General features: G+C 73.8%; 37 protein-coding genes and 1 pseudogene (1 of these 38 running past the window's edge). 21 read left to right on the top strand and 17 right to left on the bottom strand.

The window, feature by feature from the left end:
• Both AC6EXY_RS16445 and AC6EXY_RS16440 read right to left on the bottom strand, forming a co-directional pair.
• Positions 1 to 1,273: the 5' portion of an MFS transporter gene (locus tag AC6EXY_RS16445; RefSeq protein ID WP_101829675.1), read on the bottom strand. 632 nt of this gene lie to the left of the window's left edge; 1,273 of the gene's 1,905 nt are visible here — the first part of the coding sequence; it begins with the start codon at positions 1,271 to 1,273; its stop codon lies beyond the left edge, outside the window.
• A 58-nt stretch (positions 1,274 to 1,331) separates the two neighbouring features.
• Positions 1,332 to 1,826 carry a MarR family winged helix-turn-helix transcriptional regulator gene (locus AC6EXY_RS16440; RefSeq protein ID WP_243407057.1) on the bottom strand — a complete coding sequence of 165 codons (495 nt, stop codon included), beginning with the start codon at positions 1,824 to 1,826 and terminating at the stop codon, positions 1,332 to 1,334.
• 215 nt (positions 1,827 to 2,041) lie between these two features.
• Between AC6EXY_RS16440 and AC6EXY_RS16435 the strand changes: the two genes are divergently transcribed.
• The 4 genes from AC6EXY_RS16435 to AC6EXY_RS16420 all read left to right on the top strand — a co-directional run bounded on the left by AC6EXY_RS16435 (position 2,042) and on the right by AC6EXY_RS16420 (position 7,383).
• Positions 2,042 to 2,920, top strand: coding sequence for a class II glutamine amidotransferase (locus tag AC6EXY_RS16435; RefSeq protein WP_101829674.1), 879 nt, complete (start codon positions 2,042 to 2,044; stop codon positions 2,918 to 2,920).
• Positions 2,921 to 3,149: 229 nt separating this feature from the next.
• The gene (nirB, locus tag AC6EXY_RS16430; protein ID WP_499817991.1) at positions 3,150 to 5,837 is read left to right on the top strand and encodes a nitrite reductase large subunit NirB; all 2,688 of its coding nucleotides are present in this window, start codon (positions 3,150 to 3,152) and stop codon (positions 5,835 to 5,837) included.
• The gene (gene nirD, locus AC6EXY_RS16425) at positions 5,834 to 6,217 is read left to right on the top strand and encodes a nitrite reductase small subunit NirD (protein WP_499817990.1); all 384 of its coding nucleotides are present in this window, start codon (positions 5,834 to 5,836) and stop codon (positions 6,215 to 6,217) included. The genes nirB and nirD overlap by 4 nt, the downstream gene beginning before the upstream one ends.
• Positions 6,214 to 7,383 carry a uroporphyrinogen-III synthase gene (locus AC6EXY_RS16420; RefSeq protein ID WP_499817989.1) on the top strand — a complete coding sequence of 390 codons (1,170 nt, stop codon included), beginning with the start codon at positions 6,214 to 6,216 and terminating at the stop codon, positions 7,381 to 7,383. Before nirD ends, AC6EXY_RS16420 begins: the two co-directional genes overlap by 4 nt.
• A gap of 94 nt (positions 7,384 to 7,477) precedes the next feature.
• Here the strand turns inward: AC6EXY_RS16420 and AC6EXY_RS16415 are convergent, their stop codons facing one another.
• Positions 7,478 to 8,107 carry a TetR/AcrR family transcriptional regulator gene (locus AC6EXY_RS16415; RefSeq protein WP_499817988.1) on the bottom strand — a complete coding sequence of 210 codons (630 nt, stop codon included), beginning with the start codon at positions 8,105 to 8,107 and terminating at the stop codon, positions 7,478 to 7,480.
• A 70-nt stretch (positions 8,108 to 8,177) separates the two neighbouring features.
• Here AC6EXY_RS16415 and AC6EXY_RS16410 point away from each other — a divergent pair, with 70 nt between their 5' ends.
• Both AC6EXY_RS16410 and AC6EXY_RS16405 read left to right on the top strand, forming a co-directional pair.
• The gene (locus tag AC6EXY_RS16410) at positions 8,178 to 8,561 is read left to right on the top strand and encodes a VOC family protein (protein WP_101829669.1); all 384 of its coding nucleotides are present in this window, start codon (positions 8,178 to 8,180) and stop codon (positions 8,559 to 8,561) included.
• 66 nt (positions 8,562 to 8,627) lie between these two features.
• Entirely contained in the window at positions 8,628 to 9,431 is an 804-nt protein-coding gene (locus AC6EXY_RS16405; RefSeq protein ID WP_499817987.1) for an alpha/beta fold hydrolase, read from the top strand.
• Positions 9,432 to 9,583: 152 nt separating this feature from the next.
• Here the strand turns inward: AC6EXY_RS16405 and AC6EXY_RS16400 are convergent, their stop codons facing one another.
• Positions 9,584 to 11,098, bottom strand: coding sequence for an MFS transporter (locus AC6EXY_RS16400; protein WP_101831243.1), 1,515 nt, complete (start codon positions 11,096 to 11,098; stop codon positions 9,584 to 9,586).
• A gap of 355 nt (positions 11,099 to 11,453) precedes the next feature.
• On the opposite strand from AC6EXY_RS16400, the gene AC6EXY_RS16395 reads away from it, so the two are divergent.
• The gene (locus AC6EXY_RS16395; protein WP_499817986.1) at positions 11,454 to 16,115 is read left to right on the top strand and encodes a bifunctional nitrate reductase/sulfite reductase flavoprotein subunit alpha; all 4,662 of its coding nucleotides are present in this window, start codon (positions 11,454 to 11,456) and stop codon (positions 16,113 to 16,115) included.
• A gap of 214 nt (positions 16,116 to 16,329) precedes the next feature.
• On the opposite strand, the gene AC6EXY_RS16390 is transcribed toward AC6EXY_RS16395, so the two are convergent.
• Positions 16,330 to 16,914, bottom strand: a complete 585-nt coding sequence (locus AC6EXY_RS16390) for a Rieske (2Fe-2S) protein (protein WP_101831244.1) — start codon at positions 16,912 to 16,914, stop codon at positions 16,330 to 16,332.
• A 460-nt stretch (positions 16,915 to 17,374) separates the two neighbouring features.
• On the opposite strand from AC6EXY_RS16390, the gene AC6EXY_RS16385 reads away from it, so the two are divergent.
• The 7 genes from AC6EXY_RS16385 (at position 17,375) to AC6EXY_RS16355 (ending at position 22,934) form a co-directional block, all read left to right on the top strand.
• Complete coding sequence (locus AC6EXY_RS16385; RefSeq protein WP_101831245.1) at positions 17,375 to 18,019, top strand: RNA polymerase sigma factor; 645 nt, start codon at positions 17,375 to 17,377, stop codon at positions 18,017 to 18,019.
• On the top strand, positions 18,019 to 18,888 hold the full coding sequence (locus tag AC6EXY_RS16380) for a Rieske (2Fe-2S) protein (RefSeq protein ID WP_133150629.1): 870 nt from the start codon (positions 18,019 to 18,021) through the stop codon (positions 18,886 to 18,888). Before AC6EXY_RS16385 ends, AC6EXY_RS16380 begins: the two co-directional genes overlap by 1 nt.
• A gap of 191 nt (positions 18,889 to 19,079) precedes the next feature.
• The gene (locus AC6EXY_RS16375) at positions 19,080 to 19,628 is read left to right on the top strand and encodes a plastocyanin/azurin family copper-binding protein (RefSeq protein ID WP_207770244.1); all 549 of its coding nucleotides are present in this window, start codon (positions 19,080 to 19,082) and stop codon (positions 19,626 to 19,628) included.
• Positions 19,625 to 20,578 (top strand): metallophosphoesterase family protein, encoded by a 954-nt coding sequence (locus AC6EXY_RS16370; protein ID WP_243407379.1) that lies wholly within the window; start codon positions 19,625 to 19,627, stop codon positions 20,576 to 20,578. The genes AC6EXY_RS16375 and AC6EXY_RS16370 overlap by 4 nt, the downstream gene beginning before the upstream one ends.
• Complete coding sequence (locus AC6EXY_RS16365; protein WP_243407380.1) at positions 20,575 to 21,099, top strand: hypothetical protein; 525 nt, start codon at positions 20,575 to 20,577, stop codon at positions 21,097 to 21,099. Before AC6EXY_RS16370 ends, AC6EXY_RS16365 begins: the two co-directional genes overlap by 4 nt.
• Positions 21,100 to 21,206: 107 nt before the next feature.
• Positions 21,207 to 22,232, top strand: coding sequence for a fumarylacetoacetate hydrolase family protein (locus tag AC6EXY_RS16360; RefSeq protein ID WP_243407381.1), 1,026 nt, complete (start codon positions 21,207 to 21,209; stop codon positions 22,230 to 22,232).
• A gap of 348 nt (positions 22,233 to 22,580) precedes the next feature.
• Positions 22,581 to 22,934 (top strand): group I truncated hemoglobin, encoded by a 354-nt coding sequence (locus AC6EXY_RS16355; protein ID WP_499817985.1) that lies wholly within the window; start codon positions 22,581 to 22,583, stop codon positions 22,932 to 22,934.
• Between the two features lie 31 nt (positions 22,935 to 22,965).
• On the opposite strand, the gene AC6EXY_RS16350 is transcribed toward AC6EXY_RS16355, so the two are convergent.
• Together AC6EXY_RS16350 and AC6EXY_RS16345 are read right to left on the bottom strand one after the other, a co-directional pair.
• Positions 22,966 to 25,365 carry a protein kinase domain-containing protein gene (locus tag AC6EXY_RS16350; RefSeq protein ID WP_499817984.1) on the bottom strand — a complete coding sequence of 800 codons (2,400 nt, stop codon included), beginning with the start codon at positions 25,363 to 25,365 and terminating at the stop codon, positions 22,966 to 22,968.
• Between the two features lie 25 nt (positions 25,366 to 25,390).
• Positions 25,391 to 30,148, bottom strand: coding sequence for an nSTAND1 domain-containing NTPase (locus tag AC6EXY_RS16345; RefSeq protein WP_499817999.1), 4,758 nt, complete (start codon positions 30,146 to 30,148; stop codon positions 25,391 to 25,393).
• A gap of 2,033 nt (positions 30,149 to 32,181) precedes the next feature.
• On the opposite strand from AC6EXY_RS16345, the gene AC6EXY_RS16340 reads away from it, so the two are divergent.
• On the top strand, positions 32,182 to 32,394 hold the full coding sequence (locus tag AC6EXY_RS16340) for a hypothetical protein (protein ID WP_101833593.1): 213 nt from the start codon (positions 32,182 to 32,184) through the stop codon (positions 32,392 to 32,394).
• 184 nt (positions 32,395 to 32,578) lie between these two features.
• Positions 32,579 to 33,574: pseudogene (locus AC6EXY_RS16335) on the top strand (glycosyltransferase); the annotation flags it as partial.
• Between the two features lie 232 nt (positions 33,575 to 33,806).
• On the opposite strand, the gene AC6EXY_RS16330 reads toward AC6EXY_RS16335, so the two are convergent.
• The 3 genes from AC6EXY_RS16330 to mftD all read right to left on the bottom strand — a co-directional run bounded on the left by AC6EXY_RS16330 (position 33,807) and on the right by mftD (position 38,463).
• Positions 33,807 to 34,850: a phosphatase PAP2 family protein gene (locus AC6EXY_RS16330; protein ID WP_499817983.1), complete on the bottom strand. Its 1,044-nt coding sequence runs from the start codon at positions 34,848 to 34,850 to the stop codon at positions 33,807 to 33,809.
• Positions 34,851 to 34,963: 113 nt separating this feature from the next.
• A complete protein-coding gene (locus AC6EXY_RS16325) occupies positions 34,964 to 36,613 on the bottom strand; it encodes an ABC transporter substrate-binding protein (protein ID WP_499842359.1) in 1,650 nt (549 codons plus the stop codon).
• A 671-nt stretch (positions 36,614 to 37,284) separates the two neighbouring features.
• Positions 37,285 to 38,463 (bottom strand): pre-mycofactocin synthase MftD, encoded by a 1,179-nt coding sequence (gene mftD, locus AC6EXY_RS16320; protein WP_101832799.1) that lies wholly within the window; start codon positions 38,461 to 38,463, stop codon positions 37,285 to 37,287.
• Between the two features lie 241 nt (positions 38,464 to 38,704).
• Here mftD and AC6EXY_RS16315 point away from each other — a divergent pair, with 241 nt between their 5' ends.
• The gene (locus tag AC6EXY_RS16315) at positions 38,705 to 39,268 is read left to right on the top strand and encodes a YceI family protein (protein WP_101832800.1); all 564 of its coding nucleotides are present in this window, start codon (positions 38,705 to 38,707) and stop codon (positions 39,266 to 39,268) included.
• Positions 39,269 to 39,472: 204 nt separating this feature from the next.
• Here AC6EXY_RS16315 and AC6EXY_RS16310 read toward each other — a convergent pair whose 3' ends face one another.
• The 6 genes from AC6EXY_RS16310 to uppS all read right to left on the bottom strand — a co-directional run bounded on the left by AC6EXY_RS16310 (position 39,473) and on the right by uppS (position 44,394).
• The gene (locus tag AC6EXY_RS16310; protein WP_165818460.1) at positions 39,473 to 40,510 is read right to left on the bottom strand and encodes a phosphotransferase family protein; all 1,038 of its coding nucleotides are present in this window, start codon (positions 40,508 to 40,510) and stop codon (positions 39,473 to 39,475) included.
• A 1-nt stretch (position 40,511) separates the two neighbouring features.
• Positions 40,512 to 41,519, bottom strand: a complete 1,008-nt coding sequence (locus AC6EXY_RS16305) for a DUF7064 domain-containing protein (protein ID WP_101832797.1) — start codon at positions 41,517 to 41,519, stop codon at positions 40,512 to 40,514.
• A gap of 130 nt (positions 41,520 to 41,649) precedes the next feature.
• On the bottom strand, positions 41,650 to 42,900 hold the full coding sequence (gene mftC, locus AC6EXY_RS16300; RefSeq protein ID WP_499818772.1) for a mycofactocin radical SAM maturase: 1,251 nt from the start codon (positions 42,898 to 42,900) through the stop codon (positions 41,650 to 41,652).
• A gap of 46 nt (positions 42,901 to 42,946) precedes the next feature.
• Positions 42,947 to 43,390, bottom strand: coding sequence for a mycofactocin biosynthesis chaperone MftB (gene mftB / locus AC6EXY_RS16295; protein WP_243407470.1), 444 nt, complete (start codon positions 43,388 to 43,390; stop codon positions 42,947 to 42,949).
• Positions 43,375 to 43,509 carry a mycofactocin precursor MftA gene (mftA, locus tag AC6EXY_RS16290; RefSeq protein ID WP_101831728.1) on the bottom strand — a complete coding sequence of 45 codons (135 nt, stop codon included), beginning with the start codon at positions 43,507 to 43,509 and terminating at the stop codon, positions 43,375 to 43,377. The genes mftB and mftA overlap by 16 nt, the downstream gene beginning before the upstream one ends.
• A gap of 108 nt (positions 43,510 to 43,617) precedes the next feature.
• On the bottom strand, positions 43,618 to 44,394 hold the full coding sequence (gene uppS, locus AC6EXY_RS16285) for a polyprenyl diphosphate synthase (RefSeq protein WP_101831729.1): 777 nt from the start codon (positions 44,392 to 44,394) through the stop codon (positions 43,618 to 43,620).
• 743 nt (positions 44,395 to 45,137) lie between these two features.
• Between uppS and AC6EXY_RS16280 the strand changes: the two genes are divergently transcribed.
• The 4 genes from AC6EXY_RS16280 to AC6EXY_RS16265 all read left to right on the top strand — a co-directional run bounded on the left by AC6EXY_RS16280 (position 45,138) and on the right by AC6EXY_RS16265 (position 52,743).
• A complete protein-coding gene (locus AC6EXY_RS16280) occupies positions 45,138 to 46,781 on the top strand; it encodes a class I adenylate-forming enzyme family protein (RefSeq protein WP_243407471.1) in 1,644 nt (547 codons plus the stop codon).
• Between the two features lie 661 nt (positions 46,782 to 47,442).
• A complete protein-coding gene (locus AC6EXY_RS16275; protein WP_101831730.1) occupies positions 47,443 to 48,696 on the top strand; it encodes an ABC transporter substrate-binding protein in 1,254 nt (417 codons plus the stop codon).
• A 903-nt stretch (positions 48,697 to 49,599) separates the two neighbouring features.
• A complete protein-coding gene (locus tag AC6EXY_RS16270) occupies positions 49,600 to 50,835 on the top strand; it encodes an ABC transporter substrate-binding protein (RefSeq protein WP_499818773.1) in 1,236 nt (411 codons plus the stop codon).
• A 792-nt stretch (positions 50,836 to 51,627) separates the two neighbouring features.
• The gene (locus tag AC6EXY_RS16265) at positions 51,628 to 52,743 is read left to right on the top strand and encodes an ABC transporter substrate-binding protein (RefSeq protein WP_243407473.1); all 1,116 of its coding nucleotides are present in this window, start codon (positions 51,628 to 51,630) and stop codon (positions 52,741 to 52,743) included.
• A 315-nt stretch (positions 52,744 to 53,058) separates the two neighbouring features.
• On the opposite strand, the gene AC6EXY_RS16260 is transcribed toward AC6EXY_RS16265, so the two are convergent.
• Positions 53,059 to 57,671, bottom strand: a 4,613-nt coding sequence (locus AC6EXY_RS16260) for an SDR family NAD(P)-dependent oxidoreductase (RefSeq protein ID WP_499842358.1), incomplete at its 5' end; no start/stop codon positions are given.

Here is a 57,671-nt window from a genome sequence, read left to right as displayed (position 1 = left end):
TGGTCCCGGCCGGGACCACGTCCCCGGTGGGCTGCCGGACCACGTCGGCGGCGGGGCTGGCGGAGTCCGCGACCGGCCCGGTGGCCTGGGCCTGCTCCGTGTCGCGCAGCAGGCCGTGGGCGGTGGCCAGGATGGCGATGCCGAGCGCCACGACTCCCGCGCCCAGGTAGAAGGGAACGTGCACGTTGAAGGCGTCGACGAGCTTGCCGGCGACGTACGGAGCGAGGCCGCCGCCGACGAAGCGTACGAATCCGTAGGCGGAGGAGGCGATGGGCCGCTCGACGGGGGCGACGCTCATCACCGCCTGGGTGGTGAGCGTGTTGTTCACACCGATGAACACGCCGGTAACGATGACCGCGGCGATCAGCACGGGGCGGTGCGTGGTCCACAGGGCGATGACGAGCAGGACGGCGGCGAACAGAGCGAGGTTGAGGTAGAGGGTGCGGGCGAGCCCGAGCCGTGCCTGCAGTCGCGGCGCACCGAACACCGCGAAGATCGCGACGAGGACGCCCCAGCCGGTGAACACCAGGCCGAGCTGGATGGCGCTCAGCCGCATCGGGAACGGGGCGTAGCCGAGCATGGTGAAGAAGCCCCAGTTGTAGCAGAGCGCGGTCAGCGACAGGGTCAGCAGCCCACGGTGGCGCAGCGCCCGCAGCGGCTCGCTGATCCCGGTGCGCCGGGCCGGGAGCGGTGCCGGCTCGACGAGCACCACCGTCGCCAGCAGCGCGATCGCCATCAGCACGGCGACGCCGTAGAACGGGCCGCGCCAGCTCACCTCGCCGAGTACCCCGCCGAGCAGCGGCCCGCAGGCGATGCCGACCCCGAGCGCCGACTCGTACAGCACGATCGCGCCGGCGAACCCGCCGCTCGCCGACGCGACGATCACCGCCAGCGATGTCGCGATGAACAGTGCGTTCCCGACGCCCCAGCCGGCCCGGAAGCCGACGATCTGGCCGATGCTGCCCGCCGAGCCGGCCAGCGCGCTGAACACGACGATGACGGCGAGGCCCACGATCATCGTCCGCTTCGCCCCGATCCGGCTGGAGATCCAGCCGACGACGAGCATCGCCAGCGCCGTGATCACCAGGTAGCTGGTGAACAGCAGCGTCACCTGGCTCGGGGTGGCGTCCAGCTTCGCCGAGATGGCGGGGAGCACCGGGTCGACCAGCCCAATGCCCATGAACGACACGACGCAGGCGAAGGCCACCGCGAACACGGCCCTCGGCTGTCGGAACGGGCTCACGGTCGACCCGTGCGCGGCGGCGGCGTTCATCTGGCGGCTCCCTACCCACCCACCTTCGGTGGTGCTGATCCTGTCGTTCGGCGCTGATCTACGCGGGCGGCGTGACGGGGTGGCCCCGCTCGGCGCGCCCGGCCTGGGTCGCCGGGCGCTCGGCGCCGGAGGCGAGTTCGACCAGGGCGTCAAGGGCGGGCAAAGCGGCCATCAGCGAGGCACGCTCGGCCAGGTCCAGCGCCCGCAGCAGGTCGGCGACCCGCTCGGCCCGGCGCGCCCGCCGCTCGGCGAGCATGCGCCGCCCCTCGTCGGTGATGTGCACGAGCACCACGCGCCCGTCGCCCGGATCGGCGGCCCGCCCGACGAGACCCGCGTCGGCAAGCCGGCCGACGAGCTGGGTCATCGCCGGCTGGGTGACGCCCTCGCGCGCGGCGAGGGCGGTCAGCCGGTGCGGGCCTAGGCGGTCCAGCGTCGACAGCGTGGCCACGGCGACGAGGGACAGGTCGCTGGGCTGACCGAGGTGGCGCACCAGCCGGGCGAGCCGCTCGAACGTGGCCCCTACCTGCGCGGCGAGGTCCGGAGTCGGGTCCACAACAGGAGCCGCTGGCCCTCGAGACGTATCCATCACAGGCTTATATTACTCACTAATGTTCTTTGCGTGCCATCCCCCACCGCCGACGCCTTCGCGGGCATGCGCCGTGGCCGTCCGGGACGCCGTCCCGCGGCGACAGTACCGCCGGCCGACGCGACACGTTGGATACTTCACGTGAGGATGACGGGACATGCCGCAGAGGAAGGTCGCGACCGATGTGCCGACTGTTCGCGCTCACCGGGGCCCCGCGACGGACCCGCGCCACGTTCTGGCTGCTCGACGCGCCGGACAGCCTGGACGAGCAGAGCCACCGCAACCCGGACGGCACGGGCCTGGGCTTCTTCGGCGGCGACGGTCGACCAGAGCTGTTCCGCCAGCCGATCGCCGCGTGGGAGGACCGCCGCTTCGCCGCCGAGGCGCGCGAGGCTCGGGCCACCACGTTCGTCGCCCACGTCCGGCACGCCTCCACCGGCGCGGTCACGGCGCGCAACACCCATCCGTTTCTGCAGGCCGGACGGCTGTTCGCGCACAACGGTGTCGTCGAGGGCCTCGACGCGCTCGACGAGCACCTCGGCGACGCGCGGTCGCTCGTCGCCGGCGACACCGACTCGGAGCGACTGTTCGCCCTGGTCACCCGTGAGATCGAGGCGGCGGGCGGCGACGTGGCCGCCGGGATCACCGCCGCCGTCCGCTGGGTGGCCACGCATCTGCCCGTCTACAGCATCAACATGGTCCTCATCACGGCGGACGATTTGTGGGCGCTGCGCTACCCGGAGACGAACGAACTGCACCTGCTCGAACGCCCGGCCGGCGGTCAGCACGGCGCACGGCCGCTGCATCATGCCGACGCCGCCGGCGCCACCCGCGTCCACGCGGCGGACCTGGCGGGCTCCCCCGCCGTGGTCGTGGCCAGCGAGCCGATGGACGAGCATCCCGGCTGGCGCCCGCTGGCCAGCGGCGAACTCGTCCACGTCGCGGCGGGCTGCGCCGTCACGTCCACGCGTGTGCTGGCGGATCCGCCGGCGCACCTGCTGACCCTCGCGGATCTGCGCCCGACCGCCGCCGCCTCCCAGCGGCAGACCGACCGCACCTGACCCCACACACCCGGTGGCGCGACATCGGGACCAGGGCATCCGAAATCCCGATGAAACATCGCCGTGACAGGGCGCGCGGGACGACGGCGGCGCACAGCGATCGGGCGCGCGCGGTGAGATCGACTTTGCGGGGCGTTAACGTCCGCGAGCGTTCCGGATAACAGGTGCTGGCGACGATGGCTGCGGGGTCAGGCCAGTCGAGGCGATCCGGGCGAAACGAGGTGTCGACATGCGGACGGAAACCCGCGGACGGCTGGTGGTCATCGGCAACGGGATGGTCGGGCAGCGGTTCGTCGAGGCGCTGCGCGAGCGGGACGTCGACCGGCGCTGGCAGGTCACCGTGTTCGGCGAGGAGTCCCGCCGCGCCTACGACCGGGTGGCGCTGTCGTCCTACTTCGACGGCGCCACCGCGGCCGACCTCGACCTCGTGCCCGATGGCTGCTACGACGACCGCGACTACGCCCTGCGCCTGGGCGAGACGGTCGTCGCCCTCGATCGCGCGGCCCGCACCGTCACCACCGACGCGGGACGCACCGTCGGCTACGACGCCCTGGTGCTCGCGACGGGCTCCGCCCCGTTCGTCCCACCGGTGCCCGGCGCCGACCTGCCCGGCTGCTTCGTCTACCGGACCCTCGACGACCTGGACGCCATCCGCGCCGCCGCCGAGCGCGCCACCGCCCGTGCCGACACGGCCGAGCGGTCCCCGACGGGACTGGTGGTCGGCGGCGGGCTGCTCGGACTGGAGGCCGCGCGGGCACTGCGGCTGCTCGGGCTCGCCGTGCACGTCGTCGAGATGGCGCCGCGACTCATGCCCCTGCAGGTCGACGACGGCGGCGGGGCGCTGCTGCGCCGCCTCGTCGAGGGACTCGGCGTCACCGTGCACCTCGGCACCTACGCGGCCTCGGTCACCGCCCCGCCCGCCGACGAGGCCGCGTCACCGGGGCGGGAGATGTCGGTCGTGCTCGGCAGCGGGACCGAGCTGGCGGCGGACATGGTGGTGTTCGCCGCCGGGGTACGGGCCCGTGACCAGATCGCCCGGGACGCGGGGCTCGAGGTCGGCGCGCGCGGCGGGGTGGTCGTCGACGCCGGTTGCCGGACGGCCGATCCGGCGGTGTACGCGATCGGCGAGTGCGCCTGCGTCGACGGGCGGGTCTATGGGCTGGTCGCGCCGGGCTACACGATGGCCACGGTGCTCGCGGACCGGCTCGTCGGCGGTGAGGCCGCGTTCGGCGCGGCGGACACCGCGACGAAGCTGAAGCTGCTCGGTGTCGACGTGGCGAGTTTCGGGGACGCGCTGGCCAGCGCCGACGGGGCGCTGGAGGTCACCGTCAACGACCCGGTCGCCGGCGCCTACGCCAAACTCGTCGTCTCCGACGACGCCCGAACGCTGCTCGGCGGTGTGCTCGTCGGCGACGCGTCGAAGTACGCGGCGTTGCGGCCGCTGGTGGGGCGGCCGCTGCCCGGCGACCCGCTGGCGATGCTCGCGCCCACCGGCGCGGGCGGCGGGGCCGGCATCGGCGTGGGGTCGCTGCCGCCGGATGCGATGATCTGCTCCTGCCACGCGGTGACCCGCGGGGCGATCGACACGGCGATCGCGGACGAGGGCCTCACCACGGTCGGCGACGTCAAGGCCTGCACCCGGGCGGGCACGGGCTGCGGGTCATGCGTGCCGATGCTGCGCACGCTGCTGGCCGAGGGCGGGGTGGCCGTCAGCCGGGCGCTGTGCGAGCACTTCGACGTCCCCCGCGCCGAGCTGGCCGAGATCGTCCGCACCGAGGGCATCACGACGTTCAGCGAACTCATCGCCGCGCACGGCCGCGGCCGCGGCTGCGACATCTGCAAGCCCGCCGTGGCGTCGATCCTCGCGAGTTTCGCGGGCGGCCACATCCTCGACGGCGAGCAGGCCGCCCTGCAGGACACCAACGACACGTTCCTCGCGAACATCCAGCGCAACGGCACCTACTCGGTGGTGCCGCGGGTCCCCGGCGGGGAGATCACCCCGGCGAAGCTGATCGCGATCGGCGAGGTGGCCCGGGACTTCGACCTCTACACCAAGATCACCGGTGGGCAGCGCATCGATCTGCTGGGCGCCCGGGTCGAGCAGCTGCCGGCGATCTGGCGGCGCCTCGTCGACGCCGGCTTCGAATCCGGCCACGCCTACGGCAAGGCGCTGCGCACGGTGAAGTCGTGCGTCGGGTCGACCTGGTGCCGCTACGGCGTCGGCGACTCGGTGGCGCTGGCCATCGAGCTGGAGCTGCGCTACCGGGGCCTGCGTGCCCCCCACAAGATCAAGGCCGGGGTGTCGGGCTGCGCCCGGGAGTGCGCCGAGGCGCAGGGCAAGGACATCGGCGTGATCGCCACCGAGCACGGCTGGAACCTCTACGTCGGCGGCAACGGCGGCTTCCGGCCCCGCCACGCCGACCTGCTGCTCACCGACGTGGACACGCCGACGCTGATCCGCACCATCGACCGTTTCCTCATGTTCTACGTCCGCACCGCCGACCGCCTGCAGCGCACCGCCGGCTGGGTCGAGTCCCTCGCGACCCCCGCCGACCGTCCCACCGTGGGCACCGGCGGCACCGGCGGCACCGAGGCCGACTGGGACGCGCCGCTCGACGGCCTCGCCTACCTGCGCGCGGTGCTCGTGGACGACGTGCTCGGTATCGCCGGAGAACTCGACGCGGCGATGGAACGCCACGTCGCCGACTACGCTGACGAGTGGGCGGCCGTGCTCGACGACCCGGAGCGGCTGCGGCGCTTCGTCTCGTTCGTCAACGCGCCGGACACCCCCGATCCGAGCATCTCGTTCGTCACCGAACGCGACCAGCCGCGGCCGGTCCTGCTGCCCCTGCCGACCCGCCGCGCCGTTCCCGCCGCCCGCGTGCCCACCGACGTCGCCCTGGAGCCAATCCGATGACCACGTCCACGCCGCCCATCCCGACGACGCCGACGCAGGCCGGGCCGGACATCGAGCCGGCGTGGACCGCGGTCTGCCGCTACGAGGAGCTGCCGCCCGAGCGTGGGGTCGCCGCACTGGTCGGCGGGACGCAGGTCGCGCTGTTCCGCGCGTATGACGGACGTCTCTACGCGATCGGCAACCAGGACCCGTTCACGGGAGCCTGGGTACTGTCGCGGGGCATCGTCGGAACGCGGGGACCGCGACCCACCGTCGCCTCTCCGTTGCACAAGCAGGTCTTCGACCTGGGTACCGGGGAATGCCTGGATGAGGAGGGTGTGGCGGTGCCCGTGTACGAGATCCGCGAGAGGGCGGGAACGGTCGAGGTGAAGGTGGCGTGAGCGACGAGCGCGGGTCGGCGGGGTCCGTCGAGCCGCTGGCTGGCTACTCGGTCGGGATCACGGCGGCGCGCCGGCGGGAGGAGTTCGGCGCGGCGCTCGCCCGGCGCGGGGCGCGGGTCGCCTACGGCCCGGCGATCCGGATCGTGCCGCTGGCCGACGACTCGCAGCTGCGGCACGCGACCGAGCGCTGCCTCGCCGCGCCACTGGACATCGCGGTGGCCACCACCGGCATCGGCTTTCGCGGCTGGATGGACGCCGCCGACGTCTGGAACCTCGCCGAGCCGCTGCACAAGGCGCTCGAGTCCGCCGTGCTGCTCGCCCGCGGCCCCAAGGTGCGCGGGGCGATTCGCGCCAGCGGGCTGCGGGAGGCCTGGTCGCCGGCGTCGGAGTCGTCCAACGAGGTGCTGGAGCACCTCATCGACCAGCACGACCTGCGCGGGCGCCGCGTCGCCGTCCAGCTGCACGGCGAGCCGCTGCCCGACCTGGTCGAGGCGCTGCGCCTCGCCGGCGCGGACGTGATCGAGGTGCCGGTCTACCGGTGGATCGCGCCGGAGGATCCCGCACCGCTGCGCCGGCTGATCGACGCCGTCGCCACGACCGAGCTCGACGCGGTGGCGTTCACCAGCGCGCCGGCGGCGATCAGCTTCCTGCGGGCCGCCGACGAGCAGGGGCTGCGCGAGGCCGTGCACGAGGCACTGCTCGGGCCCGTGGTCGCTGCCTGCGTGGGCCCGGTGACCGCGGGGCCGTTGCAGGCCGAGGGCATCCCCGTGATCCAGCCGCCGCGGGCCCGCCTCGGCGCACTGGTCCGCGAGATCGTCGAACAGGTGCCGCGCCGCCGCGGCCAGCTGCTGCCAGTGGCGGGCCACCGGCTCGACATCCGCGGGCAGGCCGCCGTCGTCGGTACGAACGTCGTGCCGCTGAGCCGCGCGGCGATGGCGCTGCTGCGCCGCCTCGCCGAACGCCCCGGCCACGTCGTCACCCGCCGTGAACTCCTGCCGCCGGGAGGTGGCGACGAGCACGCGGTCGAGGTCGCGGTCGGCCGGCTGCGCGGCGCTCTCGGCGACCCGCGGATCATCCAGACCGTCGCCAAGCGCGGCTACCGCCTCGCGTTCGATCCCGAACGCGGCGCTGACGACCGCCCCGACGCCGCCGACTGGCGCTACTGATCCCACGGTCGGACCCGACCTCGCGCCTGGTTCGCTACCTGGCCATGACGCTGCCACGACCCACCACGCGACAACGTCCGCGAAGAGCGCAGCTCTAAGCCGCCGTGCCGAGCAGCGCCCGGCCGAGCAGGGTGGCCGTGGTGGTCCGCCAGCGTTGCGGTGACCAGCCGAGGGCGCCGGTGGCGACCATGTAGTTCTCGACGCTGGCGATCAGGAAGGCGAGGTCGGCGGCGGCCTCGACGGTGAGCCCCGGGCGCAGTGCCGCGCGGTCGGCCAGCAGGTCGGCGAGCGCGCGGAAGGCGACGCGGCGCTGGCCCTCGTTCACCGTCCACTGCGCCGCGAGGTCGGGATCGGTCCCGACGGTGCCGCGCACGACCGCGAGCAGCGGCCCCACCCGCCCCATGATCTCGAGGCTTGCGTTCATCCAGAGCTCGATCACCCGGACCGGGTCGGGCTCGACGGTCACCTCCTCGAGCCACGGCCGGTCGAGCAGCGCGACCGGCTCGTCATCGCCGACGGCGGCCACGTCGAGCGCCTCCCTGAGCAGGGTCGCCTTGTTCCCGAAGTGGAAGTAGACGGTCTGCACGGCGACGCCCGCGCGCGTCGCGACCTGGTCGAGCGTCGTCGCGCCGTAGCCCTGGCCCAGAAACAGCTCCGCCGCCGTGGCGACGATCCGCCGCCGGGTCAGGCGGGCCTTCTCGGCCCTGCTCGGCTTGTCGTTCACCGGATAGCCCACTCACTGGAGTTTACTCCAACGATTCACTAGAGTTGGCTCTAGTCGAAGGAGGGAAACCATGCCTGACCTGGCACCGATCCACCACGTGAAGATCCCGGTCAGCGACGTCCGCGCCAGCAGCGAGTGGTACCGGCATGTCCTCGGGCTGGCGGTGGCGATCGAGTTCACCGAGGACGGTGAGCTTCGCGGCGTCGCCCTGGAGGCCCCGGACGGCAGCACCCAGATCGCACTGCGGCACGACCCCGAGCGCGCCGCCGCCCTGCGCGGCTTCGACCTCGTCGCGCTCGGCGTCCCGACCCGCGACGGCGTACACGCCTGGGCCGACCACCTCGCCGCCCTCGGCCAGCGGCACGGCGGCCTCGTCACCGGCCACCGCGGCGGCACCGTCCTCGTCGGCCTGCACGACCCCGACGGCATCGAGATCCGCCTCTACGCCGCCTGACCGACCACAGACCCGACCCACAGAGCCGACCCACAGAGCGACAACAGAGCGAGAAGGAGAACCTCCATGCGACACACCGATTCCGGCGGCGACGGCGATCCGCTCGTCCTCATCCACGCCGCGGTCTTCACCGACTGGTTCGTCCCGTTCGAGCGTGAGCCGGCCGTCGCCGGCCTACGCCGGATCCGCGTCTCCCGCACCGGGTACGCGGACCGCGCACCGGCCGCGCCGCTGTCGGTGGCCGACCACGCCGGCGAGTGCGCGGACCTGCTGCGCCGCCTCGGGATCGAGCGGGCCCGCGTCCTCGCGCACTCCTCCGGCTGCGTGGTCGCGCTACAACTGGCCCTCGACCACCCGGAGCTGGTCGGCGAGCTCATCCTGGTCGAGCCACCGCTGATAGACCCGCTGCTGGCACCGCCCGACCGGGCGATGGCCGCCGCCGCGATCGGCCCCGCTCTGGGCGCGGCGATGGGCGCCGCCGCCCAGGGCGACCTGCGCACCGCCTTCGACACCTTCCTCACCGCGGTCTGCGGATCGGAGCACCGGTCCATGATCGAGTCCGCGCTCGGCCGCGCTGGCCTGGAACGCGCCGAACGCGACTGCGGCTACTGCTTCACCGGCGAGGTGCCCGCACTCGCCGCGTGGCACTTCGACGCGGAGCTGGCACGCCGGATCGCGCAGCCGGTCCACCTCGTCGCCGGCGGCGAGAGCCCCCTGTTCACCCATCGCCTCGTCGATCATCTCGCCGCGATGCTGCCCGACGCCCGCACCACCGTCATCCCCGGCGAGAACCACCTGCTCCCCCTGCGTGCCCCCGCCACCCTCGCCGCACTCCTCGCCGCCTCGGCCCCTACTGCCACCACCGTCTGACGGCCCCGGCCCCGGCCCCCGGTGGCGTGCCTCGCCCGGCTCAGGCGCCGGGCCCTGTCACGCCGCTGGCGGCGGGCCGTCGCCGCGCTCCACGCCGAGACATGCGGCGGGGGCCGCCCGCGACGCTGCGAGCGGCCCCCGGGTCCCGGTGGTCAGGAGGTACTCGCCGCCGACGCCGTCGTCCCCGCCGGCGCCTGCTCGCCCGACACGACCGGGGCGCGCAGCTGGGCGGGGACCGCGGCGGGAGCATCACCGGCGCGGGCCGGGGCGGCCTCGATGCCACCGCGGCGCAGGTAGGACCACCACGTCACGGCGGCCATGACGACGAACAGGCCGATGTAGACCCACAGCGCCGGAGCGATCGTGCCGTACGCCTTGTTGGACTGGGCGTAGATGATCGGCACCAGGAAGCCGCCGAACGCGCCGACCGCCGAGCAGATGCCGATGGCGCCCGCGGCCTCCTCCCGCGCCCGGCGCATGGCGCCTGCGTCCCCACCGTTCTCCCGGCCGCGGCGGGCGAAGATGGCCGGGATCATCCGGTAGGTGGAGCCGTTTCCGATCCCGCTGGCCAGGAACAGCAGCATGAACGAGGCGAAGAACAGTCCGAAGTTCGGATGGTCGAGGATCTTTCCCTTCGGGCCGATGGACGCGACCGCGCCGAGCCCGCCGAGTGTCATCGCCGCGAACGCGGCCACCGTCACCCTGGCGCCGCCGAGCCGGTCACCGAGCCGACCGCCGAGCGGACGGGCCACCGAACCGACCAGCGCACCGAGGAATCCGTAGCTGAGCGCGACGTCGGCCCGGTCGAACAGCGCCGGGTTCTTCAGCAGCGCCGGAAACGCCGTCGAGTACCCGATGAAGGAGCCGAACGTACCGATATAGAGAAAGGACATGATCCAGGTCTGGCCGCGGCGCGCCGCCGACGCGGTGGAGGCGACATCGGCGCGCGCGTCACGGAGATTGTCCATGAACAGCAGGGCACCGACCGCGGCGATGATCGCCAGCGGAATGTAGATCAGCCCGATCCGGGCGAGCGCCGTGCCGGTGCCGGCCGCGATCACGGTGGCCCCGAGCTTCTGGATCACGGCCACGCCCAGGTTGCCGCCGGCCGCGTTCAGCCCGAGCGCCCAGCCCTTCTCCTTCTCCGGGTAGAAGAAGGAGATGTTCGTCATCGACGACGCGAAGTTCCCGCCCCCGACGCCGGCCACCGCCGCGATCAGCAGCAGCCAGCCCATGGACAGCTCGGGATGCTGCACCGCCCACATCATCAGCCCACAGGGGACGATGAGCAGCAGCGCCGAGAAGATGGTCCAGTTCCGCCCACCGAAGGCGGGGACCGCGAAGGTGTAGGGCAGCCGCAGGAAGGCCCCCACGCCGGAGGGCACCGCCACCAGCCACAGCTGCTGGTCGGTGGTGAGCGAGAATCCGGCCGGCCCCGGCCCGCCATGCGAGTTCGCGCCCATCTTGATGACCAGAATGCTCCACATGACCCACACGGAGAAACCGAAGTGCTCCGCGACCACGGACCAGAGAAGGTTCCGGCGGGCGATACGGCGACCGGTGCCGTTCCAGAACTCGGCATCCTCGGGACGCCACTCGTCGATCCACCGGCCTGATCGGCGGCCACCCCGCCCTGAGCGGGCCGGGTCCGTGTCGGATGTGCTCATGATGGGGGCTCCTCGGGCCGGTCACGAATACAGGTCATCTCGTCGCCGGCGACGCTAGGGATCACGTGTTTCGCCCCCTCCGACCGACCGATTACACGCCGGGAAAACACTTCTCTCGCCGCTCCCGTGCCCCCGGTGAGCGCTGTCTCGAACCTCCTCGACCATAGGGCATGGCGGCCGTCGGGCGTTCGTGTCACAACGGGGTTTCGGGTGCGTCACCGGTCGTCGGCGCGGGGTGTGTGAGGGCCGTAATCGAGGCTCCACGCCCGGCGTGACGCCCCGGAAACGTGGCCTGCCTACGGTCGGGACGCACCCGGTCACGCCGCCGGGCCCGCCCCCGACCGCGGAGGATGTGGTGTCCCCGTACCAGGCCCGACCCCCTGCGACCCGGACCATGGCGATCCTCCACGACGCCTCGACCTCCGCCCCTGACCCGTCGGCCTCGCCCGAGCCGCGCCCGGCCGAGGGCGCGGGCGAGGGCGGCCCCGTCCGCTCGGTGTGCTCCTACTGCGGGGTCGGCTGCGGGATGCTGCTCGACGTCGACGTCACGGCCCCGGGCGGCAGCCGGCTGCGCAGGGTCGCCGGCGACCGGGAGCATCCGGCGAACGCCGGGCGGCTGTGCACCAAGGGTGCGACCAGCGCCGAGATGCTGGCCGCGCCCGGTCGCCTCGCCACGGCGCGGATCCGGTCCGAGCGCGGCGGCGAGCCCGTCGACACTGCGCTGGACGAGGCGATCGTGACGGTCGCCGACCGGCTGCGGGCGATCATCGACGAGCACGGCCCGGACGCCGTCGCCCTGTACGTGTCGGGGCAGATGACCCTGGAGGCGCAGTACCTGGCGAACAAGCTCGCGAAGGGCTTCATCGGCACCAACCAGATCGAGTCGAACTCGCGGCTGTGCATGGCCAGCGCCGGCAGCGGCTACAAGCTGTCCCTCGGCGCCGACGGGCCGCCGGGCTCGTACGACGACTTCGACCACGCCGATCTCTTCCTCGTCATCGGGTCGAACATGGCCGACTGCCACCCGATCCTGTTCCTGCGGCTGATGGAACGGGTCCGCGCCGGCGCGAAGCTGATCGTCGTCGACCCGCGGCGCACCGCCACCGCCGCCAAGGCGGACCTGTTCCTGCAGGTCAGGCCAGGCACGGACCTGGCGCTGCTCAACGGGCTGCTGCATCTGCTGGCGCAGGCCGGCCAGCTCGACAAGGTGTTCATCGACGAGCACACCGACGGCTGGGACGCGATGCCCGCCCTGCTCGCCGACTACCCGCCGGACGCCGTCGCCGCGATCACCGGCCTCGCCGAGGACGACCTGCGCCAGGCGGCGTCGTGGATCGGCGCCGCCGCCGGCACCTGGATGAGCTGCTGGACGATGGGCCTCAACCAGAGCACCCACGGCACCTGGAACACGAACGCCCTGGTCAACCTGCATCTGGCGACGGGTGCGATCTGCCGTGAGGGCGCCGGGCCGTTCTCGCTGACCGGCCAGCCGAACGCGATGGGCGGCCGGGAGATGGGATACATGGGCCCTGGCCTGCCCGGGCAGCGCTCCGTGCTGGACGCCGCCGACCGCACGTTCGTCGAGCAGCGCTGGGGCCTGCCCCCGGGCCGGCTGCGCACCGACATCGGCCGCGGCACCGTGGAGATGTTCGAGAAGATGGCCGCCGGCGACATCCGGGCCTGCTGGATCATCTGCACCAATCCCGTCGCCTCGGTCGGAAACCGCGCCACCGTCCTCGCCGGCCTCGCCGCCGCGGAACTCGTCGTCGCCCAGGACGCCTACGCCGACACCGAGACCAACGCCCACGCGGACGTCCTGCTGCCGGCGTCGATGTGGGCGGAGACCGACGGCGTGATGGTGAACTCGGAGCGCAACCTCACCCTCACCCGCCGGGTCGTGGACCCGCCGGGGGAGGCGCTGGCGGACTGGCAGATCATCGCCCGCGTCGCCGCCGCGATGGGCTACGGCGAGGCGTTCGACTACGCGAGCGCCGAGGACGTCTTCGCCGAGATCCGCGGGTTCCACAACCCGGCCACCGGCTACGACCTGCGCGGTGTCAGCTACGAACGGCTGCGGAAGGGTCCGGTGCAGTGGCCGGCCGCGCCCGGCGCCGACGCGCGCAACCCGATCCGCTACCGCAACGACGGGGTGAGCCAGCCGCTGCTGACCCGCGCCGACGGCTCCCGCCCCCGCCTGGTGTTCGCCACGGCCGGGGGGCGCGCCGTGTTCCACCCCCGCCCGCACGTGCCACCCGCCGAGATGCCCGACGACGACCATCCGTTCTGGCTCAACACCGGCCGCGTCGCGCACCAGTGGCACACACTGACCAAGACCGGGCGGGTCGCGAAGCTCAACCGGCTCAACGGCGGCCCGTTCGTCGAGGTCAACCCGCACGATGCCGGCAAGCTGGGCATCGCGGACGGCGACAGTGTCGCGATCGTCTCGCGGCGCGGCCGGGCCGTGCTACCAGCGGTCGTCACGGACCGGGTGCTGCCCGGCGGATGCTTCGCCCCGTTCCACTGGAACGACCTGTACGGCGAGGACGTGACCGTCAACGCTGTCACGAACGACGCCGTGGACCCGATCTCGTTCCAGCCCGAGCTGAAGGCCTGCGCCGTCGCCCTCGCCCGGGTCGACGCCGAGCCGCCGGCCGCGCCCGCCGCGGATGCTCCCCCCACCGGCGACGCCCTGGCCGGCGGCGCGCCGCAACGCGGCGACCAGGCGGGCGATGACCAGGCGGGCGGCGATCAGGCGGGCGGCGCACGGACCGCCACTGACCAGGCCGCCACTGACCAGGCCGCCGCGGCTGGCCCACTCGGTACCGCCGACACCGCGGCGGCGTCGCCGTCGGGCGCGATGGCCGCTGCCGCGGGCGGGCTGAACGCCGTGCTCGGCCTCACGACCGCCCCGCCGGTCCTCACCGAGCCGCAACGTCACTACCTGACCGGCTTCCTCGCGGCGCTGGGCGCATCCCCACCGTTCCCCGGGGTCACCCCACGCCTGCCGGACGACGCGCCGTTCGAGCCGAACACCGCCGGCTGGATCAACGGATTCCTCGCCGGCGGCCTGGCCAGGGCGACCCCCTCCCCTGGTCACTCCCCCGCCATCGCTCCCACCGCCCCCGGCACTGGCGCGGGCGCCGGGTCACACCGCGCCGGCGGCGCGGACGGTGTCGAGGGCGGACCGGACGGCGATCGGGCCGGCGGTCCCGGCGACGGCGCGGACGCGGCCGGGGCGCGGACGGTGCAGGTGCTGTGGGCGTCGCAGACCGGCAACGCCGAGCAGGCCGCGGACGCCGTGCGCCAGCGTCTCGACGAGGCGGGCTGGTCCACGCGGCTGCGGGCGATGACCGAACCCGCCGGCGACGTGCTGCGCGAGCCGGGCGATCTGATCGTGGTGAGCAGCACCTTCGGCGACGGCGACGCCCCGGACAACGGCGAGGCGTTCTGGACGACGCTGCGCGCCGCCGACGCCCATCGGCTGGAGGGTCGCCGTTTCGCCGTGCTGGCTCTCGGGGACTCCAGCTACGCCGAGTTCTGCGGCCACGGTCGCCGGCTCGACCAGCGGCTCGCCGAGCTCGGTGCGCAGCGCCTCGTTCCCCGCGTCGACTGCGAACCCGAGTACGACGACGCCCTCGCCGACTGGCTCGACCGCGTCGTCACCGCCCTCGCGGACGTCCCCACGGCTCCCGCCGCCGACGGCTCCGCGGACGCCACCGACGCCGCTGGCATCACCGCGGCTGCCGGAGCCCCTGACGCCGGCCTGGCGACGGCGGGCCGTGTCCCGCGGCCCCGCGCGTCCGGCGAACCGACGGCCCGTGCGCCGCGGGTGGGGACGCGGCAGGCGGACGTCCCCGGCGGCGGGGCACCGTCGCGGGCGAACCCGCATCCGGCGCCACTCGTCGGCAACCTGCTGCTGAGCCGGGCGGGCTCGGAGAAGGAGGTGCGGCGGTTCACGTTCGACCTGTCCGACGGGGCGGTCGACTACGCCGTCGGCGACGCCCTCGGGGTGTGGCCGGCCAACTGTCCGCGTCTGGTCGACGAGTGGCTCGAGCTCACCGGCCTCGACCCGGCCGCCGTCGTCGACCTGGACGCACGCACCGATCTGCGCGGACCGGGCGGCGCCGGCGGGACGATGACGCTGGCCGCCGCGCTGCGTCAGCGGCTGGACATCACCTCGGTGCGCCCCGAGCTGCTGCGCTTCGTCGCCGAGCGGACCCACGACCCGCGGCTGCGCTCGCTGCTGCGCCCGGACAACCAGCTCGAACTCGCCAAGTGGACGTGGGGCCGGCAGGCCGCGGACGTCCTGACCGAGTACCCGGTGCGGGCCGACGCCGAGGAGTGGCTGGGGGTGCTGCGCGCGCTGCGGCCACGGCTGTACTCGATCTGCTCGTCACCGCTGGTCGACCCGCGCGCGGTGAGCCTGACGGTGTCCGTGGTGCGCTTCGCGGGCGGCGACGGCCGGGCCCGCAAGGGCGTGTGCTCGACCTACCTCGCCGACGCCGATCCGGGCCTGCCGGTGCCGGTGTTCGTGCAGCGCTCCCCGCACTTCCGCCCGCCGGCCGACGACGGCGCACCCGCGATCATGATCGGGCCAGGGACGGGGGTGGCGCCGTTCCTCGGCTTCCTGCAGGAGCGCCGGGCCCGCGGGGCCCGCGGCCGCAACTGGCTGTTCTTCGGCGAGCAGCGCCGCGCCACCGACTTCTACTACGCCGACGACCTCGCCGAGCTCGCCGACGCCGGCACCCTGAGCAGGCTCGACCTGGCGTTCTCCCGCGATCAGCGGGCCCGCGTCTACGTCCAGGACCGCATGCGCGAGCACGCGGCCGAGCTGTGGTCGTGGCTGTGCGACGGCGCGCACGTCTACGTGTGCGGGGACGCCACCCGCATGGCCCGCGACGTCGACCGGGCGCTGCGCGAGATCGCCGAGGCGCACGGCAGGCTCGACGCGGACGAGGCCGCCGCCTATGTCCGCCAGCTCGCCGCCGACCATCGCTACGTCCGCGACGTCTACTGAGGTCGCGGGAAAGCCTGGCCCGGACGTCAGCCCGCGCCGCGGGCGGGCCTGGGCCACGGGCGGGCCTGGGCCGGGCGCGGGCTGACGCGGGGCGCCGTCGCCGGAGACTCGGACGGCGGCGCCGCGGACTCCGGTCGGCGGCGGGAGCAGGGGACGGGCCGAACCGGATCCGCGGGCATGGGGCGCGCCGGTGCGGGCGCGAGGACCGAACGGGTCAGGTGCCGAGCACGAGGTTGGTGCCCCGCACGTTGACGGAGGCGGCCGGCAGCGGGGCCGGCGCGGGGCCGCCCTTGACCGAGCCGTCGGCGATGCTGAACCGGCTGCCGTGGCAGGGGCACATGATCAGGCCGTCGCTGACCTTGTTGACCTGACAGCCCTGGTGCGTACAGGTGCTGCTGAACGCCTTGAAGCTGCCCGCGGTCGGCTGCGTCACCACGACCTTCTGCGCGGAGAAGATCATGCCGCCGCCGACGGGGACCTCGCTGGTCGCGCCGAGGACGGTCCCGCCCGCGCCGGCGCCGGCGTCCGCGGAGGGAGCGGCGGAGCTCGCCCCGCCGTAGGCGCCACCCGAACCCGTCGTGCTCGACGGAGCCGCGTTGGAGTCGCCAGAGCTGCCGCAGCCGGCGAGCACGAGGCCGGCACCGGCCCCGACGGCGGCGACCCCCAGCACGCCGCGCCGGGACGCCGCCCGGCCCTGGCCCGAGGCCTCGTCGGCGGCGTGCCGCGCGCAGGGGGAGTCCGGCCCGCAGGTGATGGCCCGCTCGGTGGCGGCGGGGGCGAGCTCGGGAAGGGAGGCCATGCGTCTGCTCCTTGTACGTCGTCGGGCCGTGCCGTGCCAGGATCAGGTTCACCGAGGGACACGGACGGGAGCCCTGGCCGGTTCAGCCGCAAATGGTGTGATTTCGGAAAACACGGTGCTCGGACGATCGTCCCTGGTCGGCACCAGCTCGGTGGATCATGGGGACAGCGGACGTGCGGCGCCGGGGGTGGCGCCGCGGGGGTGGCGCCTGGGTCGGTCGGGCCGTGCCCGGTCGCCAGCCTCGCCGTCACCCCTGACCACCATTCGTCACCGTGCAGCCACACTGTCGCATGCGCGACACCACGCCGTGTGTAACCCCGGTACCTATCTCCTGGTGTGCTGAGGACGGCGACGGTGCCGGGTGTCCAGCCACACCCGGGAAGGACCAGGCGGCAGGCCCGGCGAGCGACGGGGGCGGAGGCGCCACACGGTGATCGGCGACGCCCGGAGGGGACGGCGGATGCCCGGCGCGGCCCACGCGTCCGCTGAGGGGCCGCCGGCCCCCGGCGGCGACGCGAGCGCGGTCCCGGGCGCCGAGGCGGGGCCGAGGCTGCGCGTCGTCGGAACGGAGGACGTCTACCCGAACTGGGACGCGATCTACCGGGACAACATCGACCGGATCTACCGCCTGATGTACGCCAAGGTCGGCAACCGGGCCGATGCCGAGGACCTGACCGCCGAGGTCTTCCTGACCGCGCTGCGGCCGCTGCGGGTGTCGGCGAGTGTCGGCGAGGTCCGCGCCTATCTGCTCGCCGTCGCCCGCACGACCCTCGCCGCCCACTGGCGGCGCACCCTGGGGATCGTGGTGACGACACTGGATGGTGAGCAGCTGGAGGCGGCCGCCGGCCAGAGTCGCGAGACGACCCCGGACGCCGGCGGCGGCTCGTCCACGGCCGGGCCGGCGGACGGTCAGGCCCCGCAGGCGGAGACGATCCTGGCCGGGCTGTCACCACGGGACGAACGGATCCTGAGGCTACGGTTCCTGGAGTCGCGGTCGATTCGGGAGGCGGCGGCCGAGCTGGGGGTGACCGTCGCGAACGCGAAGGTCCTCCAGCACCGGGCGTTGCGCCGGGCGGCCGAGCTGACCCGGCGGAGGGAGGCGTGATGCGACGTGACCCGCGCCGGCGCGGTGCGCGCCGACCCGATGCGCGCGACCACATCGAGGATCTGCTCGCCGACCGCCGGCCCCAGCCGTTCCCGGCCACCGACGAGGACGCCGCCGAGCTGCGGGCCGCCATCACCCTGCGCGCCGCGGCGCCCGGCGCCGACACCCCCGACCCGGACTTCGTCGCCGCCCTGCACCGACGGCTGGCCGCGGCCGCCGAGGCCGACGCACGGGCGGACGTCGAGGGGCGGGCCGACGCCGGAACCGCTCTCACCGGCGAGCACGCACGGCCGCCGGCGTCGGCACAGGCCAACCCACCCGAGACGAGGCCCGCCGGTGAGGCCGCGGCCGGCCCGCCGCGGCCCGCGCTCGGTGAGGCGCGGCGCACGGGGGGCGGCACGCGGCGGCGGTTCGTGACGGTCGGATCGATCGCGGCGGCGGGGACCGCGGCCGGCGTGGCGGTCGGGGCTGTCGTCGGGCGCGCGACCGGCGACGACGACGCGCCCTCGACGACCGCGACCGACGACGTCCTGATGCCCACGACGGCGTCCTGGTGGACCGTCGCGACCAGCCAGGACCTGCCGGAGGGCGGCGTGCGGGCGTTCGACCTCGGCACGGTGTCGGGTTTCGTGCGGCGCACGGAAGGCCAGGTCCGTGCCGTGTCCGGTGTCTGCACCCACCAGGGCTGCCAGCTCGCCCTCGACGCGGCGGCCCGCCGCCTCGCCTGCCCCTGCCACCGGACGGTCTTCGCCCTGACCGGCGAGGTCGTCCACTCCCAGCTGCGCACACCGCCCCGCACGCTGCCCGAGATCCAGGTCCGCGAGGTGTCCGGCAAGGTCCAGGTCCTCGCCCCGCCCCGGCCCGCCTGACCCACACCCGCACGACCCCCACTCGGTTCCGGGCATTTCCGCGCGGTGTCTCGACAATGCTGGAACGGGCCCGGTGCCACGTTCAGGAAAATCGGCCGAGGTGTAACCCGCTCTCCTATCAGTAGGTGAGGAGTCCGCACCGGCGCGGACCGCGACGACACAGGCCCGCCAGGGGCCGGATCGGTTCTGTGGTGACACTGACCTCCGCCAGCCGACGGCAACGCATGCCGTACACGGCGGCCATTCTCCTGACACTCGCGCTGGCCGTTCTCGCGGCCTGCGGCTCGAACGGTTCGCCGTCCGCGGCCGCGTCCGCCGCGCCGCCCGCCTTCAATTCCGGGACGAACGGCACCGGCGCCTCGGCCGCGCCGGGAACCACCACGGCGGGAACGCCCATGCCAGGTATGTCGACGCCAGGTATGTCGACGCACGGAATGAGCATCCCCGCGGCCGGCGCACCCGGCGCGGCTGCGGCCGGGAAGCCCGTCGCCGGAAACGCCGTCGACATCAGGAACTTCGCGTTCGCGCCCGGCGACCTGACCGTCCGCGTCGGCACGACGGTCACCTGGACGAACCGGGACGGCGACGCGCACACCGTCGTCAGCACGAACGGGCCGCTGCACTCGAGGACCCTGAACACCGGCGACACCTACCAGTACACGTTCACCAGGGCGGGGACCTATTCCTACCTGTGCTCCATCCACCCGTTCATGGTCGGCACCGTGCGGGTGACGGCGTGAGCGCCCCGCGGCCGCCCGGCGCCGCCGACGGCCCGGGGATGTCACGGCGCCAGCTGACCCGACACGCGTCGTGGTTCGGCGCGGCGGTCGGCCTGACCGTCGTCGGCGGGGAGGTGACCCGGCACGTCGTGGGCGGGTCGAGTGCCACCGCCTCCCCCGCGCCGATCCCGGACATCCGTTTCGTTCAGGTCAGCGACAGCCATCTCGGCTTCACCGGGAAGGCGAACCCGGACGTCACCGGATCGTTCGAGCGGGCCATCAACCAGGTGAACGCCCTGCCGAACCGCCCGGACTTCGTCGTGCACACCGGGGACCTGACCCACCTGTCCACCCCGGCGCAGTTCGACCAGGTGAAACAGATGATGTCCGGGCTGCGGACGCCGGCAGTGTACACGGTGCCCGGGGAACACGATTCGGTCGACGACGGCGGGCGCGCCTATCGGGCCGCGTTCGGCGCTGGGACGCGCGGGGAGGGCTGGTACAGTTTCGACCTGCGGGGTGTGCATTTCATCGGCCTGGTGAACACCTTCACCCTGGAGGCGCTGGGTCATCTCGGCGCCGATCAGATCGATTTCGTCCGCAAGGACGTCGCCGGACTTTCCGCCGACACCCCGATCGTCGTCTTCAGCCACATTCCGCTGTTCGCCATGTACCCGAAGTGGGGCTGGGGAACGGACGACGCGGCGGCGGTCCTCAACCACCTGCGGCGATTCTCGTCGGTCACCTGCCTCAACGGGCACGTGCACCAGCTGTTCACCAGGCGCGAGGGAAACGTGACCTTTCACAGCGCGACGACGACCGCGTATCCCCTTCCCCGTCCCGGCCAGGCCCCCGCGCCCACGCCTCAGACACTGCCCGCCGGCATGCTCGCCGGCGCGCTCGGCATCCGCGAGGTCACGTACCATCCGGGAAATCCCAGCCTCGCCCTCACCGACAGCAGGCTCGCGTGACCGGCCCGGAGCTGACACGGCGAACGCCCGGCGCTTCCGGCGCCCCCGACATTTCTGGCGCTTCCGACGCGCCGGCCTCGGCCGCCCGGGCCGGTGGCTGGTGGCGGGTGGTCTGGCAGTGGTGGTGGACGAACCCCCGTGAGCTCGCCGGCCGGATCGTCGCCGTGGCGCTGCTCACCGCCAGCGGGTACATCCACCTGGACCTCTACAGCGACGGGTACCGGGTCATCCCGAAGGTCGGCGACATGTTCCTGCTGCAGGAGAGCGGGGCGTTCGCCGTCTCGGCGCTGCTCCTGCTACGGGCCACGCCCCTGCTGCGGCTCGCGGCCGCAGGCCTGGCCGCGGGCGCGCTGATCGGTTTCGTCCTGTCCCGCACGGTGGGCGTGTTCGACTTCACCGAACGCGGTCTGCAGCCGTCCCCCGACGCGCTGCTCAGCGTGCTGACCGAGGTGGCGCTGCTCCTCGTCCTCGCCACTCCCCTCGCCGCCCGGGCGCTGCGCCGGTCGTCCGCGGGGGGCTGACCGGCCGCGCCGGACTGGCGCGCATCGCTGCCGCCGACGCCTCCGGGACGGGCCCCACCCGCTCATCCCGGCGGCGTCGGCGGCCGGCGTGCGCGAGGATGCGTCGCATGCGGTTCGTGGGGATGCGTGACGGGCACCGGGTCGACGTCGGCGTGCTGGTGCCGGCCGGCGGAAACGGCCCGGCGCCGTCGGTGGCCCGCCTCACCGACGTCGACGACTTCTACGCCGACCTCGCCGGCTGGACCACCCGCGCCCGCACGCTGCTCGCCAGCCCCGCACCCGGCACGTCCACCCCCGGCGCGCTCGGCCCCGGCGCGCTCGGCCCCGGCACACCCAACCGCGTCGCGCTCGGCCCCGACGGACCCGACGGCGTCACGCCATACCGCGTCACGCCCAACAGCCTCGCGCCCAACAGCCTCACGCCCAACAGCCTCGCGCCCAACAGCCTCGCGCCCGACGGGGTCTCGCTCGCGCCGCCTGTACCCGCCGGGGCGCGGATCCTCGGCATGGGGCTCAACTACCACGCGCACGCCGCAGAGATCGGTTCGGCGCCACCGAAGCGCCCGCCGCTGTTCGGTCGGTGGACGGCCTCGCTGTCCGTGGACGGCACCCCGGTCCCCGTTCCGCCAGGGGAGCGCGGGCTGGACTGGGAGGGCGAGCTCGCGGTCGTCGTCGGCGCCCGGCTGACCGACGTCGACGAGGACACCGCGGCCCGCGCCGTGTTCGGCTACGCGGTGTTCAACGACCTGAGCGCCAGGCGGGCCCAGGGTGCCTCGGCGCAGTGGACGCTCGGCAAGAACGCCGACCGCAGCGGCCCGATGGGCCCGGTGGTGACCGCCGACGAGGTCGGCGATCCGGCGGCCGGCCTTCGGCTGATCACCCGAGTCAACGGCGAGATCGTCCAGGACGGCGACACGAGCGACATGATCTTCTCGATCGGCCACATCCTGTCCTTCGTCAGCCGCACGCTGACGCTGAACCCCGGCGACGTCCTGATCACCGGCACCCCCGCCGGCGTCGGCTACGTCCGCACTCCCCCGCGCTATCTGGTCCCCGGCGACGTCGTCGAGGTCGAGATCGACCGCGTCGGCCGCCTCCGCACCCCCATCGTCGACGCCTCCGCCCGCCCCTGACCGCCCCGCCCGGCCCGGTCCGCGTCCGAGGGGCTGCCACACCAGCCGACCGGGATCACGGTATTCGACGGGCCCACCTCCGAGCCGCCCATCTTGTCGGGCGCCGCCCCCACCGTCGTTCCACGAAACACCTCGACCCTGGAATCCGGCCAGCTCAGACGGCACGGCAGCCACCCCCAGCCAGTGCGCCGACCATGGGTGTCGGGCCACTGGACCCACGCTTCCCCCGGCCACGCGCCTCCACTATCCGGACATTCGCCCTATTCCCGGCGATGGCGCCGCGGGGGTTGGGTGGAAACGTCGGACAGGCAGCGGCCACGCCGCCTCCACCGCGAAAGCGAGGCCCACATGAGTACGTACGACACGATCGGCGGAGCAGCGTCCGTGCAGGCAGCGGTCGACGACTTCTACGTCCGCATCAACGCCGACCCGTCGCTGGCCCCCTACTTCGCCGGCCGCGACATCGCCAGCCTCAAGGAGCACCAGCGCGCCTTCATCGCCGCCGCGATCGGCGGCCCCGAGGTCTACCAGGGCCGCCCGATGCGCGCGGTCCACCAGCCCCTCGGCATCACCGACGCCCACTTCGACGCCGTCGTCACCCACCTGCTGGCCGCCATCTCCGGCCTCGGCGTCCCCGCCCCCACCGCCGCCGACATCGCAGCCGCCCTCGCCCCCCTGCGCGCCGACGTCGTCGCCGCCTGACAGTCGGTCTGCGCGATTCCACGCCCCGCGCTCACTCGATCCCGAGGTGAGCGCGGGGCGACCAGCGTGCTGGCGGTGCGGGCGGTGGGAAACGGTGCAGCAGGTGGCGGGCGGGGTCCGCGACGAGGATCGTGCCGTCGGACGTGGTGGTGAGGCCGACGGGCCGGGCCGGCCCGGCGGGGGCGACGGTGAAGGTGCGGACGCGGGCGTCGGATGTCAGTTCGCGGACGCGGGAGGAGTCGGGGTCGGCGAGCAGGAGGCCGCCGGCGGCGGTGACGGCGAGGGCGTGCGGGCGGCCGATGTCGGCGATGCGGGCGGGAGCGTCCTCCTCGGGTGAGGCGCCGTAGACCATGCCGGCGACGGTGGTGATGGTGCCGTCGGCGTGGATCGCGCGCAGGAGGCGGTTGTCGGTGTCGGCGACATAGACGATCTCGGTGGTGTGTGGCCCGACCACGGTGGTGATGACGGCGTGGGGGCGGCGGAGTTGGGCGAGCTGGGCGGGGCCGGCGTCGCCGGACTGGCCGGGGGTGCCGACGCCGGCGAGGGGAGCGGCGAGTCCGTCGGGGTCGACGCGGATGACCTGGTGGCCGCCGAGGGTGGTGACGAGCAGGCGGCCGTCGGCGTCCAGGCACAGGCCGTGGGGCTGGGCGAGGTCGAGCGTGGTGGCGGGGCGGGGCATCGGACCGGGTGGGGGGCCGGCGCGGCCGGTGCCGGCGACCGTGTCGATGCGGCCGTCGGGGGTGATGCGGCGCAGGCGATGGGTGAAGCTGTCGGCGACGAACAGGGTGCCGTCGGCGGCGAGGGCCAGGCCACAGGGGTTGTCCAGCTCAGCGTCGACGGCCGGGCCGCCGTCACCGCGTCCACCGCCGCGGCCGCAGCCGGCGACCGCGGTGATCGTCGCGTCGGGGTCGACGCGCACCACCCGGTGGCGCAGCCGCTGCGACACGAAGACCGCGCCATCCGGTGCCGCGACGACGCCGTACGGGTACTCGACCCGCAGCGCGCCGCCGCCCGTTCCCGCGTCGTGGGGTGTCCCTCGCGGGATCGTGCCGCCGCCGGGGAGAGTCCCGCCGTCGCCGCGGCTGCCGCGTCGGGAGGCTCGGCCCCCCGACGACCCACGGCGCAGCACAGCGGCCCATCGACGACCAGGCTCCGACGTGGGAGTGCCGTCGGACCCGGGACCGGCACCGGCCTCGGAACCGACATCGGTCATGGCCGGCAGGTCGGTAATGGCCGGCAGGGAGGCGGTGGGAGGCCGTCTGTCGGACGGCGGGTTGTTGGACTGAGGCCGCGTGTCGGGCGGCGGGGTGTTGGGAGGCCGCGTGTCGGGCGGCGGGGTGTCGGGCTGGGGCGAGGGTAGCGCGCGGGTCTGCGGCCCGAGCTGCTCCGGCGGCGTGCTGAGGGGCGACTCGCGGTGTACGGCTGGGATGGGCCTCGGGCCAGGCGGGATGGTCGAGGTCGCGGCGCGGGCGGCGTCGCGGATGTCGTCGTCGAGGCGGACGGGCAGGGGGGTGCGGGCGAGCCAGTCGGGGCCGAGGGCGTGGGCGGCGGCGGTGGCGAGGTCCAGGGCGAGGGCGTGGGCGGACGGGTGGCGGTCGGCGGGGTCCTTGGCCAGCGCGCGGGCGACGACGGCGGCGACGGCGGGCGGCACCGCGTCCAGCGGGGGTGGCGGGGTGCGCAGGTGCAGGGTCATGAGCTGGGTCATCGGCAGCGAGCGGGCGAACGGGGGGCGGCCGCTGAGCAGCTCATAGAGGACGACGCCGAGGGCGTACAGGTCGCAGGCGGGGCCGAGGGGACGGCCGTCGAACTGCTCGGGTGCCATGTAGACGGGGGTGCCGACGAACGTGCTGGGGGCCGCGCCGGAGGCGCCGACGAGCTTGGCGATGCCGAAGTCGGTGACCTTGAGCAGGCCGTCGGCGGTGAACAGCATGTTGTCGGGCTTGACGTCGCGGTGCAGGATGCCGCCGTCGTGGGCGCAGCGCAGGGCGGCGCAGGCGGCGAGGCCGACGGCGGCGACCGTGGCGACGGTCAGGCCGTTCGCGGCGAGGGTGCGGGCGCTGCCGCCGGCGAGGCGCTCCATCACCAGCAGGCACAGGTCGGCGGACTCGACATAGTCGTAGATACCGACGATGTGGGGATGGTCGAGGCCGGCGAGCACCCGGGCCTCGGCGAGGAAGCGGCCGTGGGCGCCGCCGTCGGAACCGGCCGTGGACAGCACCTTGATGGCGACGCTGCGGCCAAGCCGACGGTGCCGCCCGGCGAGCACCACCGCGTGGCCGCCGTGGCCGAGCACCGCCGTCACGTCATAGGCCGGCAACGCGTCGGCGACCCGTTCGGTGACCGATCGCTGCGACCCGAACCCGCCCGGCCGCGCCGACCCCGCACTGTTCATCGCCGCCACGGCCCTCGCGTCGACGACCCCCCTGCCCACGAGCCCCTCGGTGACACGGTGAGGCTCAGCCGCAGGGCGGATCGTAGCCGAGGTCGGGCAGGTACTGCTTCCATTCGGCGCGGGTCAGCGGGTCGCCGGCGCGGGAGCAGAGGGCCGACTCGGTGGCCCGGGCGTCCAGGCTCCAGACGAACCCCACGACCTGGTAGGGCGCGCCGACGACGTACGCACCCGTCGGCGCGAACGCGACCGCGGCGAAGCCGTTGTACCGGCCGGCGAACGTCGCGTACGGTTTCGGGTCCCCGCCGCCGGAGACGTCCCACAGCCGCACGACCCCGTTCGCGCCGCCGACGGCCGCCGCCATGAGCCGGCTGTCGGGGCTGAACTCGATCGCGTTGACGCCGGCACCCAGACCGATCAGCGGGGTGAGCGCGCGCGGGGCCCGCCGGTCGCGGACGTCCCACCGGGCGATCTGGGTGTCGAAGCTGCCGACCGCGAGGGTGTCGCCGTCGCGGCTGAACGCGACGGTGATCAGCGCGCTGGTGAAGCCGCCGATCGTGCCGAGCCCGACCGGATGGTCGAGGTTGGTGACGTCCCACAGCCGGACTGTACGGTCACTGCTGCCCGACGCGAGGGTGCGCCCGTCGGGGCTGAAGCTGACCGTGGACACGTCGTAGCGCTGCCCGCCGAACACGGCCCGCTGGCGGGGGGCGGCGCGGTCGGCGATGTCCCACAGGGCGATGCGGGCGTCGGAGCCGGCGAGCGCCAGCGTGCGCCCGTCCGGGCTGATCTTCAGGTCGGCGATGCCGCCGATGCCGGGATGCACGGTGGCGAGCACGCGGGGGTGGCGCGGGTCGGCGACGTCCCACAGCAGGACGGTGCCGTCGAAGCCGGTGGTGGTGTCGAGGCTCGCGGCGACGAGGACCTTGCCGTCGGGGGTGAAGCGGACGTTGTCGGCGGCGGCGTTCAGCCCGGTGAGCTCGGCGGCGGGCACCGGGCGGGCCGGGTCGGTGGTGTCCCACAACCGAACGGTGTTGGCATAGTCGCCGGTGGCCACCACCCGCCCGTTCGGGGCGACGGCCGTCGACCACAGGAACTTCGACGCTCCGACGAGGGTGGCGCCGGGGACGTCCCACAGCCGCAGGGTGCGGTCGTCGGCGCCGCTGGCCAGCGTCCGCCCGTCGGGGCTGAACGCGACCGACCAGACCTTCGATCCGTGCGGGAGGACGGCGACGGTGTCACCGTGGCGGGTCGGGTCGTAGATCTCCACGGCGTTGCTCGCCGCGACGGCGACCAGGCCCGCCGTGTTCACCGCGACCGACGTGACGGCGCGGACCTCGTCGATGACCTGCACGACGGTGGGATGGCGCGGGTCGCTGACGTCGTAGACGCGGGCGGTGGTGTCATCGCCGCCGGTGACGGCGAGCCGGCCGTCGGGGCTCAGCGCCACCGAGCGGATCGTCGTCGAGGCGCTGAGCACGACGTTCGAGCCGACCTCGCTGGTCAGCTCGCCGAGCGGCGCCGGGGCGGCGACGTCACGCACGTCCCACAGCAGCGCGCGGCCGTCGTCGCCGCCGGTGAGCAGCTCGGAGCCGTCGGCGCTGTAGGCGAGTGCCCGCACGTTCGCGGTGTGCGCGGTGACGGCGCCGACCTGGCGGACCGCGGCGACGTCCGCGACGCTCCACAGCCGCACCTGCGCGCCCCAGCCGCCGGTGGCGAGGATCCGCCCGTCGGGGCTGAACGCCAGCCCGTACACCGAGTCGGTGGCGCCGGGCAGGGTCGCGGCGAGTGCCGGGTGGGCCGGGTCGGTCAGCGTCCACAGCCGCACGGTGCGGTCGTCGCCGCCGGTGGCGAGGTAGCGGCCGTCCGGGCTGAAGGCGACGGACTTCACCGCGAGTCGGTGCCCGCGGATGGTGGCGAGCGGCGTGCGCCGGGACGGGGCGGCGGCGTCCCACAGGGCGACCGACCAGTCGTCGCTGGCGGCGGCGACGAGACGGCCGTCGCGGCTGTAGGCGACGGCGCCGATCGGGCGGGTCTGGCTGCCGAGATGGCGGGTGGCGAAGCCGTAGCCGCTGGCGAACGTCGACAGCAGGGCGCTGCGCGCCTCCGGCGTCGGGGCGAGCCGGTAGGCGACGGCGGCGAGCTGGGCGGCGGCGAGGGGGTCGGCGGCGCGCAACTGCGCGGCCTGCCGGCCGATCGCGACCGAGCGGGCCTCGTCACGCTCGTCGGCGACGCGGGCCCGCTGCCAGAACGCGAACGCCATCGCCCCGCTCGCGACGAGGACCAGCACCGTCAGGGCGGCGACGAGCTGGCGCAGCCGTCGGGTGCGGCGCGCCTCGACGTGGCGGGCCGCCTGCTCGGCGGCGACGGAGGCGGCGAGGAAGTCGCGGGCCGCCGGGGTCGACGCCGACCCGCCTGGCTCGTTGTCGACCGACTCGCGGGCGGCGGCCAGCCGGCTGCCGGTGAACAGGTAGGACGGGTCGCGCCCGCCGTTGTCCCAGCTCGTCGCGGCGTCGGCGAGGCGCTGGCGGGCCACGGCCGCGGCCCGGTCGACCTCGATCCACTCACGCAGCCGCGGCCACGACCGCAGCAGCGCCTCGTGCGAGATCTCGACGCTGTCCGCGTCCGCGGTCACCAGCCGCGCCCCGACCAGCGCGTCCAGCACGCCGGCGACCACCGTCGACGGCGCGGCCGGCAGCGTCGTCGCGCCCGCGGTCGTCCCCGCCGTCCCCGCCGTCCCCGGCTCCCGCGGCTCCCGCGGCTCCCGCGGCTCGGACAGGGCGAGCAGCTCGGCGCGGGGGACGCGGCGGCGGGTGTCGTCGGTGCCGTCGCCGAAGCGGACCAGCCGCAGCATGATCTGCCAGGCGAGGTCCTGGCCGGCGGCGTCGAACGCGCCGAAGGTCTCCTCGGCGGTACGGGCGATCGCCCCGCGCAGACCGCCGACCCGCAGATAGCCGGCGACCGTGAGGGTGCCGTTCTCCCGCTCCTGCCAGGTGGCGCGCAGCGCGTGGGCGAGCAGCGGCAGCGATCCCGGGTCGGCGACGACGCCGTCCTCGCTCGCGCCGAGGTCGTGCACCATCAGGTCGACGAGGCCCGGTTCCACCGCGAGGCCCACCGTCTCGGCCGGGCGGACGATGGCGTCGCGCACCTCGGCGGCGGTCATCGGGCCGACGACCACCTGGCCGCGCTGCAGCGCGTCGACCAGCTCCGGGTGGGCGGCGCACCAGCCGTAGAAGTCCGCGCGCACGCCGAGGACGACGACCGCAGGCGGGCTGTCCGCCCCGTCCCCGCGGGCGGCGGCGACGAGCGCGCGGATGAAGGCGGTGCGCTCCCGCTCATCGGCGCACAGGGTGAACGTCTCCTCGAACTGGTCGACGACGATCACCACCCGCCGGGTCGCCCCGGCCCCGCCGGCCGCCGGGCGCAGCGCGAGCAGGTCCGCGAGGGCGCCGACGAAGCGCTCCGGTTCGGACACGACGTCCAGCCGGGCCGCGGCGAGCACCGACAGCCCCGCCGCGGCCGCGAGCCGACCGGCCAGCTCACGTGCCGGATGATCGGTGGGGGTCATCACCACCTGCGGCCAGCCGCGCGCCCCCGCCACCGCGCCGCGGGCAAGCGCCGGCAGCAGGCCGGCGCGCAGCAGCGACGACTTCCCCGATCCGGACGCCCCGACGAGCACCAGCGGACCGGCGCCGCCGAGGCGGTCCTCCAGGCGGGACAGCGCGTCGGCGACGGCCCGTTCGCGGCCGAAGAACCACTGCCGCGTGCCACCGTCGAACGAGGCGAGCCCCGGATACGGGCACTGCTCGTCCGCGGCGGACGCCCGCCGGGCGAGGGCGCCGGACACGGCGGTCGGTCCGGGCTCCGCGCTCGCCCGGGGCACCTCGGCGGACCCGGACGCCGCGGGCGCTCCGGCCGGGTCGGCCGCCGGCCGCGGGACGGGTGTCACCACCGGTCCGGGGCCGTCCGCGAGCAGGGCGGTCGGGGCCGCGGCCAGGTCCGCGATCGGCGGTGTGTGCGCCACGTTGTACGCCATGATCACCTGGTCCGACCAGGTGGCGGCGCTGCGCAGCACGGTGTGGCCACGCATGGCCACCCGGCGGGTGGCGGCCCGGATCAGCCGCTCGACGGTGAGCTCGACCGGACCGTCCGGGTCGCCGTTGACCAGCAGGTGCGCCCACTCCTCGAGCAGCGGAGCCGGGCTCTGCCCGGTCCCGGGCGGCGGGGCGGAGACCAGGACGACGACCTCGACGTCGGGGCCGGCCGCGGCCAGGATCTCGGTGCCCTCCCCGGCGGCGCCCGGCGCAGCGGCCGGGCGTGGCGGTGCCTCGCCGTCCGGGACCCCGCGGTCGTCGGGAACGGCGTCATCACCCGGGACCGAGCGGCTGATCGGGACTGGTTGATCGCTCAGGACGACGCGCACGACGTCGACGACGACGAGTCGGCGCGGGGCCGGGCTCGCCGCGACCGCCGCCAGCAGCGAGGTCAGCGGCAGCCAGGTGTGCGCCAGGCGGTGGGGTCGGGTATCCGAGGCCGCCGTGCCCAGGTAGAGGGCGCCATCGCCGGCGGTGGCCAGAAGGCCCTGGAAACAGACCGCTAGCGCCTCGGCCGCGTCCTCGGCGACGTCCGCGACCGCCTCGCCGAGCTCCAGCGGGCTCGACGGGTCGGTGACCAGCCGCAGGCCTTCCTCGGCCAGGCCGCACCGGTCCACCAGCGCCCGCCCGAGGGCGGGTGGGGCGGCATGGCCACCCGTGCCCACCACCAGCGCCCGCGCGCCGGCGGCGCCCAGAACCAGTGGCGACGTCCGCGACGCCGATGACCGCATCACCCGTTGCCCCCCGATGCCTACGCGGGGTACCGAGCGCCCCAGCCCGGTCATTCGCCCACGCGGCGTCGCCATCGTAGAGGATTCGCGTGATTCCAGTACCGACCGGAACAGATGTCGTTGCGGCGCCTCTGTCGTTGCGGCGCCTCTCCGGGCGCGCCTGCGACCGCCCTGTCGCCGCCGACGGTCGTATCCGGCGGTCGGACGGGACGATGGTGGCCGCACGGCGGCCCGGCCTGGGCCCGCCGACGCCCGGGGTTCACCGTCCGACAGTTGCCGAAAACCGCGGAGAATACCTCCGGCGGGCATTTCACTGATCCACGGTCGAGCCAAACAGGAATTACGCAGCCAATACGCCAACGACCACCCATCGAAGGGCCTTTCCACGTCCGGCGTGTCACCTCCAGATGATCATCTGCTTCTGATATCGATTGGGCCCGTCACCGACGGCCACGGGGCCGGGGGGCCAAGCGGCGACAAGGTAGCGGTAAGGCGGATTTCGACTCTCCAGCTAGATGCCGAGCCAAAACGTCGATCCGACGGAATTCGCCGGAATGAACGGAGGCCGGGTGCGTCCGACGGCCGGGACAAGCCGGTATCGGACCCCCACCAGCAGCACGGCGGGACGAAGGCTGCCAGCCCAGCAGACCCACGGGAAACGAAGGGAAGAGCAGACAGCCAAGGAAACAGCCCCACTCACCATCACTCCCGGCCATCGCCGCCACGCGGCACACCACTTTCCCATCAATCCATTCACAGCAGAAACGGAGCATCAGATGAATCGTAACTCCCTGAACAGGGCCATCGTCAGAACAGCATTCATGCTGTCGGCGACGACTGGCGTGCTCGCCCCGCTGGCGATCGGCCAGGCGGCCATGGCCCAGGCGGCGGAGGTCCCGGGACCGGCCGGCGTGGTGAGCGGCACCCCGCAAGCCCTGAACATCTTCGATGATGACAAGGACCGAGGTCCCCAGGGACCGCGGGGACCGCAGGGTCCGCGCGGCTTCCAGGGACCGCAGGGCGCTCAGGGAGCTCAGGGAGCCCAGGGAGCCCAGGGCCCGCGCGGCTTCCAGGGACCCCGTGGCTACCAGGGACCCCGTGGCTACCAGGGAGCGCAGGGAGCCCAGGGAGCCCAGGGAGCTCAGGGCGCTCAGGGCCCGCGCGGCTTCCAGGGACCCCGTGGCTACCAGGGACCCCGTGGCTACCAGGGACCCCGTGGCTACCAGGGACCCCGTGGCTACCAGGGAGCTCAGGGAGCTCAGGGAGCTCAGGGAGCTCAGGGCCCGCGCGGCTTCCAGGGACCCCGTGGCTACCAGGGACCCCGTGGCTACCAGGGAGCGCAGGGCGCCCAGGGAGCCCAGGGAGCTCAGGGAGCCCAGGGCGCTCAGGGAGCCCAGGGCGCTCAGGGCGCTCAGGGCGCTCAGGGCCCGCGCGGCTTCCAGGGACCCCGTGGCTTCCAGGGACCCCGTGGCTACCAGGGAGCGCAGGGCGCCCAGGGAGCTCAGGGCGCTCAGGGCGCGCAGGGAGCGCAGGGAGCGCAGGGAGCGCAGGGAGCGCAGGGAGCGCAGGGAGCTCAGGGAGCCCAGGGAGCCCAGGGAGCGCAGGGAGCGCAGGGAGCTCAGGGCCCGCGCGGCTTCCAGGGACCCCGTGGCTACCAGGGTGCCCAGGGAGCCCAGGGAGCGCAGGGAGCTCAGGGAGCGCAGGGAGCGCAGGGAGCGCAGGGAGCGCAGGGAGCGCAGGGAGCGCAGGGAGCGCAGGGAGCGCAGGGAGCGCAGGGAGCGCAGGGAGCTCAGGGAGCTCAGGGAGCTCAGGGAGCTCAGGGAGCTCAGGGAGCTCAGGGCCCGCGCGGCTTCCAGGGACCCCGTGGCTACCAGGGACCCCGTGGCTACCAGGGAGCGCAGGGCGCCCAGGGAGCTCAGGGAGCTCAGGGAGCTCAGGGAGCTCAGGGAGCTCAGGGAGCGCAGGGAGCTCAGGGAGCGCAGGGAGCGCAGGGAGCGCAGGGAGCCCAGGGAGCGAACGCCGGCGCGTCCAGCGTGGTCCGGTCCGTCACTGCCTCGCAGACCGCCCAGGCGTTCTGCCTGGCCGGCACCTTCGCCATCGGCGGCGGTGCCCTGGTTCCCGCTGGCGGCGACCCGGTGCGCGACACGTCCCCGATTGGCGGCACGACGTCGAGCCCGGCGATCGGATGGCAGGCCAGCCACAACGCCAACACGGACATCACGGCCTACGTCATCTGCGCCCCGTAGGTCTGAACGCTGCGCCTGTCCGGTACCCCGCTCTGTCCCGCGGGTGTACCGCGCGCCGCCTCGGCACCACGTCGGCTCTCAGGCGATCCCGCCGAGGAGCCGCCGTCCAGGCATCGCCGCCGACGGTGCGGCGCCCTCACTTCCCCACCATCGCATCCGCCCCCCACCGGACAGGTAGTGAACGATGACGTCACCAGCCCCCGCGTTCTGCGTGTTCACCCCCAGCCACCAGCCCCGTTACCTCGACGACTGCCTCGCCACGCTGCGCGCGCAGAGCCGAGCCGACTGGGAGTGGATCGTGCTGCTCAACAACGGCGCACGCTGGCGGCCGGAGATGCCCGACGATCGGGTGCGGGTGGTGGTCGCCGACGGCATCCGCGGGGTCGGCGCGGCGAAGCGGCGCGCCTGCGAGCTCGCCCGGGGCGAGATCCTCGTCGAGCTCGACCACGATGATCTGCTGGCCCGCGACTGCCTGGCCGAGATCGCCACCGCGTTCGCGGAGCACCCGCAGGCCTCGTTCGTCTACAGCGACGCGGCTCAGATCACCTCCGAGGGCGGCCGCGACGACAGCCGCTTCGACGAGACGCACGGCTGGTACTACGACGAGGTCGACGTGGACGGTCGCGACGTGCTGCGCGCCCGGTCGCTGGCGCCGACACCGCACAACGTGTCGTACATCTGGTATGCGCCCAACCACGTGCGCGCGTTCCGCAGGGAGGCGTACGAGCGGGTCGGCGGCTACGACGCCGCCCGGGAGGTGCTCGACGACCAGGACCTGATGTGCCGCCTCTACCAGGTCGGCGACTTCCACCACATCCCGCGCTGCCTGTACCTGCAGCGGATCCACGGCGAGAACACCCAGAGCGACGCCGAGGTCAACGCGCACATCCAGCGCGAGACCGTCGCCCTGTACGACCAGTACGTCGAGGCGAACGCGCTGGCCTGGGCCCGGCGGCGGGGACTGCTGGCGCTGGACCTCGGCGCGGCCCGGCGCAGGCCGGCCGGCTACCTGGGCGTGGGCCGGACCCCTGGGCCGGGCGTCGACCTCGTCGCCGCGCTGCCCGATCCGCTGGACCTGCCGGACGGCTCGGTCGGCGTCATCCGGGCGGTGAACGTCCTGGAGCACGTCACCGCGAAGGTCCCGCTGATCAACGAGCTGTACCGGCTGCTGGCTCCCGGCGGCATGCTGCTCACCCTGACGCCCAGCTCCGATGGGCGGGGCGCCTACCAGAACCCCGCACATACGGCCTACTACAACGAGAACTCGTTCTGGTACTACACCGACGACGAGTACCGGGTCGACGTGCCGGGGATCCAGGCCCGCTTCCAGAGCTCACGGCTGGTCACCTACTACCCGACCGAGTGGCACGCGGCGAACCTCATCGCGTACGTGGCGGCGAACCTGGTCGCCGTCAAGCCGGGTGCCGACCGGTGCGGAGGGCCGCTGCTGTGTGCCCCTCAGGCGGCGGCGCCGACGGAGGAGACAGCGCGGACCGCGGTTCCGGCGCAGAGGTCGGTGCCGGTCGACAGGACGGCGCCGGCGGAAGGGCCGATGCCTGCGCAGGGGTCGCCGGCGCAGGGGTCGGTGGCGGAAGGGTCGCCGGCGCAGGGGTCGGTGGCTGATCCGGTGTAGCGTCGGCCGCCGGGCTGGCGCGGCGGCGGTCGCGCAGCCGGCGGCCGAGGCGGGCCAGCGCCCTGCTGCCCAGCTCCGCGAGGACGAGCAGCACCACGGCGAGGATGCCGTCGGCCCAGAAGTGGTTCGCGGTGACCACGACGACGAGCGTGGTCAGGACCGGATGGACGACGATCAGCCACCGCCACCGGCTCGGGCTGATCCGGATCACCTCGTAGGCGATCAGGAAGGCCCAGCCCACGTGCACCGACGGCAGCGCCGAGAGCTGTGCCGCGACCCCGTTGCCGAACTCCCCGTACACCGACTGGCCGAGCAGCACCGCCTCGTCGACGAACCCGGCGGAGGTCAGCATCCGCGGCGGCGCGACCGGCAGGAACATGTGGAACACCAGCGAGGACCCGGTCAGCAGGACGATCGTCGTGCGCACGGACGGGTAGGCGCCGCGGTGGCGGGCGAACAGCCACACCAGGAACAGGTTCATCGCCGGGAAGTGCACCCACGCGTAGAAGACGTTCGCGGCCCGCAGCCACGTCTCGTGGCCGAGCATGAAGTGCTCCATGCGCACCTCGCTGGGCAGGTGCGACCACTGTTCGGTCCGCCAGATCCAGTCGGCCCGCTCGATACCCCCGTCGACCCTGGTCACCCCGAGGATCCGCACGACCTGCCAGAGCGTGAACAGCCCGAGGATCGTCGCCGCCTCTGCGCTCGCCGCCGCGACGATCTCCACCGCCCGGCGCCGCCACCGCAGGAGTGCGGCGCGGGCCACGACGGCGACCACCAGCAGCACGCCCGCCAGGATCCCGGCCTGCTGCCACAGTGGCATGGACGCTCCGTCCCTCCGCTCCGGCGACTCCGCCGGCGCCGCCCCGGACCGTCACGTTACGTCCTGTCCGAGGTACACGTCCTGTCCGAGCTATACGTCCGGGACGTGCACGTTCACAGGGCCGGGGTGACGGGTCGGGCGCAGACGTCGTGCTGGTCGACCCCGAAGGCCGTGCCGGTCGGATCGACGCGCAGCACGGTGTAGCAGGTGGCGGGGTGGCTCTGAGCGGTCGCGACAGCGATCGGCGGGAGCAGGCCGCCGGCGTCGTACCGGGTCAGGCCGCGCAGCGCGGCGAGGAACCCGGCACGGGTCGGGCAGGGGCCGGCGGCCTGCAGGCCGCGCAGGAACAGATCGGTGCTGAGGTAGGCGATCAGGCTCGCGGCCTGCTCGGGATCGTCGACCTGCGGTGCGTAACGGCGCATCGCGTCGAGGTAGCGCGCCGTCGGCGGTCCGCCCGCCTCGAAGGGGCGGTAGTAGACGGGCACGAGCATCCCGGCCAGGTCCACGCCGGCGGCGCGCAGCAGGCCGCGGTCGTAGCCGTCGAGCGCGAGGACGACGCCGGGCTGCCCGCCGGCGTCGCGGATCGCGCGCAGCAGCGCGGGCAGCGCCGACGGCGCGAGCAGGGTGACGACGCTGTCCGCCCCGGTGGCGACGACCTGCCGGGCAAGGTCGCCGGGGCTGTCCGCGCCCGGCGTGTAGGCCAGGTCGGCGGCCACCCCCACCCCAGCGGCGCGCAGGCTCGCGCCGACCCGCGCGGCCGCCCCGGCGACACCCGCCGACAGCGCCGTGCGCACCACCACCGCGGAGTGACCGCCCCGCTCGGCGACGACGCGGCCGTAGGTGTCGATCGGCGTGGCCGTCGTCGCCGCGACCGACACCATGCTGGGGTAACGGGCCCAGACGTCCTCCATCGCCGATCCCACCACCGGGACGCCACGGTCGGCCAGGTAGCCCGCTCCCCCGGCGGCCGCCGAGGTGAACTCCAGCAGGCCGAACACGCCGCGCCGCTCGACCAGCTCCCGGCTGCCGAGCAGGTTCGCCGTGGGTGTGCCGTCGTCGTCGCGCCAGTCGTAGGCGATCCGCCGCCCGCCGACGCCGCCGGCCGCGTTGGCGGCGCCGATCCGCGCGTCGACCCCGGCCCGCACAGCCGGGAAGTCGGCGGCGACCATCCCGGAGTCCGGGTAGAGCAGCCCGAGCCGGATCTCGCCGGCCGTCACCCCGGGGGCACCGGCCGCGCCCCCGCACGAGGTCCGCGCACCGGCCGCCTCGGAACCCGAGCCCGAGCCCGCGAACACGGCGAGCAACACCGCCGCGACCCCCAGGCCCAGCCCGACGCGGGGCACCGGTCGCCCGGCCCACCCGACACGCTGCCGCTCCCCGCCGCCCCGCCGCCCGCCGCCAGCCGGGCCGCGGCCCGCCGGCCCGCCACCAGCCCGGCCACCACCGCGCCGCCCGGCAGCGCGCCGCCCGGCAGCGTGCCACCAGCGGCCGGCGCCCGCGGCGAGACGGCTCCACAGCCGCGGCCCGGCCAAGTCCCCCGAGTCACCGCTGGGATTTCCCCGGGCGATGCCGGCGGCGATGTCCGCGCCCTGTCCCAGGCCGACCGCGAACCCGCGGGGGCCGACCGTGTGCCCAGCCGGCCCGGCCCCCGCCCCGGCCCATCCGCCCGCAACCCGCGGCGCGCGACCCGCGATGCGCGGCGTCTCGTTCCGAAGAACCGACGACGCCGGCCCGGCCACCGGTGCGCCGCCCGCGCTTTTCACCGATTCCCGCGGACCCCGCGGCGAGTCCCCCGTCTTTCTCGACGAACCGTCCGGGCCGCCCGCATTACCGCCCACGGATCCAGCGGGAATGCGCCGGATTATCTCGGTGTCATCCGTGGCGCCCGAGCGCCCCTGCGTGGGATTGGTCACGGCGGTTCAACCCCGACGGGCGCCGCAGCCGGCCGCGCCGCCGCCGCCACGGCGCCGCGCGCACCGGACCGGCGACGACGAACGCCGCCGCCCGCCGCCGGCCGGGCTCCCCTCGCCGGTCAGCACGCGGAAGAACGGGGAGACTCCCGGAACCGGCGGGATTCCTCCGGCCGGAGGCACGCGGTCGTCCGGTGCGACCGGCTCGCGCTGCGCCGGTAGCGGGCCCGGGACGGCGAGCGGCTCCCGAGGCCGGGGCACCACGGTCGACCACAGAATGACCGGTGCGGAATCCGGTTCAACCGGGAAATCGTCCGCATCCGGTTTCTCAGGGACAGGGGCAACAATGCGAGGGCGACACGGCATGCCTTAATGGTGCACACCACCGGGCCGGCAGACAACGGTGCAACCGGATTTCGCCCCGGGTGCAACAAGGCATTGCACCCGCCTTCACCGAACCCAGAGCGACCGGTTTCCGGACTGTATCAAAAAAGTTTCTTCACCAGGTGGGAGGCCTGGTTTCGTCAGCCCTTGTGGTCGAGTGCGAAACCTGCGGGGACGATGATGTCGTCGGGAGACAGTTCGTGGACCGAGGATCGACCGAGGCCCAGCATCGTCTCGCTTGCTCCCTGCCGGAGGATCTCCAGCACGTTCGTCACCCCGCGCTCGCCGGCGGCGGCCATGCCCCACAGGTAGGCTCGACCGATCATCACCGCGCGGGCACCCAGCGCCAGGGCCTTCACCACATCGCTGCCGCGGCGGATCCCGCCGTCGAGCACGACCTCGAGCTGATCGCCCACCGCGTCGACGACGCCGGGCAGGCAGCGGATCGACGCCGGCGTCGAGTCCAGGTTGTTACCGCCGTGGTTGGACACCGAGAGGGCGCTGGCGCCCGCGTCCACCGCGCGGCGCGCGTCGTCCGGCCGGGTGATTCCCTTGATCATGAAAGGGCCGTCCCACTGCGCGCGCAGCCAGGCGAGGTCGGCCCAGGTGGGCGGAGGCGTGCCCATCCACTGGCCGTAGGCACCGAAGAACGTCGGCGGGGTGGCCTCGCGCGGGCCGAGGTTCGGCACGCCGAGGTCGGGCAGGGAGCGGCTGCGCAGCCAGCGCCCCAGGTAGGCCGGGCGCAGCGCCACCTGCGGCGCGTAGCGGGCCATCGCCTTCACGTCGAGGCGCTCGGGGATGTACGGGCTGCCCCAGTCCCGCCGCGAGTCGAACACCCAGTCCAGGGTGACGATGAGGCCCTTGGCACCGGCGGCGCGGGCGCGCTCGGCCCGGGCGAGGATCTCGTCACGCGAGCCGAGCCAATAGGTCTGGAACAGCAGTTTGTCGAGGACCGCGCCGACCTCCTCGACCGGCTTGGAAGCGAAGGCGGACAGGCCCATCGCCGTGCCCGCCGCGGCGGCGGCCCGCGCGACGGCGACCTCGCCGTCAGGGTGCACCGCCTGCACGCCGGTGGGCGAGATCAGCACCGGCATGCTGATGTCCTGGCCCATCACGGTCGTCGAGAGGTCCCGGGTGGGCGGCAGGTCGGCGATGTGCGGGCGGACCTTCAGCTCGTCGAAGGCGCTGATGTTGTCGTTCATCGTGACGCCGGCCTCGGCGCCGGCGACGAGCGCCAGATAGACGCCCCTGGGCAGGCGACGCTTCGCACGGCGCTGCGCCTCCGCCACCGTCTCAAACCACGTCCTCGTGCTGGCCATGGAACCCACCTCGTCGTTCGTGGTCCGCGCCTTTCCCAGGAGCCACGCGAACCCGGGCCGATTTGGCACCGAGTGCCACTGTAACGGAGTCGGACCGGACACGGCGGATGGCGGGCCGCTCGGACGGGATCCGCCGTGCACCCGGGGTGGGCCGCCGTTTCGTAGGCAGCTATCTTTTTCTCCGCAGGACTTGCAGCTGCAACTGATGTGCCCCGTCGCCACCGCCTACCAGGAGGCCCGCGTGACCGCCGCCCCGTCCGAACTCGCGCCGCTGCCGCTCGTCCCCGGAAGCTGGACGCTCGACACGGCCCACTCCAGCGTCAACTTCCAGATCCGCCACCTGGGCGTCACCAACGTCCGCGGCCGGTTCGACACCTTCGCCGCGACACTGACGGTCGGCGACGCCCTCGAGACGGTCGCCGTCGCGGCCAGCATCGACCTCGCGTCGATCAACACCAACCAGGCCGACCGGGACGCGCACCTGCGCAGCACCGACTTCTTCAACCTGGCCGAGCACCCCACGATGGCCTTCGCCTCGACCGCCGTCTCCGCCGAGGGCGAGCAGTACGCGCTGCGCGGCGACCTGACCATCAACGGGGTCACGAAGCCGATCACCCTGGCCGTCGAGTTCTACGGCACGGACACCCACCCCGCCGACGGCCGGGTCCGCTCCGGCTTCTCGGCGACCGGCGAGCTCAGCCGCGCCGACTACGGCATCACCTTCAACCTGCCGCTCGGCGCGGGCAAGCTCGCCCTGGCCGACAAGGTGAAGATCGAGCTCGACCTGCAGTTCATCGCTCCCTGACGCACCGCGCGCCGCCGCACTCCGGGGAGCACACCACTCTCGGGGGGCATGTCGTGGGCGGCGCCGAGCCGGCGTCACGCGCCGGAGTCCGCGCTCGCGGGTTCCGGCAAGCGGGCCGGGGCGGCGCCCCCACGACATGTGCCGGGCAGCCGTCAGGCCGGGTTCAGGTACTCCTGGGCCCACGTCTCGAGGGCCCGCAGTCCGTTACGCGGCGGTCAGCAGCGCGTCGGCCTGGGCCGCGAGGTCCAGCACACGCTGCCCCAGATAGCGCAGGTCGACGCGGTCGGAGGACATCGCCCGGGACTCGTAGCGCGCCTTGATCCCCTCGGCGATGATCGACATCCGCCAGGCGGAGAACGCCCGATACCACGGCAGGTCCGACACGTCGAAGCCCGTCGTGCGGGCGTAGCTCCGGACCGCCTCGTCCCGGTCGGGGAACCCGCCCGCGCGGGTCGGGGGCGTCTCCATCCACACCCGCGGCACGTCGTCGCTCGGCAGCTCCCAGTTGTTGATGAGGAAGCCGAGGTCGGCGAGGACGTCGCCGACGGTCGTCAGCTCCCAGTCGAGGACCGCGACCACGGTGCCGTCGGGCGCGAGCATCACGTTGCCGAGCCGGTAGTCGGCGTGCACGAGCCCGGTGTACCGACTGGGGGGCGCCGAGGAGGCGAGGCGGCGCCCGACGTCGTCGACGAGGGGAAGATCGCGGGTGCGGGTCTGCGCGAGCACCCGGCTCATCCGGGCGAGAAGGCGTTCGACGTAGCGCCCGCGGTCGGCCAGGCCGCCCAGCCCGACCTGGTCGATGTCGACGCGGTGCAGTCGGGCCAGGGTGTCGATGAGGCTCATCCCGGCCCGGCGCCGGCTCGCGGGCTCGGGAAGCGCCGCGAGGACGTCGTCGGGATTGGCGACGACGGCGCCCGCGGCGAAGTCCATCACGTAGAAGGGCGCACCCGTGACCGCCACGTCGTCGCACGTCGCGGCGATGTGCGGGACCGGGACGTCGGTGGGGGCGAGCGCGGCCATGATCCGCGCCTCGCGCAGCACGTCGTGGGCACCCTTCGGCAGGTCGCCCAGCGGCGGTCGCCGCAGTACCCAGGCGTGTCCCCCGTCGTCGAGGACCCGTACGGTGATGTTCGAATGCCCGCCCGAGATCGGCTCGTAACGCAGGTCCCCGGTCACTGCCGGCAGCCGTCCGGACAGCCACGGCGACAGCGTCGCCGGGACCAGGCCGCGTGGGTCGCCCACCTCAGTCGTCCAGCCCGATCGGGATCCCGTCGACGACGAGATCGTGCCACTCGTTGTGCCCGCTGCCCGCCCGCCCGTCCGACCAGGTCCACACCGTCGGGGACTTCACGATCCGCAGCAGTGCCTCGCGGCCGTCGGGGCCGGGCTGGCGGTGGCGAACCGGCAGCCACCCCTGCGGCGTGCCGGTGGCGGACCAGCTGCGAGCGCCCACGGTCGCCGTGACCGAGACCGACTCGAGCACGTGGCGGGGGCCCGGGCCGTAGCGGGACCGGAAGGTGAAGTCGTCGACGACGTGGAACTCGCCGCCGTCGAGCACGAACCCGCCGCGGGTCTTCTTGGTCGGGCCGACCGCGCGGACCAGCATGAAACCGGTGTCGTCGTCGACCGCGCAGATCAGCCAGCGCAGGTAGATCTTCGCGTGCCAGTTACGCGGTCCCCACGAGTGGTCCTTGCCGCCGCGCCCGTCGACCCGCCACGTCTGATCACCGAGGCGCACCGTGCCGACCGAGCGGCACAGGTGCTGGTAGTGCCAGTCGGCCTGGCCGGGCAGGAAGATCCGGTCGATATGCCACTGCTCGCGGCCCATCACGGTCGACAGCCCGGTGGAGTGGACGGTGAGGTCGATCTCGGCGTCGACCCGGGGACTGTCCTGGTAGGCGCGCTTCGGGTCGGTCATGGCCCAGGGGTCGTCCAGCAGCAGCATCGGGCCGCGGTAGCGGACGGTGTTCTCCCGGTACGGGTCGCCGATCGACCACCGCTGGCCGCCGGCCGTCAGCCCGTTGCCGTCGATCGGGGCACGCTCGAAGAAGAATCCGGCGCGCCCGTCCGGTAGGTAGACGCACGCCGACATCTCCGCGCGGCCCTCGTTGGGTCGCATCCCGATGCGAAACCATCCGCCGATGCCGGACTCCGGGTCGCGAAAGTCGATGTAGCGGCTCTCGTTCCAGTTGAGCTCCGGACCGACAGGATGGATGCCCTCGTCGGCGTCGCCCAGTCGACGCTCGTCCACCGACCGCCCTCCTCCGTCTCGTCGTGACGCGGCCCGCCATACCGTGGCGCCGCGATGCCGCGATGCCGCGATGCCGCGATGCCGGGGTGCCGGGGTGCCGCGATGCCGGGGTGCCGTGGAGCCGTCCCCGTCACTCCCCGGCCGGCGCCGGCGCGAGGGCCGGGTCGAAGCCGGCCAGCGGATTCTCCTCGCAGGCGCTGACCGGAGGGGCCGGGCGGGTGTGGTGGGGGGCGCGGCCGATCGTCACCGGGACCGGGCCGCCGCGGCGCGGGGCCCGGGTGGGGCGGGAGTGGTCGACGGACGGGCGGGGCGGGGCGACCTCGCCGCGGGCGAGCAGGGCGTCGACGCCGTGTCCGCGCACGCACTCGGGGTCGGGGCCGTCCAGCGGCAGGCCGGTGAAGAACTTCGCCGCCATACAGCCGCCTCGGCAGGAGTCGTAGTGGCCGCAGGACGCGCACGCCCCGGCCGACTGCGGCTCGCGCAGCGTCGCGAACAGCTCCGAGGTGCGCCACACGGCGGTGAAGCCGCCCGCGTCGCGCACGTTGCCGGCGAGGAAGTCGTCGTGGATCGCGAAGGGGCAGGCGTACACGTCGCCGACGGGGTCGATGAGACAGACCACCCGCCCGGCGCCGCACAGGTTCAGCCCGGGCAGCGCCTGGCCGTAGGCGGACAGGTGGAAGAACGAGTCGCCGGTCAGGACGTTCTCGCCGGCGGCGACGAGCCAGTCGTAGAGCTCTCGCTGCTGGGCAGCGGTGGGATGCAGCTCGTCCCAGGTGTCGGCGCCGCGCCCGGACGGGCGCAGCCGGGTCAGGCGCAGCTGGGCGCCGTAGCGGTCGGCGAGCGCGGCGAAGCCGTCGAGCTGGGCCACGTTGTGCCGGGTGACGACCACGGACAGCTTGAACCCGCGCATGCCGGCCGCGGCCAGGTTCTCCATCGCCCGCACGGCCATGTCGTAGGAGCCGGCGCCGCGCACCGCGTCGTTGACCTCGGCGGTGGCGCCGTCGAGGGAGATCTGCACGTCGACGTAGTCACTGGCGGCCAGGCGCGCGGCGACCGACGGCGTGATCCGCACGCCGTTGGTGGAGAACTTCACCCCGACGTGATGCGCGGTGGCGTAGTCGACGAGCTCCCAGAAGTCGTCGCGCACCGTCGGCTCGCCTCCGCCGATGTTGACGTAGAAGACCTGCAGCCGCTCCAGCTCGTCGATGACGGCCCGACACTCGGCGGTCGTCAGCTCGCGCGGGTCGCGCCGCCCGGAACTGGACAGGCAGTGCCGGCAGGCCAGGTTGCAGGCGTAGGTCAGCTCCCATGTCAGGCAGATCGGCGCGGCGAGGCCCCGCGCGAAGTGGTCGACGAGCCGCGCCGGGGCGGTGGTGGGCACGCGGAACTCCCTTCCGCCCTCGGACGAGGACGAACTCTCACGAAGGTCAGGCGGGGACGAGCATCTGGGACGCGGCAAGGCTCGCCAGCGCCCGCTGGTATGGCTCGAGTGAGGCCGCGGGCAGGCCGATCGCGGCCGCCGCCGCCCGGGCGGTGGGATGGGCGGGCAATGCCTCGACCAGCGCCAGCAGCGCCGGCTCCTTGAGGAACGACAGCCGCCGTGTCCCGAAATGGTAGAGCAGTGCGCCGAACGCCTCCGGCCGCACCGACACCCGCGGATGCAGCCGCCACGCCCGGTCCAGGTCGAACGCCGCGGTGCCGAGCGCGGAGCGGGTGCCGGCCGGGGAGGCGGCGCCCGCCGAAGCGGCGGTGCTGGCCGAAGCGGCGGTGCTGGCCGAAGCGGCGGTGCTGGCCGAAGCGGCGTGGCCGGCCCCTGGCTCGGCGGACCCGGCGGGCCCGCCGAGCGGGACGGTGCTCAGTAGACGCCGCACATGCCGTCGATGGAGACCTCCTCGACCAGCAGGTCGTCCACCAGGCCGGCCTCCTCGGACACGGCGGGATCGGCGGCCTCGACCGGGCGGTCGGCCTGCTCCAGCACGGACTGCTCCATGGCGTCTCCCTGGGGCTCGCGGGGCGGAGCCGGGACCGGCCCCGACTCCCTGCGAGAGGACTGTAATGGCACCGAGTGCCAGACGGAAGCGTTCGCCGGAACGGGCGCTCAGCCGCCGTGGCGGCGCCCGCGGGCGGCGAAGCTGCGCAGGGCGCGCAGGAAGTCGATCTCACGGAAGGCCGGCCAGTAGGCCTCGCAGAAGTACAGCTCGGAATAGGCGCTCTGCCAGAGCAGGAAGTTCGACATCCGCTGCTCGCCGGAGGTGCGGATGACGAGGTCGGGGTCGGGCTGGCCGGCGGTGTAGAGGTGGCGGGCGATGTCGTCCATGGTCAGCGACGCGGCGGCGTCGGCGAGCGAGTCGCCGGCCTCCGCGCGTTCGTGCAGGTGCTCGCGCAGCGCCTCGATGACCTCCTGCCGGCCGCCGTAGCCGACGGCGAGCGTGACGTGGAAGCCGGTCTCGCAGGTGCGGGTCGTCTCGACCGCGTCCTTGAGCACCCGGGCGGTGCTGTCGGGCAGGGCGTCGAGCATGCCGGCCAGGTGCACGCGCCAGCGGGCGTCGGGCCGGCCGAGCCGGTCCGAGACCACCTGCTCGATGACCCCCATCAGGAAGGCCACCTCGGCGTCGCCGCGGCGCTGGAGGTTCTCCGTCGAGCAGACGAACACGGTGACGTGCCGGATGCCGACGGCCTCGCACCAGGACAGGACGTCCTCGGCGTGCTCGGCGCCGTAGCGGTGGCCGAGGCTCGGGTTGGCCATACCCATCTCGCGGGCCCAGCGACGGTTGCCGTCCATGACCAGGCCGACATGGGTGGGCAGCGGTCCGGCGACGACCTGGCGGCGCAGCCGGCGGGTGTAGAGGGCGTAGAGGGGACCGCCGAGGGTCATCCGCACCTTCCCGGGACGGGCCGCGCGGATGGAGGGGCCGGCGCGGCCCCACACCCGCGTCCCGGCCGCGACATGAACCGGGTTGGGTGACGATACCTGGCCCGCGTCACCCGCAGATGTCGCCCTGGCAAGATGCACGGCCGTCCACCCGCGGCGCCCCGGCCGCGAGCGCCCCGCGACGCAACCATCACTGTTCGCAGGATCTCGACACTCGACCCCGGAACCCATCACCAGAGGATCGGCGGTCAGGCGCGTTCCGTACCGGGCCGCAGGAGGCCCGATGCCCGCCGGCCGCCCACCAGGGGGCCGGCGCACCCCCGACGCACCCACCTCGACCGAGATCACCCGCGACGCACCGCCTCGAACCGTCACCCAGCGCACCTGGTCACATCTGAGAGTACCGATCCCTGGTCACAACGCCACCATTCCGCGATGACATCCGGGGAGGGATCAGAAACAACCCCCTCACGGTCACAGTAGGAAATCGAACGCGAACGCAAGCGCTCAGTCTCTGAGGCCAAGGCGGAATCCTTGACACGATTGTCGAACCTGAGTGTCATAGGACACACCATGAGTGTCATGGGGCGCATCAGGGCTCGTGTGTGCTTCCCCGACCTCCGGAGGGTGCGGGCACGGTGGTCGTTCACCGCTCCCGACCTCGTCCGGTGGCCGACGGGTCGGCACCAGCCTCGGTGTCCGGCGTCGGCCGGCGCAGCGCCGGTCCAGCCCGAGGAGTGTCGCCGATGCCGAGCGAGTGGGAGCGGCCCGTCACCGTCGACGGGCCGGTCCACGCCGGGTCCCGTCCCGTAACCAGATCCGGTGACGCCGCGCCGGCGTCCGCCCCGCACGCCGGCGCCGCGATGACCGCCGCCGCGCCGGGGTTGGCCGTACCCGGAGCGCCGCCGGACTCGACCGGCGTCGCCCGTACCGGCGCCGGGATGCGGTTCACCGGGATCGCGCCGACGCTGGTGCCCGCCGTCGAGGAGACCGTGCGCCGGGTGCCCGACGACGAGGCCGTCGTCGACCTGGCCACCGGCGAGCGGCTGACCTACCGACAGCTGTGGGACGCGGCGGCGCGGGTGGCCGGCGGGCTCGCCGCGGCGGGCGTCGGCCCCGGCCAGCGGGTCGCGGTGCGCCTGCCCAACGGCGCCGCCTGGTGTTCCACCGTGCTCGGGACCCTGCTCGCGGGCGCGGTGCCGGTACCCGTCAACACGCGGCTCACCCGTCCGGAGATCGCCTACATCGTCGGGGACGCCCAGGCCGCCCACGTCGTCGAGGACCCCGCCGGACTGCCGGACGGGCCCCCGCTCGTGCGGGCCGCCGACGATCCGGAGGCGACCGCCGCGCTGTTCTACACGTCCGGGACGACCGGCAACCCCAAGGGCGCGATGCTCTCGCACCGGTCGTTGCTGTCCGCGGCCGAGCAGTGCCGCCGGGTCCTGCGGCTCGGGCCGACCGAGCGGACGCGGTCGCTGATCGCGGCGCCGCTGTTCCACGTCCTCGCGTTCGGCATGCAGTGGCTGCCCGCGCTGCTGTCCGGCGGCACGGTCGTCATCGCCACCCACTTCGAGACCGGCTCGTGGTTGCGGGCGATCCGCGACGAGCGGATCGACGCGCTCAACGGGGTGCCGGCCATGTACTGGCAGGCGCTGCGCCATCCCGCGTTCGCCGAGGTGGACGTCTCCGGCGTGCGGCTGCTCAGCTACGGCGCGGCGCCGACGCCGCCGAGCCAGGTGGCGGAACTGCTCGCCGCGTTCCCCACCGCACGGTTCTCGCCCGGATACGGCCTGACCGAGGCGTCGGCCGTCACCGGCCTCGACCACGACGAGGTGCTCACCCACGCCGACTCGGTCGGCGTCGCCGTGCCCGCCACCGAGCTGCGCCTGGAGGGCCCGGACTCGGTCGCCGGGATCGGCCAGCTGCTCGTGCGCGGCCCGCAGCTGATGAGCGGCTACTGGCAGCGGCCCGAGGCGAGCGCCGAGGCTCTGGACGGCGGCTGGCTACGCACCGGCGACCTCGCCCGGGTGGACGGCCACGGCCGGGTCCACCTGCTGGACCGCATCAAGGACATGATCAACCGCGGCGGGGAGAACGTCTTCAGCATCGAGGTGGAGCGGGTGCTGGCGGCGTACCCGGGAGTCGGGGAGGTGGCCGTCGTCGGCCTGCCCGATCCCAAGCTCGGTCAGCGGGTCGCCGCCGCGGTCGTCGCCCGGCCTGGCACCACCGTCGACCCGGCGGAGCTGCTCACCTTCGCCCGCGACCAGCTCGCCGACTTCAAGATCCCCCAGTTCGTGGCCACCCTCACCGATCCCCTGCCGCGCAACGCGGCCGGCAAGGTGGACAAGGCTCATCTGCGCACCGCCACCGACTGGGGCCCTCGACGCTGACCCGTCGCTCGGTGTCCCCGCCCAAGCGCCCTCTCCCGGCAGGCACCGTCTCCACGCGCACCGTGTCCGGGCCCGTTCCTCGTGCGCCCCGTCACCGACGGCAGGTCCGCCGCCACCGGAGCCCATGTCCTCCAGCGGTCAGGCGCGCGTCACGCCAGCCTTCACCATCGCATCGAAAAAGGGCATTTCAGTATTTGCGCGCCTCTCGCCATGCCGAACCGGCATTCCAGGTGCTCATGAGGCCGTTTCCCTACCCATGCGGCCGCCACCTCCGCGACGACCAGACCATGACATTCCAGACATGCGGCTGCAAAGTACCGGGCGAGACAGCACCCATTGACCCAGTAGGGGCCATTCCCCTAATCAACGGGGAAAAAACATGCCTACGGAGCAGCAACCATGCCGCGCGGTCGGAGACCACCCAAACACGTCACCCTTATAGTCAGATCAGCTGCCGGAGTGCGCGGATGGTGGTCCCCGCCAGGGCGTTGTGGCTGATCGCAGCCCTGTTCGGGGAAGCATCACGCCGCCGCCCCCCACCACCACTTCGCCCACCCGGATGTCCACGTTATGTAGCGATCATCGTTGTCCCCTGCGGCAGAGCAAACAATCCTTCCCCGCCCAGGGTGACGACTCAAGGCCCACCCACAAAGGAAAAGTGATGGCTCCAGGACGCACTTCGAAACACCACCGGTTATGGACCTTCTCCAGCGCCGCCGCGCTGTTGGCCGCGGTGGCGATGGGTGCCGGCGCCTGTGGCTCGGGCACCCGGTCGGCCTCGGCGGGCGCCTGCGACAGCCCAGGCGTCACCCCCACACAGATTCACCTGGGGTTGCTCTACCCGAACACCGGCCCCAGCGCGCCGGGCCTGGCCGCGAGTCGGGCGGGGGTTGACGCCCGCATCGGTCTCGCGAACGCCAGCGGCGGCATCAACGGCCGGAAGATCGTCTACGAGTGGCGCGACGACCAGGACAACCCCACGGCCAACGCGACCGCGGCGCGCTACCTGGTCGAGCAGAGCAAGGTCTTCGGGATCCTCGAGTTCACGGCCGTCTCGGCCGGCAGCGCCCAGTACCTCACCGACCGCGACGTCCCCGTGGGCGGCCTGTCCATCGGCGGCGCCTGGGCGAACCACCCGAACATGTTCACGATCGGCCCCACGACGTCGAGCGCCATCGACCTGTTCGGCAACTACGTGAGGAACCAGGGCGCGTCGAAGGCCTTCGTGCTCACCACCGCGCTGTCCGCCATCTCGGGAGACGCCAGCACGTCGTTCGCCGCCAGCTTCCGCGCGGCCGGCGTGCAGATCGTCGACCGCTCCGCCTTCACCGCTGGCGTCGACGACCCCTCCGTCATCGCCCAGCGGGTCGCCCGCAGCGGCGCGGACACGCTGCTGCTGGTCATCAACGGCAACTCGGTCCCCACGATGATGAAGGCCATCCGGGCCGGGGCGCCCAACCTGCGGGTGGTCCTCTCGCTGTCCGGCTACGACAAGCAGGTCCTCGCGCAGGCGGGCGGAGCCATGGCGGGCGTGGAGATCCCGCTGTACTTCCGGCCGTTCGAGGCCGGCGGCCCCTCGATCGACACCTTCCGCCGGGGGATGACCGAGTTCGCTCCCGAGGTCAGCGACACGGACCAGCAGTTGGCACTGATCTCCTACATCGACACGGACCTGTTCCTGCGCGGTCTGCAGGCGGCCGGGCCGTGCCCCACCCGGGCGAGCTTCATGTCAGGACTGCGCGCCACGTCCAACTATGACGCCGGCGGCCTCATCACCCCGTTCAACATCGCCCGGGACCTCCACAAGCAGATCACCTGCTGGTCGTTCGTCCGGGGCAACGCCTCCGGCACGGCGTTCGACGTCGCCGGGGACAACCTGTGCGGGCACGAGCTGCCGGCCGGGGCGGGCGGCTGAGCCCGCCCGGGCTCCGCGAGTAGCGCGGGTGATCTGCCGCGGGCCCGTGCGCGATGCCGTCGTGGGACGGTCGGCGCACGGGCCCGCGATCCATGTCCGGCCCAGATCCATGTCCGGCCCAGATCCATGTCCGGCCCAGATCCATGTCCGGCGATCCGCCACGGCGACCGCGACGGAATTTCGGCAGGTCACATCCCGGTCGGGAAACGTCATATCAGGCATTGCGCCGCCCGGCGGGCCTCCGTTTCCAGCGGCTCCTCTCTTCTCCTCCTCTTCTCCGCCGCCCGCCCGGATCTCCGCCCGGCGCCGGAGCGCGCACAGTCCGATGCGGACCGGCAACCTGAGCCGGCAATACCTCCGCGGCGACATCCATGCCGATCCGGCATTCCCGCGCTTCCGGTCAGCAGCCAACCAGGTCCACAAACAGGGCAATTTCGGATTTCCCGCCCACTCGCGCCCGGCGGCCCGTGCCGGCTGTCACGGGCGTTTCACCTAAGGTCACGACTGCCATCAACGGCGGGAAAACCGCAGAACACCATCCCGACTACCGGCAACGTCACCTTTCGCCTACCCTCGATCACCCATATAGTGACAACGATCATCAATGGTGGCCGGTCAAGGCCATCACCATCAGGTTCCCATCAATCTGTACACGGAGTGTCATGGGCGGAGAGCGCAAGCCCCGATTACCCGAGGCGGCCGGCCTCGACTTCTCCGCTGGCGTTGATCGCGCACTTCCCCGGACGAGGGAGGACCGCTAGGACGCCGGGGGAAGCGATGCGTCGTGCCCGTCCGCGGCCGCCTACCGCCCGGCGCCGTCACCGTGGCAGGGCCCACGCGCCATTCCCTTCGAACTACGGCGCAGTGGTCGACCCGTCCTCGACGTTCCTCAGGAGTCCTCACGTGTCTCGTCGTCTGTTAAGCGTTTCCGGAGTCGCCATGATGCTGGCCCTGGTGGCCGCGGGGGCCGGAGCCTGCGGACAGAGCGGGCAGTCAGCCGCGTCCGCCACCTGCGACAGCCCGGGGGTGAGCGCGAACGAGATCCGGCTCGGCCTCCTCTATCCGGATACCGGTCCGACGGCCACCGCGGTCGCGGCCGGACGCGCCGGCGTGGACGCCCGCATCGGCCTGGCCAATGCGAAGGGCGGCATCAACGGACGCAAGATCGTCTACGAGTGGCGCGATGACAAGGACAACCCGACCACCAACGCGACCGGAGCCCGGAACCTCATCGAGCAGCAGAACGTCTTCGGCGTGTTGGAGTTCTCCTTCGTCGCCAACGGCAGCGCGCAGTACCTCGCGGACAAGGGCATCCCGGTCGGCGGCCTTTCGATCGGTGACGCCTGGTCGAAGCATCCCAACATGTTCTCGATCGGAGCGACGACCGTCAGCGCGATCGACCTGTTTGGCAACTTCCTGAAGTCCGAGGGTGCGACGAGGGCCGCCGTCGTCGGTACCGCGCTGTCCGCCGGCACGGGGGACGTCACCGCCGTGATGACGCGCAGTATCCAGGCCGCCGGCATCTCCGTGGTCGACTCGATCGGCTACACCGCCGGCGCCGACAATCCGGCGACCGTCGCCCAGCGGGTCGCGGCCAGCGGTGCCGACACGCTGATGTTGCTGGTCAGCGGCAGCGACCTGCCCACGATCCTGACCGCGGTCCGGGCCGCGGCCCCGAAAGTGCGGGTGATCATGTCGCTCGCGGGCTACGACCGCCAGCTGCTCGCCCAGGCCGGACCCGCGATGGCCGGCACGGTGATCCCCGTCTTCTACCGCCCGTTCGAGGCCGGCGGCCCGGCGATCGACACCTTCCGCCAGGCGATGGTCACCTACGCGCCGCAGTTCCCCAACCCGGAACAGCAGCTGGCCCTGATCTCCTACATCGACACGGATCTCTTCCTGCGCGGCATCGAGGCCGCCGGACCGTGCCCCACCCGGCAGGCGTTCATGACCGGGCTGCGCGCCGTCACCAACTACGACGCCGGCGGTCTGATCGCGCCGCTGAACATCGCCCGCGACCTCGGCAGGCAGATCACCTGCTGGTCGTTCGTCCAGGTCAACCCCGCCGGCAACGCCTTCGGTGTCCTGCGCGACTCCCAGTGCGGGCAGGAGCTCCCCGCCGCGCCCGGCGCGGGCTGAGGCCCGTCGCGCCCCTGTCCCGGCGCCCGTCGACACCGACCGCCCAGCTCGCCCGACCGCCCAGCTCGCGCCGGCACCCCATCGAGTGCCGGTGCGCCGCGATACGCACGACCACCCCGGCCGCCACCATGCCGGGGCGGCATCTCATGCCTGGCCGGCATTGTTTCTCCACTGTCGCCCCGATCGGCGCCCGCCAGCCAACGAGCTAGCAACCCCAGGTCCGACGGAGCTAAAGAGCCGATGCTGCTCCGTGCTGCGTACATCACGAGACGGCAAGCGACTGCAACCAACGGTCGAAAAACGCCACGGTGTTGCCGCGCTCCGCGTCCTGCCCGGTGGCACATCGCCCTGGAGCCCACGCCTATAGTGACTGCGTTCTCAGACTCGTACTGATCAGATCCACAGCGTCGGCGTTCGCCACACAAGGTGCGCGCGATGCTGTCCGGGGGCAACGAAACGGATCGGCCAGGCGAGATTCGCGCACCTTTCACGCACCGCGGTCGACGACGCACACGCCCAGCATCTCCGGGTGTGGGTGTTCCACTCGACACGGTGCGTGTCGCCGGCAGTAGGCCCGAGGGGACTACAGTCGGCCGCTCGTCAGTGCACACCCGAAGTCGCGTCACGAGCTTCGGCCGATCAGACTCGTAATGCTTCCCCGGGAGTTCCCGAATGCCTAGACGTTCCTCATCGCTACTCGGCGTAGCCGCGTTGCTCGCGATCGTAACGGCGGGTGCCGGCGCCTGCGGCTCCGGATCCTCCTCGTCGGCCTCCGCGTGCGACAGCCCCGGCGTGAGTTCCTCGGAGATCCGACTGGGGCTGCTCTACCCCGACACCGGTCCCACCGCCAGTGCCATCGCCACGGCCCGCGCCGGGGTGGATGCCCGGATCGGCCTCGCCAACGAGAAGGGTGGCATCCACGGACGAAAGATCGTCTATGACTGGCGTGACGATCAGGACAACCCCACGGCCAACGCGACCGCCGCCCGGTACCTGGTGGAGCAGCGCAACGTGTTCGGCCTGCTGGAGTTCTCCTTCGTCGCGGATGGCAGCGCGCAGTACCTGGCCGACAAGGGCATTCCCGTCGGCGGCCTGTCCGTCGGCGATGCCTGGTCGAAGCATCCGAACATGTTCACGGTCGGAGCCACGACCGTCAGCCCGATCGACGTGTTCGGCAACTTCCTGAAGTCCCAGGGCGCCGGGAAGACCGCCGTCGTCGCCACCGCGCTGTCCGCCGGCACGGGCGACACCAACTCCGTCCTGACCCAGAGCGTCCAGGCCGCGGGCATCGACATCGTCGACAACATCGCGTTCACCGACGGTGCCGACGATCCCGCCTCCGTCGGCAGACGGGTGGCGGCCAGCGGGGCCGACAGCGCGGTCGTGATCATCAACGGTCCGGCGCTGCCGGCCGTGGTCGCCGCGATCCGCGCCGCGGCGCCGCGCATGAAGGTCGTCCTGTCCTTCGGCGGCTACGATCATCAGCTTCTCGCGGCAGCAGGGCAGATCATGGCGGGTGTGACGATCCCGATCTTCTACCGGCCCTTCGAGAGCGGCGGTCCCGCCGTCGAGGCCTACCGCCAGGCCATGATCAGGTATGCGCCGCAGTACAACGACCCCGAGCAGCAACTCGCCTACACCGCCTACATCGACACCGATCTCTACCTGCGCGGGCTGGAGGCGGCCGGGCCCTGTCCCACCCGGCAGAGCTTCATGTCCGGCCTGCGCGCCGTCACCTCGTACGACGCCGGCGGGCTCCTGATGACCCCGATGAACATCGCCCGCGATCTCGGCAAGCAGATCACCTGCTGGTCCTTCGTCCAGGTCAATGCCGAGGGGAAGGGCTTCAACGTGCTGGGCGACCAGCAGTGCGGGCGCGTGCTGCCGGCCGGCGCCGGGGCGTCCTGACCCGGCGGGACTCCGCAGGCGTTCATCGACGCGACGTCAGGCGGACCGCGGCCGGCAAGCCGCGGTCCGACCGGCCGCCATCTGGCCTCGATTCCCTGAACGGACGAGCCGCCCCTCGGCCGGTGCCCCGCCCCGCCGCGGGCCGGCCCCCGAACCGCCGTGCCCCGGTGCGGCGCGGGTGCGGTACGGAGCGACAGTGCCGTCCCCGTACCGCACATCCCAGGGCATCCCAACCTCCGCGTCGACCGGGCGGCCGGCGCACCGTCAGCGGCAGCCGCCTCGTCCCGGTCCACGGCACCGCGCCGGTCGGCGGGGTCAGACGCTCGGCCGCGCCGGCAGCCGGCCCACCCCCGCCGCAGGCCGTCCCGCGCCGCCGTCCCGATCATGATCCCGTGCCGGATGCCCGTCCCGCGCTTCCAGGCCCCGCAGCCAGCGGTCCACGTCGCGGGCGGTGGTCTCGGCGTGCTCGTGCATCATCGACTGATGGTCGCCGGCCACGTCGAACGAGTCGTGACCCATCTCCCAGTCCGTCGTCCAGGCCTGGTCGGGCCCGGTCACATCCTCGGCGACGACGCGCCGTGGCATCCGTCGGGCCGCCCGCACCAGCATGACCGGCGCCTCGACCTGCCGCGGCCGCCAGTGCTCGAACAGGTCCAGATAGGCGCCCTGCGCGGTCACCTGGGCCTCGGTCATCAGCGCGAAGGCCTGGTCGTTGACGGCGATGCCCCGCAGCTCCTCGTGGATGTCCTCCTCGGGGATCTGGTCGGTTGGCAGCCAGGTGTCGAGCAGGGCCACGGCAGCGGGACGCACACCGCGTTCCTCGAGTGCCGCCGCGGTGGCGTGCGCCAGCCAGCCGCCTGACGAGTAGCCGGCGAGAACGGCCGGCCGGCCCGGGAAGGCCCGCGCAACGGCGTCCGCGTGCATCCCGATGACCAGGTCCGCACTCGCCGGCAGCAGCTCCCCGTCGCCGAAGCCGGGATGGGCCAGCGCGTGCACGTCACGCCGCCCGTGCAGGTGCAGGGCGAGCCGGGCGAAGTTGTGGGGCCCCGACGGCGCGACCAGGGACGGCAGGCAGACCAGCACGAACGGAGCCGGCCCGGTCGCGAGGCGCACCAGCCGCGGCGGCGTGCCGAACTCGCCCGCCGTGCGGAACACCGGCCGCAGCCGTGCCGCCGCGCGCAGCACACCGACGCCCGCGGCGAACCTGCCCTGCGCGCAGGCCTGCCGGTACAGCCACCGCACCCCGCCGGCCAGCTCGACGCCGTCGTCTCCCCCCGCGTCCCCGACCGCGCCGGTGGACGTCGTCGGGCGCGGGCTGGGCGTGGCGTCCGGCTGATCGCCGCGGTCCGCGGCGATCGAGCGCAGATGCGCCGCGAGGTCGGCCACGGTCGGATGCTCGAACACGGCCTGCGTGCCCAACGGCAGTCCGGTCGCCGCGGCGAGCCTGCGGCGCAGCTCGACCGACGCGAGGGAGTCGAATCCCAGCTCAAGGAAGCGCCGGCGCGGATCGACGTCCGCCGGCGTGTCGTGGCCGAGGACGGCGGCGGCCTGGGCACGGACGAGGTCCGCGTACTCGGCGCCGCTGCGCGGTGCGGGCAGCGTGGGCGGCGCCGCCGTCGCGCCGCCGACCCCGGACGGGTCGGACCGCGGCGTCGGCGGGAGGGCCAGCTCCTCGAAGTAGCGGCTGGGCCGCGCCGCGGTGATCGCCGGCAGGAACCTCGCCCAGTCGACGTCGACGACCACGGACGCCGGGTGCCGCGCGGCGACGGCGTGGGTCAGCGCGCCGGCCGCGCTCGGCGGGTCCAGCGGGCGCAGTCCGCGGCGGGTCAGGAAGTCGCGCAGCGCCGGCTCGGCGCCGATGCCCGCGTCGGCCCACGGCCCGAAGGCCACCGCGGTGAGCCGCCGCCCCGTCACGGTCCGCGTCGCGGCGAGGGCGTCGAGGTAGGCGTTCGCGGCGCTGTAGGCCGCCTGACCGCCGCTGCCCCACACCGCCGCGATCGACGAGACCAGCACGACCTCGCGCAGGGCGGTGTGCGGGTCGGCCAGCAGGCGGCCGAGCACGGCGGCACCCGTCGCCTTCGCGGCGAGGACGTCGGCGAACGCTGCCAGATCCAGCCGCTCCAGCGGGGCGCTCGGCCCGGCGACGCCGGCCGCGTGCACCACGGCGGTGACGGGTTCGCCGCCCGCGGCCAGCTGGTCGAGCAGCGCGGTGAACTGGTCCGCGTCGCCGACGTCGCAGGCCGCGACGGTGGCCCGGGCGCCGAGCGCCGCCAGCTCACCGACCAGCTCCCGGGCGCCGGCGGTGTCCGGGCCACGCCGGCCCACCAGGACCAGGCGGTCAGTGCCGCCGCGGGCGAGCTCGCGGGCGATCTGCCCGCCGAGGGCTCCGGTACCCCCGGTGATCAGCACGGTCCCGGCGGGGCTCCACCGCCTGCCGGCCGGCGCCCCGCCGGGCCCGTCCTCGGCCCGCAGCCGCGCGACCCACAGGCCGTCGGGACGCACCGCGAACTGGTCCTCCCCGCCAGGGGCGGTCAACGCGACTCCCAGCCACAGCAGCGACTGGTCGTCGGGGGCGCGGAGCTCGTCGGCCAGCCCGCCCGCCCGGTCCAGGGGGACATCGATGAGACCACCCCAGGTCCGCGGCGCCTCCAGGGCCAGGGTGCGGCCCAGGCCCCAGATCATCGCCTGCTCGGGACAGGTGACCGGATCAGCGGGGCCGGTGGGGACCGCGCCGGTGGTGATCGCCCACAGCGGGGCCTCGACGCGCAGGTCGGCGAGTGCCTGCGCCAGGGCGACAGTGAGCGCGAGCCCGGTGCCGAGGCCGGGATGATCCGCACACGGAGAGGTGTCGAGGGCGAGCAGTGACACCAGGCCGCCGACGGGCGGGCCGGCGGCGGTGAATCCCTCGGTGGTCAGCCGCTCGGCGATGGCCCGCCGGTCCGCGGACGCGAGCATGACGGGCACGGGGACGCCACCGAGGCGCTCGACGAGCCAGCTCACCCGTTCGACCAGCGCGCCTCCCACTCCCGCCGGTGGCACGAGCACGGCCCAGTGCCCCCCGAGCGGCGGGGTGGGACCGGCCTGTGCGGCGACCGCCGCGGTCACGTCGGCGGCGTCGAGCCGGCGCCACACCGGCCGGTACCACCAGCCGCCCGCACCGCTCGTCGGCTCCGGGCCCGCCGCGGCGGCCGCGGTGCCGCTCTCCGTGGCCGGCTCGGGTCCGGGCGCGGGGGTGGGGGATGGCGGGCTCAGCCAGTGGCGGCGCCGCTGGAACGGATAGGTGGGCAGGTCGACCAGGCGGCCGGCCGGGCCCAGTACGGCACGCCAGTCGACGTCGACGCCGTGAACGTCGAGGGTGGCGAGGGTGGCGAGCAGGACGTCGGGCTCGGGCCGGTGCGCGCGGGCGGTGGCGACGGCGACCGTTTCCGGGGCGTGCGGGCGCGCGGACGGCGGCTGCGCCGAGACGGCAGGCAGGCAGTCGGCCAGCAGCGCCGTGAGGACGGCGTCCGGGCCCAGCTCGACGAACGTGTCCGCGCGCTCGGCGGCGGCGAGGTGGTGGACGGCGTCGAGGAAACGCACCGGGCCGCGCGCCTGGCGCACCCAGTGGTCCGGGGAGCACAGCTCGGCCTCGTCCGTCGCCCCGGTGAGGGTGGACACGACCGGGACGGCCGGCCGGCGGTAGTCGACGCCGCCCACGACCTGCCGGAACCTCGCGAGCATGCCATCCATGTGCGGGGAGTGGAAGGCGTGGCTGACCGTCAGCCGTCGGGTGGCATGCCCACGCGAGGCCCAGCCGGCGGCGATCCGCTCGGCCGCGTCGGCGTCCCCGGCGATCACGACGGCCGCCGGCCCGTTCACCGCGGCGATCTCCACCCGCCCGTCCTGCCCGACCAGGCTCGCCGTGACGTCGTCGGCCGACGCCCGGATCGCGATCATCGCGCCGCCCGCCCGGCATGCCTGCGCGAGGCGACCGCGGGCCGCGACGACGGTGACGGCGTCCTCGAGCGACCAGACACCGGCGACGTGCGCGGCGGTGAGCTCGCCGATGGAATGCCCGGCCAGCGCGGCCGGGGTGATCCCCCAGGAGGTGACCAGCCGGTAGAGCGCGGTGCCGTAGGCGAACAGGGCGGGTTGGGTGTATTCGGTGCGGTCGAGCAGGGCGGCGTCGGGGGTGTCGGGGGCGGCGAACATGACGTCGCGCAGGGGTCGGTCGAGGTGGGGGTCGAAGCGGGCGCAGATGTCGTCGAGGGCGTCGGCGAAGGTGGGGTGGGCGGCGTGCAGGGCGCGGCCCATGCCGGCGCGCTGGCTGCCCTGCCCGGTGAACAGCATCGCCAGGCGGCGCCCCGCGAGCGCGGCGCCGCCGCCTCGCACGACCCCCGGCGCCGCGCGGTCCGCCGCCAGGGCCCGGAGCTGGTCGACCGCGCTCGCCGGGCTGGCGAGCACGACGGCACGGTGCTCGAACCGGGAGCGTCCGGCAAGGGTGTGCGCGACGTCCATCGGATCGGACCGCGGATGTGCGCACAGGTGGGCCGCCAGCCGCTCGGCCGCGGCGCGCAGCGCCTGCGGCGTGCGCGCGCTGAGCGGGTAGGGCACCGGACTGCCCGGGCGTAGCGCGGGCGTGGGGAGCTCGGCCGCGGACGCGCCGGCCGGGGGCGCCTCCTCGATGATGACGTGCGCGTTGGTGCCGCTGATCCCGAAGGCGGAGATGCCGGCGCGGCGGGGGCGGTCGGGCTCGCGGGGCCAGGGGACGGCGTCGGTGAGCAGGGCGACGGCCCCGCTGGACCAGTCGATGTGCGGGGATGGCCGCTCGGCGTGCAGGGTCTTGGGGAGGGTTTCGTGCTGGAGGGCCTGGATCATCTTGATGACGCCGCTGACGCCGGCGGCGGCCTGGGCGTGGCCGATGTTGGACTTCAGGCTGCCGAGCCAGA

It is taken from the genome of Frankia sp. RB5, from assembly GCF_059816245.1.
The sequence above is the reverse complement of the archived record's forward strand: the minus strand, read 5'-3'. Positions and strand labels throughout refer to the sequence as shown.

Bases quoted from the DNA above. Each gene is read 5' to 3' on its own strand.
- AC6EXY_RS16345 (WP_499817999.1), bottom strand. From the start codon at position 30,148: ATGCGGTCATCGGCGTCGCGGACGTCGCCACTGGTTCTGGGCGCCGCC.
- AC6EXY_RS16280 (WP_243407471.1), top strand. From the start codon at position 45,138: ATGCCGAGCGAGTGGGAGCGGCCCGTCACCGTCGACGGGCCGGTCCAC.
- nirD (WP_499817990.1), top strand. From the start codon at position 5,834: ATGACCACGTCCACGCCGCCCATCCCGACGACGCCGACGCAGGCCGGG.
- AC6EXY_RS16390 (WP_101831244.1), bottom strand. From the start codon at position 16,914: ATGGCCTCCCTTCCCGAGCTCGCCCCCGCCGCCACCGAGCGGGCCATC.
- AC6EXY_RS16355 (WP_499817985.1), top strand. From the start codon at position 22,581: ATGAGTACGTACGACACGATCGGCGGAGCAGCGTCCGTGCAGGCAGCG.
- mftD (WP_101832799.1), bottom strand. From the start codon at position 38,463: ATGGCCAGCACGAGGACGTGGTTTGAGACGGTGGCGGAGGCGCAGCGC.
- AC6EXY_RS16380 (WP_133150629.1), top strand. From the start codon at position 18,019: ATGCGACGTGACCCGCGCCGGCGCGGTGCGCGCCGACCCGATGCGCGC.
- AC6EXY_RS16410 (WP_101829669.1), top strand. From the start codon at position 8,178: ATGCCTGACCTGGCACCGATCCACCACGTGAAGATCCCGGTCAGCGAC.
- AC6EXY_RS16400 (WP_101831243.1), bottom strand. From the start codon at position 11,098: ATGAGCACATCCGACACGGACCCGGCCCGCTCAGGGCGGGGTGGCCGC.
- AC6EXY_RS16360 (WP_243407381.1), top strand. From the start codon at position 21,207: ATGCGGTTCGTGGGGATGCGTGACGGGCACCGGGTCGACGTCGGCGTG.
- AC6EXY_RS16405 (WP_499817987.1), top strand. From the start codon at position 8,628: ATGCGACACACCGATTCCGGCGGCGACGGCGATCCGCTCGTCCTCATC.
- AC6EXY_RS16330 (WP_499817983.1), bottom strand. From the start codon at position 34,850: ATGCCACTGTGGCAGCAGGCCGGGATCCTGGCGGGCGTGCTGCTGGTG.
- AC6EXY_RS16385 (WP_101831245.1), top strand. From the start codon at position 17,375: ATGCCCGGCGCGGCCCACGCGTCCGCTGAGGGGCCGCCGGCCCCCGGC.
- mftA (WP_101831728.1), bottom strand. From the start codon at position 43,509: ATGGAGCAGTCCGTGCTGGAGCAGGCCGACCGCCCGGTCGAGGCCGCC.
- nirB (WP_499817991.1), top strand. From the start codon at position 3,150: ATGCGGACGGAAACCCGCGGACGGCTGGTGGTCATCGGCAACGGGATG.
- uppS (WP_101831729.1), bottom strand. From the start codon at position 44,394: ATGACCCTCGGCGGTCCCCTCTACGCCCTCTACACCCGCCGGCTGCGC.
- AC6EXY_RS16275 (WP_101831730.1), top strand. From the start codon at position 47,443: ATGGCTCCAGGACGCACTTCGAAACACCACCGGTTATGGACCTTCTCC.
- AC6EXY_RS16435 (WP_101829674.1), top strand. From the start codon at position 2,042: ATGTGCCGACTGTTCGCGCTCACCGGGGCCCCGCGACGGACCCGCGCC.